Genomic DNA, 57,543 nt, shown 5'->3' with positions numbered 1-57,543 from the left:
TGCTCGGGTGCGGCCAGGCGTACGTCGTCCGGCCAGGTGCGGCTGCGCGGGTCGCCGTCGTCGGGGCCGGTCATGACGGCCAGGGCCCGCTGGGCCTCGGTGAGGGTGCGGGCGAACACGGTCACGGCGTCGTAGGAGCGGGCGGCCGGGACCACGCCCGTCGTGGGGACGAGGCCCAGCGTGGGTTTGATGCCGACGATGCCGTTGAAGGCGGCCGGGACGCGGCCGGAGCCCGCCGTGTCGGTGCCGAGGGCGATGTCGGCGATGGCCAGGGCGACGGCGACCGCCGAGCCGGAGCTGGAGCCGCCGGAGATCTTCTCCGGGCGGAGGGCGGCCCGGACGGGGCCGTGGGGGCTGCGGGTGCCGACCAGGCCGGTGGCGAACTGGTCCATGTTCGTCTTGCCGAGCACGAGCGCGCCCGCGTCCAGCAGCCGTTGCACGGCGGGTGCGGAGATGTCCGGCGTGTAGGCGTAGGCGGGGCAGGCGGCCGTGGTGGGCAGGCCGGCTACGTCGATGTTGTCCTTGACTGCCAGCAGGCGTCCCAGGAGGGGGAGTTCGGCTCCTGCCATGGCGTGCTCGTCGAGTGCTCGTGCCTCCGCCAGGACCTCCGCCTCGGGGCGCAGGGTGATCCAGACCTCCGGGCGGTCGGTCTCGGCGATGCGCCGGTAGGCGGCGGTGACGCGCTCGGCACAGCTGGGGGTCACGCTGCTTCCTCTCGTACGACGACGGCCAGTGGGGTTCCGGCGTCGATCTGTTCTCCGGTGGTGACAAGGACGTCGGTAACGATGCCGTGAGCGGGGGCGCGGACCACGACCTCCATCTTCATGGCCTCCAGGACGAGGAGGGGATGGCCGGGTTCGACGCGGGTGCCGGGCTCTGTCTGCACTTTCCAGACGGTGGAGCTGAGCGGGGCCTCGACCAGGCTGCCGCCGGGCGGGAGGGTCAGCGGGGTGGAGTCGGCCGTACGGGGTTCGGGTGCGGGGCGGGGTGCGAACTCGCCCGCCTTCTCCCATGCCTGGCGTTCCGCTTCGAAGGCGGTGGCCTGGCGGGCGCGGAAGGCGGCGATGCTGTCGGCGTTCTCGCGCAGGAAGGTCTCGTGCTCGGCGAGGGAGAAGGTGCCGGGGCGGATGTCGAGGGCGGTGCGTTCGGCGGCCAGGTCGGCTCGGATGTCGAGGAGTTCGGCCGGGCTCACGGGGTGCCAGACGATGCGGTCGAAGAAGCGCAGCAGCCAGGGGGTGCCGTCGGCGAAGGAGCGCGGTGGGCGCAGGCCGCCCCAGACGGGGACCGTGCGGCCGATGAGCTGGTAGCCGCCGGGGCTCTCCATGCCGTAGATGCAGAGGTAGGAGCCGCCGATGCCGACGCCGGCCTCGGCGGTCCAGGTGCGGGCGGGGTTGTACTTGGTGGTGACCAGGCGGTGGCGGGGGTCGAGCGGGGTGGCTGCGGGGGCGCCGAGGTAGACGTCGCCCAGGCCGAGGACCAGGTATTCGGCGTCGAAGACCATGCGGCGTACGTCGTCCGCGCTGTCGAGGCCGTTGATGCGGCGGATGAACTCGATGTTGGACGGGTTCCAGGGCGCGTCGTCGCGGATGGAGGCCGTGTAGCGGGCGATCGCCTCGTCGACGGTGGGGTCGTCCCAGGACAGCGGGAGGTGGACCTCGCGGCTGGGGACGGTGAGTTCGGCGGTCGCGGGCAGGTGGTCCTCGGCCTCTTGGAGCAGGGTGAGGAGGGTGCGGAGGGGGAGGTCGTCGGGGTCGGTGTGCAGGTGCAGGGAGCGGACGCCGGGGGTGGAGTCCACCAGGCCGCGGGGGCTGAGGGCGCGCAGGTGCTCGGCGAGGGCGTGGACGCGCATGCGCAGGGCCAGGTCGAGGGTCATCGGGCCGTACTCGACGAGGAGGTTGTCGTCGGCGCCGCGCCGGTAGGTGACCTCGGGGGTGGTGTCGGTGGCGGGGCGGCGGGCCAGGACGCCGTCGTCGCCGTCCGGGCCGCCGGTGGCGAGCAGGGAGGGCGTGCGGCGCAGGGCGTCGGCGGTCTGCTCGGTGACCGGGACGAAGCGCACGGCGTCGCCGGGGCGCAGTTGGCCGGTCTTCCAGCGATCGGCGCGTACGACGGTGACGGGGCAGGCGAAGCCGCCGAGGCTCGGGCCGTCGGGGCCCAGGATGGCGGGGGTGTCGCCGGTGAAGTTGACCGCGCCGACGGAGTACGCGGTGTCATGGACGTTGGAGGGGTGCAGCCCGGCCTCGCCGCCGTCCGGGCGGGCCCATTCGGGGCGGGGGCCGATGAGCCGTACTCCGGTGCGGGCGGACTGGGCGGAGACCTTCCAGTCGGTCTCGTAGACGGTCTTGATGCCGTCGCGGGTGAGGAAGTCCGGTGCGGGGTGCGGTCCTTCGCTGACCGCGATGCGCCAGTGCGTGGTGAAGCGCGGGCGGTCGGCGGGCGGCACGGCGGCGGGGCTCGGCGCGTCGGGTGCGGGGTCGGCCGGGTGCAGGACGTCGCTGCTGCGCAGGGCTCGGCCGCCGTGGCCGCCGAAGCCGCCGAGGGTGAAGGTGGCGGTGCTGCCGAGGTAGGCGGGGATGCTGAGGCCGCCGCGGATGAGGACGTAGGTGCGCATGCCGGGGCCTTCGGGTGTGCCGACCTCCAGCACCTGGCCCGCTGCCACTTCCAGCGGCTGCCACTGGCTTGCCGGGTGGCCGTCGACTGCGACCTCGGCTGGGGCCCCGGTGACGCAGACGACCGCCGGGTGGGAGAAGCGCAGGGCCGGGCCCTCCAGGGTGCACTCCAGGCCCGGGGCGCCCTCGGGGTTGCCCACGGCGGTGTTGCCGAGGCGGAAGGAGAGGTCGTCCATCGGGCCGCCGGGCGGGATACCGACCTCCCAGTAGCCGGTGCGGCCGGGCCAGTCCTGGACGGTGGTCTGCGCACCGCCCCGTATGACGTCGATACGGGGGCGCGGATCGGTGAGGCCGGCGAGGGTGGCGGTGGTGTGGTGCGCGGCGAGGACTTCCGGCGAGCGGCAGGCGGCGCGCAGGAGGCCGAGGTTGGTTTCGACGCCGTCGATGCGGGTGTCGGCCAGGGCCTGGTCCAGGTGGGCGAATGCCTCGGCGCGGTCGCGGCCGGTGGCGATGACCTTCGCGAGCATCGGGTCGTACGCGGTGGAGATCTGCTGCCCGGTCTCGGCCCAGCCGTCCACACGGACGCCGTCGGGGAAGGCGACTCGAGTCAGCAGGCCGGCGCCCGGGCGGTGGCCGCGGGTGGGGTCCTCGGCGTAGATGCGGGCCTCGACTGCCCAACGTCCCTGGGAGAAGGCTCCGTTGAGGAATCCGGTCTCGCCGCGTGCCAGCCTCAGCATCCAGGCGACGAGATCGACGCCGTAGACCTCCTCGGTGACCGGATGCTCCACCTGGAGGCGCGTGTTGACCTCCAGGAAGTACGCCTCCTCGCGTGTGGGGTCGTAGACGAATTCGACTGTTCCGGCGGAACGGTAGTTCAGGGACGCGCACACGTTGCTTGCCACGGCGTGGAGTTGGGATCGGACGCGGTCGGGGAGCCCTGGCGCCGGCGCTTCCTCCAGCACCTTCTGGTTGCGCCGCTGCAGGGAGCAGTCGCGGTCGCCGAGGACGGTCACGTGGCCGTTACCGTCGCCGAAGACCTGTACCTCGATGTGGCGGGCGCGTTCGACGTACCGTTCCAGGAAGACCCCGCCATCGCCGAAGTTGCCCCGGGCCAGCCGTGTCACCTGGGCGAACGCCTCCCGCAGCTCGTCCGGTCCGGTGCAGGCCCGCATGCCGATGCCGCCCCCGCCGCCGGTCGCCTTGAGCATCACGGGGTAGCCGGTCTCCTCCGCCGCCCGCAGTGCCTCCTCCTCGTCGGCCAGCAGCTCGCTGCCGGGGAGCAGGGGTACGCCGGCCTTGAGCGCCGCTGCCCGGGCGGTGTGCTTGGCGCCGAAGACGTCGAGTTGGGCCGGGGTGGGGCCGACGAAGACCAGGCCGGCGGCCTCCACAGCCCTGGCGAAATCCGCGTTCTCCGAAAGGAAGCCGTATCCCGGGTGGATCGCTCCCGCGCCCGTGGCCAGCGCGGCCTCCAGGACCAGATCGGCACGCAGGTAGCTCTCGGCAGCGGGCGCCGGGCCCAGGAGTACGGCCTCGTCGGCCATCCGGACGTGGAGGGCCGTACGGTCGGCGTCGGAGTAGACGGCCACTGTTCTCAGCCCGAGGGCCTGTGCGCTGCGGATGATGCGGCAGGCGATCTCTCCGCGGTTGGCGACGAGCAGGGTGTCGAACACGGCGGCAGCTCCTCGGGGAGGGGGGAGGCCGGGCGGCGAGGGGGAGCCCCGCCGCCCGGCCCTGGGGTTCAGGCAGCCGACGGCTGCGCGGGCAGCACGTGGTCGCCGGCCTTGTCCGTGCTCAGGCACAGCGAGCAGACCACCGCGTCGTGCGTGGCGCAGGCGGCCAGGTCGGGGCGCTCGTAGGGCTGGTGGCAGACGTGGCAGCCGAGGGTGACCGCGCTCGGGTTGCCCTCCGTGTCGAGCAGCGGCTCGTCGATGCCGTCCTCGGTGCGGCGCAGGTAGTACCGGCCCTTGGTGGCGATCGCCATCAGCGGGGTGAGGACGAAGGCGATGACGGCCGCGGCGACGGGCGAGTAGGGCTGCAGGGTGTCGCCGAGGCCGTGGAAGTACATGGCGATGGACAGCCCCGACGCGGCGACGAAGGCCACCACACCGACCGGGTTGACGGCGTACAGCATGCCGCGGCGGAACTCCGGCTGGAGCGGGGAGAGCTTCAGCAGGTACTTGTTGATGCCGATGTCCGTCGCGACGGTCACCACCCAGGCGATCGCGCAGTTGGAGTAGAAGCCCAGGATGCTGTTGAGGAAGCTGAACATGTCGGCTTCCATCAGGGCGAGCGCGAAGCCCAGGTTGACCAGGACGAAGACCAAGCGGCCCGGGTAGTGCTTGGTGACGCGGGTGAAGGAGTTCGTCCAGGCCAGGGAGCCGGAGTAGGCATTCGTCACGTTGATCTTGATCTGGCTGATCACGACGAGGGCGACAGCGAGCGGGATGACCATCCAGGACGGCATCATCGCGTCGAAGGCGCCCTTGAACTGCTGGATCGGCTCGGGCGCGACGTCCGGTCCGGCCTTGGCCAGGATGTACACGGCGAGGAAGACGCCGATGGCCTGCTTCAGCGCGCCGAGCACCACCCACCCGGGGCCGGCCATGACGACCGCGGTCCACCAAGTGCGCTTGTTCGCCTCGGTCTTGGGCGGCATGAAGCGCAGGTAGTCGATCTGCTCGCCGATCTGCGCGATGAGCGACAGACACACGCCCGCACCGAGCAGCACGGAAGCGGTGTTGACGCCGCCGTCGCCGTCAGTGCCCGCGTAGGCGAGGAAGCGGTCGACCGTGCCCGGGTCGGTCGAGATCAGGTAGACCAGCGGGGCGACCATCAGCACCAGCCAGACCGGGGTGGTCCACACCTGGAGCTTGCTGAGCGCCTTCATGCCGTAGATCACCAGGGGGATGACCATCAGCGTGGAGACCAAGTAGCCCAGCCACAAGGGCAGTCCGAGGCCCAGCTTGAGGCCCTGCGCCATGATCGAGCCCTCGAGGGCGAAGAAGATGAAGGTGAAGCTGGCGAAGATGACGCTGGTCAGGACCGAGCCGTAGTAACCGAAGCCGGAACCACGGGTGATCAGGTCGAGGTCGATGTTGTAGCGGGCGCCGTAGTAGGCCAGCGGGAATCCGGTGACGAAGATGACGACGGCGGCCACGGCGATCGCCACGAGCGCGTTGCCGGTGCCGTGCGCCAGACCGATGCCGGCGCCGATGGAGAAGTCGGCCATGTAAGCGATGCCGCCGAGCGCGGTCGTGGCCACGACCATGGGGGTCCAGCGGCGGTAACTGCGGGGCGCGAAACGGAGGGTGTAGTCCTCCAGCGTCTCCTTGGTCGCCTGGCTTGTCTCGGACTTCGGCGCCGTGGCCGTCTGTGGGGACTCGGTGGTGCTCATGGTCAGCCCTTCGGGGTGCGGTCGTGCCGCGTATGAGTGCGGGCGTCGTACGTGGTGGCGTGTGCGGTGAGTGGTGGAGCACCCCGGGGTGGCGTCGTCGACAGCCGGGGAGTCGAGGGGCGGGGCGTAAACCCCGGGGAGTTCGCCGGTGGTTGGCGTGTTTCAGAGGCGGTCGGCGTGCAGGGCCATCTGCGTCATGGCGCGCTGGGCGCGTTCGAGGACCACGGCCATCGAGTCGCCGACGTGGGCGTGCAGGGCGCGGTAGCCCTCGTCGAGCCGTCCGTCGCGGACGTGCTCCATGATCTCGATGTGCTCGGTGATGGTCGTCCGCACCCGATCCTGGGTGAGGAAGTCGTACATCCGCACGCGGCGGATGCGCTCGCTGACCGCCACCAGGGCGTCGGTGAGAGCGGGGTTGCCGGAGGCGCGGGAGAGTTCGGCGTGGAACCGCTCGTCCTGGACGACGAAGCGCGGATCCGGGGCCGGCGGCTGCTCGCGCATCGCGTACCAGCGTTCCAACTCCGCCGCGATGACGGCCGGGCCGTGCCGGACGGTGGGGTCCTCGATCGCGCGGGCGATCCCACGCAGTTCGAGGGTGATCCGAAGCTCGTAGAAGTCCTTGAGCTGGGTGAGGTTGGGGATCGTGACGTAGAAACCGCCGTCGCCGCGCTCGATCAGCCCGTCGGAGGCCAGCCGTGCCAGCGCCTCGCGCACGGGTGTCCGCGACACCCCGAACCGGGCGGCCAGTCGCATCTCGGCCAACCGCTCGCGGGGGCCGAACTTACCGTCGAGTACCGCCGCACGCAGCTGCCCGTAGACCGCCTCACGCAGCGAGGAGGCCGGCGGCGCGGCAGCATCCGGCACGGTGTCCGAGTGCGTATACAGCTTCGAATCCATGAGCGGACACGCTAGAAACCACTTGTTTCCCAGAAGGCCCACCCGTTGTGAACGACTCGTTTCCGGGATCTCACTCCGCGGTGCGGGCGTCCGCGGCCCGGGCCCGGGTGCGGCGGCCGGCACTGAGGCTCTCCCGTCGCAGCCGCCGAAGCTCGTCCGTCTCCGCCTGCTCGCCGGCGCCGTTCCGGCGTCTGCGGGTCAGCTCGCGCGAGCGGGCCATCGCCCAGCCCGCCGCGAACCGCGCCTGAGTCTCCTCCGAGGTCCGGTATGCGGTGCGGCGGGTGCGGGACTGCTGCTGCGCGAAGCACCGCGCGCTCAGGGCCCGGGTGCGCAGAAGTCCGAACTCCTGCCGGTACTCCGCCGCAGTCATGTCGTGCACGCGCACATGGGCTCCGAGCGAGCGGAAGTGTGCGGATCGGTCACCGCGCGCCCTTGCCGTGCGTGGACCGCACCTGGAACAGCCGCGGCTGTACGTCGACCGCGATCGTCGCCGCCTGGTCCATGTGGATGTGGACGCGTGCCTCGGGATCGGCGAGCATCGCGCGGTAGTGATCCTCGGACTCCCACTGGGCGTAGTTGATGACGCGCTCGCCGTCCTGGGAGGCGTGGAAGTTGGCGCAGATGAAGCCCGGTTGGTGCTTCATCGTCTCTTCGGTGGCGCGGGCGAGCAGTTCGATGAGCTCACTCTGGCGCTCCGGGGAGACGGTGAAGACGTTGATGAGCGTCGCCACCGGGCGGGTGCTGTCGATCTGTGCGGTAACGGTCGTGATCCTCTTTCTCCCCTTACGGCTGGTGCGGGGAGAGGGGGCGGCTGCTCATTCACCCGATCGGACGCGGTCCCGTCACCTGAGGCGAACGGCAGTGTCGGGTCGGGGACGGTGGTGGGCAAGGCCGGGCTCGGGATGCTCACAGGGGTTGAGGGGCGAGGGCTCGGGCCGGGTGGCCGGCTACGGCGCTCACGCCCTGGGAGTGCCGCGCCGGATCCTGGACGGCATCGCCCACCCTTGACACTATACCCCCCGGGGGTACAAGCTGCGGAGTGTTCGTGCACTCGTTGGCCGTGGAGGCGTCGTGTATGAGCTGAGCCGCGCGGCCCCTGTGGACGACGGCCAGGCAGGCGGACCCAAGCTGACCAGGAGCGAGGTGTGGGCCGGGTTCAGGTTCCGGTTGGAGGCGGCGGTGATTCTTCCGGGGGCTGAAGGAAGAAGCGCAGTTCCAGCGGCTTGAGGACAGCTGCCTGCACACGGTGGCGGCGACGTTGGCGCATCTGCGGGAGCTGAAGTACAGCGGGCAACCGGCGATCAGTGTCTGAGATCATCGAGAGCGAGGAAGACTCCGTGAGCAGCACATCCGTGGATGTTGACTACCTTGACCACTCCGTGGTCGTGACGGTCACCGACCTCAACGGGTTGTACGACACCTATGAGGCACTCGGTTTCACGCTCACACCGCGGTCAACACACACAGGTACCGCACAACCCGACGGCGAACGGCAGTCTCTCGGCACGGCCAACCGCTGCGCCGTCTTCGGCGAGAACTACATCGAGTTGCTCGGTCACCTGGACAGCAGCCTGCCGGATCCGTGGGGCGTGCGTCGACTCGCAGCTGCGTACGAGGGGCTCCGGGGCTACGTCTTCGGCTGCGGTGACGCCGATCACGTCGATCAGAGGCTTGCCGAGCAAAGGGTATCCACCACAGGTGTCCTCATGCTGCAACGCGACATTCCGACGCCCGACGGCGTCGGGACGCTGCGGGCGCGGGTGATCCAGGTGGATCCTCCCCTCGCTCCCGAGGGAGGCGTTCGCATCGCAGAGGTCCAGGGGCTGGACCTCATTCACCAGCCGAGATTCCTCGACCACCCCAACGGGGCGGCGGGCCTGTCTCGGGTCACGCTCGTGGTCGCCGACGAGGAAACCGACCGCTACGTGGAGCGATACCGGAAAGTGCTCGGCATACCCGCGCGCCGGATTGGGCCGCGCCATATGTTCGCTCTGCGGGTCGGCGGCCTGGAGATCGTGCCGTTGTCAGCCCTGGACGAGATTCTTCCCGGCGAGAAGGCCCCGACCTTGCCGTACGTCGCGGCTCAGACCGTCGCGGTCAACGACCTCGGCAGGGCCAAGTCGGTCATCGAGGGCAACGGGTTCGCCATCCGTCCGCTGCCCGGCGGCTTCTTCGTGTCAGCAGACGACACCCGCGGCGCCAACCTTGTCTTCGAAGCGCGGGCATGACCGAGCGCGCCGGACACGCGCCTTTCGCGGCCACCCGTTGCGGTCTGGTGCGTGGCCTCCGCCAGGGCCGGATCGCGGCGTTTCGTGGGCTTCCCTACGGGTCATCGCTCACCGGACCGGCGCGGTTCTCACCCCTCCCGCAGGAACTCCCACGTAGGGCTGCCCGCGCGGACGAGATGGACGCCAACACCCTCAACTGGGAGCTGCCCATCGCGCGCAAGGCAATGGGCTGGTGGCAGCGCCAGGGCTGGATCGCCTGCGATCCGACGATCGACATCGAGCGGTGGCCGTGACGTTGTTCAGCGGCTCCACCATGACGACTTCACGTGACCCCGTTTTGTGGATGTTCTGCGTATGTCGGACGTCCCGAAGTGGCCCCGGGGGACGGCCCGGAGCGGGACGCCCCGGGGGACGGCCCGGAGCGGGACGCCCCGGGGGACGGCCCGGAGCGGGACGCCCCGGGGGACGGCCCGGAGCGGGACGCCCCGGGGGACGGCCCGGAGCGGGACCATCAGGGATCTGGTCGTGGGGCCGTTCGCGGGTGGGGCTGAGGCCGAAGCAGTGCCGTCCGTCGGCCTGATCGGATGCAGCGTCATGGGTTTTCTCATCACTCCACAGCGCGGCCGATGAGTTTGTGGCTCCCGGCCGGTCCAAGCTCGTGACACCCTAGGAAAGGACACCGCCATGTCGGAGCTTCTCGTCGACTTCATCACCTCCCTCGACGGCCACGCATCGGGAGAGGGATGGCCCGGGTTCTGGGGCCTCGAGGGCCCGGAGTACCTCGCGTGGCTCGGCGAGCAGCCCGGGGCCACCTACCTGATGGGAGCGAACACCTACCGCCTGATGTCGGGCTTCGCCGCAGGCGAGGTCCCCAATGGCCAAGACGAGTTCAGGCCCGAGGAAGAGGCGTCCGTCGACGAGCTCACACAAGCGTCCAAGGTGGTGTTCTCCTCCTCACTCGAGGAGCCACTGAAGTGGGCCAACTCCACGCTCGTCCGCGACGATGCCGTCGAGGCGGTCCGTGCCATGAAGTCGAGTGGCTCGGGGCTCCTCAGCACGATCGGCAGCCTCAGCCTGTGCCGGTCCCTGCTACGAGCCGGACTCGTCGACCGCTTCCGGGTCGTGATGTTCCCGGTGATCACCGGGGCCACGGGCGAAGAACGCATCTACGACGGCTATCCGGACGTTGCCCTTGAGATGATCGAGCACCGCACCTTCGACGGCCGTATCCAGCTGGTCGAGTACAAGCCCCGCGTGCTCGAGCACCCCCCGCTCGACGTCCCCGCATGACATCGCCCCGTCCGCCGGTCTGGACGGCCGCCAGGCCGGCGCCGGCGGCGCGGAGCAAGACCTGATAGGGGGCGAACGACCAACGCCAGGACGCCCGATCCAGGTCGTGGCCGTGTGAGGGTGTCGGCATGATGGCCGACATGCCGCCCATCGACGCTGAGGACACCCTCGACGACGAGATGTGCGCCCCGGTCGTCAACGAGGCGACTGGCGAGGTGCGGGTGCTGGCCGAGCGGTGTGCGACGTTGTGGGTGCCGGAAAATATGTCACCCGAGGTGACCTGCGGCTTCGGATCTGCCAGAGCGCTGGAGCTGACGGGTGCTGCGGCATCATGCTGCATTCCGACACCGACCCGGTGCCCCGAATGAACACCATCGCGGAACGCTGGATCGCATCATGCCGACGCGAGACAACCGACCGCGTCCTGATCACCGGAGAGCGCCACCTGGGCCTCATCCACGAACACTCGCAGGTCGCATAGGGTGACACAGATTCCGGCACCCGCAGGCGCATTGCGAACGCGCAATGGTCTGACGCGTCAAACGCAACGCAACGCGTCAGGCCGGGGAGTCCTCCTCCATGGGCGGCATGAAGGCGCGCAGCCATCGCTCCGTCTGGGCGACATGGGCCTCGGCCGCTCCGGCGGCGGCGCGCGGATCGCGGTCGGCGATCGCGGTGGCCAGCACGCGGTGATCCTCGTCGCTCTTGCGCCGCATCTGCTCGCCCTCGGGGAGGGTGAAGATCTGGTACTTGCGGGAGCGGGCGCGGAAGACCGAGAGCAGGGAGCCGAGGGCGGGGTTTCCGGCCGCGGTGGCGATCTCGGCATGGAAGCGGTGGTCGAGGTCCGATGCCTCGGCGGGGTCGTCGGTGGCGTCCATGGCCTCGATGAGCGCGAAGAGTTCCCGCACCGTCTCCGGGGTGCTGCGGGCCGCAGCCTGCGCCGCGACGTGGGACTCCAGGACACGCCGGATCTCGTACACCTCCAGCAGACCGGAGAGCGGCAGCAGTTCCAGGGTGAGCGACAGGCTACCTATGATGTCCTCCGGCCTGAGCTGGGAGACATAAGTACCGGAGCCGTGCCGCGGCTCGACCACCCCCAGGGCCGCGAGCATCCGTACGGCCTCGCGCAACGACCCCCGGGACACGCCGAGTTCCTCGCACAGCTCGCCCTCGGGCGGAATGCGCCCTCCGGCGCTGAGGCGCCCGGTGGCGATCATGTGGCGTAGGCCGTGGAACGCCTTGTCGACTGCGGACATCCGATTCCTCCCGAACGGGCGGGGCGCGGTCCCGCGCCCTTCGTCGCACTGTACCGATTCATCAGATATCTCAGAGGTATCGATCGGAAGTCATCTGATGATCCACGCTGCTGCACCCCTTGATTGCAGGGAATCCGTCATGCAGGATGCCGAGTCATCATACGTGTTCCGGTTGCGATCAGATCTCTCTCGTTTCTGACGTCCCTCGGAACACCCGGACCCCGGCAGATCGGGACTCATGTGAGCGAGACCGATGTCATCGCGGCGCCACGCCCCCTGTTGCTGGCCGACGGCCGTCCCGCCGACCGGGCGTGGACGCTGGACCCCGCCATGAGACACCTGAACCACGGTTCCTTCGGCGCGGTTCCCCTGGTGGCACAGGAGCGGCAGAAGCAGCTGCGGGTGGAGATGGAGTGCTCCCCGGTGGTGTGGTTCCCGGCGCTGCCTCAGCGGATCGCCGACACCAGGGTCGAGATCGCCGACTTCTTGGCGGTGGCCGCCGACGACCTGGCCCTGGTGCCGAACGCGAGCGCGGGCATCAGCACCGTGTACGCCGCCCTCGACCGCCGCCGCGGCGGGGAGATCGTCGTCACCGACCACGGTTACGGCGCCGTGACCATGGGCGCCGAGCGGCTGGCGCGCGACCGCTGGGATGGCGGGGTCCGCACCGCGCGGGTACCCCTCGACGCAGATGAGGAGCAAGCGTGCGAGGCCGTGTTCGCCGAACTGTCCGAGGCGACGGACCTCATCGTGGTGGACCAGATCACCTCGGCGACCGCCCGCCGGCTGCCGGTGGAGCGGATCGGCGCGGAGGCTCGGCGGCGCGGGATCCCGCTGCTCGTGGACGGTGCGCACGCACCTGGTCTGCTCCCCGCCCCGCTCTCGGGGCTGACCTGTGATTTCTGGGTCGGAAACCTGCACAAGTGGGGATGCGCGCCCCGGGGCACCGCAGCGCTCGTCGCCCGCGGTCCGCTGCGTGAGCGGCTCTACCCACCGATCGACTCATGGGGTGCAGAGGACCCGTACCCCGACCGCTTCGACCAGCAGGGCACGGTGGATGCCACCTGCTATCTGGCGGCACCGACGGCGCTCGGCTTCATCGAGCACACCTGGGGCTGGAGGCGCGCCCGCCGCTATATGGACCACCTGGCCGGTTACGCCGCGCAGGTCATCGGTGCCGCGTTCACCGAGCTGACCGGCGCCGACAGCAGCGTCGACGTCGGCATGCCGGTTCCCGGGATGCGTCTGGTGCGGCTGCCCGAGGGGCTCGGCGCCACCCGCGTCGAGGCCGACGCGCTGCGCGACCGGGTCGCCGGGGAGCTGGGTGTCGAGGCGGCCTTCACCAGCTTCGGCGGCATCGGCTATCTGCGGGTGTCCGCCCACGTCTACAACACCGCCGCCGACTACGAGTACTTCGCCGAGACCTGCGTCCCCGTCCTCGCCGAGTGGGCCCGCGCGGCTCGCGGGCGGCACGGCGCGCCATAGCGGCGCGACACCGTACTCCCCTCCCCACCCCCGACTCCCCAAGCCGCTCCGAGCGCGGCCCGCACCCAAGAAAGAGGTCAGCACGATGAGGAGAAGGACGGCAGCCCTCGCCCTCGGCACCGCCGCGGCGATGGTCCTGACCGGCTGTTCCGCCATGAGTCCGAACGCGAACGGCACGGTCACGCTCAACATGGTCGAGAGCCTGACCAACCCCTCCCGCACCGATCTGCTCAAGGGGCTCATAGCCGACTTCGAGAAGCAGAACCCCAAGATCAAGGTCAACCTGATCTCGCCGCCCACCGAACAGGCCGATCAGAAGATCCAGCAGATGCTCCAGTCCGGCAGCGGCGTGGACGCGCTCGAGGTACGGGACATCACGGTCGGCCCGTGGTCGAACAACGGCTGGCTGTACGACATGGCGAAGGACCTCAAGGGCTGGCAGGGCTGGAATGCCATGACGGAGAACGCCGTCAAGGCGTCCGAGGACGCCAAGGGCCGTACCTTCTTCGTCCCCTACGGCTTCTACGGGCTGAGCCTCTTCTACCGCAAGGACCTGATCAAGGACGCCGGGTTCAGCAAGCCCCCGGCCTCCTGGGACCAGCTGCTGAAGCAGGCATCCGCCATCAACGACCCGGCGGAGCGCCGCTACGGCTACGCGTTCCGCGGCGGGGCCAACGCCAACAGCAACGCCACCGCCATCATCGAGGCGTACGTGGCCGACAACGTCGACCTCGCCAACGGCTACAAGCTGAAGAACGGGCGCACGATCTTCTCCGCGCCCGAGGCCCTGGACGCCCTCAAGACCTACCTCACACTCTTCAAGAAGGCGTCGCCCAAGTCATCCGTGTCCTGGGGCTATCCGGAGATGGTCGAGGCGTTCTCCAACGGCTCCACGGCCTTCCTGCTCCAGGATCCGGAAGTCATCGCCACGGTCTCCGAGTCCAAGTCGATCTCGAAGGAGCAGTGGGACACCGCTCCGCTGGTGGCCGGACCCAGCGGGAAGACCGTCCAGCCGCTGGCCACCGCCGGGTGGGGCATCGCGAAGGGCAGCAAGCACAAGGCCGAGACCGTCAAGCTGATCAAGTTCCTGTCCCAGGGCAAGGCGTCGACGGACTTCACCAAGAAGAACAGCCTGGTGCCGATCCTCAAGTCGGCGACCGAGGACCCGTTCTACAAGACCGGCCCGTGGTCGTCCTACGTCACCATGACCAAGCACCCCGACACCTATCTCAACGTCAGCCAGCCGCGCGGCGTGACCTGGTGGAGGGAGTGGGAGCAGAAGTCCGACGCCGACGTGCAGAAGATGGTGACCGGCAAGATGTCGCCCAAGGAGCTGCTGACGGGCTGGGACGCGTACTGGACCAAGAAGTGGGAGCAGGAGAAGTAGGGATGCCCGCCACGTCAGCGACGACGACCGGGCCGAAGACTTCGCGCCCCGTTCGGAAGCAAGCCGCCCCGCGGGCCCGGAACGGGCCGCGGGGCGGCCGGAAGCGGGAGTTCACGACCCGCCGGGGCCTGCTCATCGCCGCCTTCATGGCGCCTGCCGCGATCTTCGTGGCGGTGTTCACGTACTACCCCATGATCGCGGGCAGCCAGATGGCCTTCCGCCACTGGGATCTGAACGATCTCACCGACACCTCCTGGGTGGGCCTGGACAACTTCCACCGTGTCTTCTCCGACCCCAACTGGGGCACCGTGCTGGGCAATACGGGCGTCTGGGTCATCGGATCGATCGTGCCCCAGCTCGTGATCGGTTTCGCGCTCGCCCTGTGGCTGCGCCGCCGGTTCCGCTTCCGCGGCGTCTACCAGGCGCTGATCTTCTTCCCCTGGGCGATCTCCGGGTTCCTCATCGGCATCCTGTTCCGCTGGATGTTCAACAGCGAGTTCGGCGTCGTGAACGATCTGCTCCAGAAGGCGGGGCTGATCGACGAGCCCGTGGCGTGGCTGGCCGATCCGCACAAGGCGATGATCGCCGTACTGATCGCCAACATCTGGTACGGCGTCACCTTCTTCACCATCATGATCCTGGCCGCGCTCCAGTCGGTCCCCGACGAGCTGTACGAGGCCGCGGCGCTGGACGGGGCCGGGAAGGCACGCACGCTCTTCCAGATCACCATCCCCTATATCCGGGTCACGCTGGTGCTCACGGTGCTGCTGCGGGTCATCTGGATCTTCAACTTCCCCGATCTGATCTTCGGGATGACCGGTGGCGGGCCGAACAACCAGACACACATCGTGACCACCTGGATGATCAAGATCACTCAGCAGGGCGACTACGGCAAGGCCTCGGCGCTCGGTCTCCTCGTGGTCGCGGGGCTGCTGCTGTTCACGGTGTTCTTCCTGCTGGCCACCCGTGAGAAGAAGCGAGAGGTGAAGTCGTGACCGGCAAAGAGACCGCGGCGGGCCGGGCAGTCCGCATCGCCTTCCTGGGGCTGTGGCTGGCCTTCACCGTGTTCCCGCTGTACTGGATCGCCATCACCTCGCTGAAGGCGCCGGGCGACATCTTCTCCTTCCCCCTCGCCTACTGGCCCGAGCACTTCTCGCTGGAGAACTACAGTCAGCTGTTCAACAAGGCCGACTTCGGGACCTATCTCACCAACAGCCTCATCGTCGCGACCGTCGCGGGCGCGGTCGCCACCGCCATCTCGATGCTGTCGGCGTATGTGCTGGCGCGCTTCGAGTTCCGCACCAAGTCCGCGTTGCTGACGGCCGCCCTGGTCACCCAGATGATCCCGGCCTTCATCGCGCTGGGCCCGCTGTATCTGCTGATGACCGACCTGAAACTGGTCGACAACCGGCTCGGGCTCATCCTCGTCTACATCGCCGTGTGTATCCCCTTCTGCACGGTGATGCTCCGCGGCTTCTTCGAGAACATCCCCGACGCACTGGAGGAGGCCGCGATGATCGACGGCCTCTCCCGGTTCGCGGCGCTGTTCCGGGTGCTGCTCCCGGTGATGCGTCCGGGGATCGTGGCGGCGTTCATCTTCAACTTCGTCAACTGCTGGAACGAGCTGTTCCTGTCGGTGACCCTGATGAACAGCGACGCCAACAAGACGACCCCCACGGCCCTCAACGGATTCATCTCCAGCTTCAACATCGACTGGGGCTCGATGTCCGCAGCGGCCGTGTTCACGATCCTGCCAACCATGGTGCTCTTCGCCTTCGCAAGCCGCCACATCGTGCAGGGGCTCACCTCCGGCGCCGTGAAGGGGTGAGGCCGATGGCCGCGATCGACGTTCCGCTGCCCGACTCCGTCCACGTGATCAGCGGTCCGTCCGGGGATCCGCGCACCGCCGCACCGGCGGGGGCGGGCCGCTGGACCGTGCCCGGCGCCGAGGTGACGGCGCGACATGATCCATGCGGCGCCCTGCGGCTGGTGCTCGCCGCGCCGGGTCCGGAGGGCCTGTCGACGGTGGCGCTGCGCTGGCGCCACCACCCCGGCGGTCACCGCCCCGCCCTGGTACTCGGCGATGCGTGGGAGCGCTCGTACGGCGAGTTGCAGTGGCGCAGCGTCCAGCCGGAACGCCCCCTGCCCTGGTACTGGCTGAGCACCGACCCGGCGACCGGTGGCTGCGCCGGGCTAGGCGTACGGACCCGCTCCGGGGCGCTGTGCTGCTGGACGGTGGACGAGGACGGCACCACGCTGTGGCTGGACGTACGCTCCGGCGGCCTGCCTGTGCTGCCGGGCGACCGGGAGATCGCCGCCGCCACGGTGGTCGGGGTGGCGACGGGTGCGGACACCACCCCGTACGCGGCGCTCCAGGAGCTGTGCGCCGCCATGTCCCCCGATCCGCTGCTGCCCGCGCAGCCGGTGGTCGGCTGCAACAACTGGTACTACGCCTACGGCCAGGACTTCGGCCCGGACGCCGTACTGCGCGACGCGGCCACCATCGCCGAGTTCGCCGGGGACCATCCAGTGCGGCCGTTCTGTGTCGTCGACGACGGCTGGACCGAGGGCGGGGGAAGCGCCCCGGGAGGGCCGTGGGACACCGGCCTGCCCGGGCTGTTCGACGACATGGCGGGCCTGGCCGCGGGCATCGCCGACCGTGGCGCCCGGCCCGGCCTGTGGTTCCGGCCGCTGCTGTCCCGGGTGCCGACGGAGGGGATGCGCACGGACACCGGCGCTCCCGGCCGGATCCCCCTGGACCCGTCGCTGGACGCGACGCTGGCGACCGTCGCCGCCGATGTCGCCCGCTTCCGCTCCTGGGGTTTCGAGCTGATCAAGCACGACTTCAGCACGTACGACGTCTTCGGCCGCTTCCACCCGGACACACCGCACGAAATGGCCGGTGCCGGATGGCGGCTCGCCGACCGCACCCGCACCACCGCCGAAGTGCTGGTGGGCCTCTACCGGACCATCGCCGAGGCGGCCGGGGACGCCGTGGTGCTCGGCTGCAACACCGTCGGACATCTGGCGGCGGGTCTGGTGCAGGTGCAGCGAACCGGTGACGACACCTCGGGCCGTCACTGGGAGCGCACCAGACGGATGGGCATCAACACCCTCGCCTTCCGGCTGGCCCAGCACAGCCGCTTCTACGCGGTGGATGCCGACTGCGTGTCCTGTACCCCGGCCACCGAGTGGCGGCTGAACCGTCAGTTCCTGGACCTGGTGGCCCGTTCCGGCACCGCGCTGTTCGTCTCCGTCGCCCCGGCCGCCCGTACCCCGCAGACCGATGCCGACCTCGGCGCGGCCGTCCGGCTCGCGCTGGACGGCGGGTCGCCCGGCGGCGTCGAACCGCTGGACTGGCTCGGGACCACGGCCCCGCGCCGCTGGCGGACGGGCAACGCGGAACGCACGTACACGTGGTCCCAGCCCTGGGGTGCGTGGCCGCCGCTTCCGCTCTAGATGTGCTGTCCGGGGACGTTGGTGACGGGCGACGCGCCGTGAGGGGTGCTTGAACGGGGCGAGGGCCTCTGGTTTCGGTGTGGATTGCGACATCTGCACCGATGCCCAGGAGGCCCTCGTTGATCCACCGTAACGCCCCGCTGACCCCCACTGGCAGGCTGCGTCTGGCCCGGTGTGTCGTCGAGGACGGATGGCCGCTGCGGCGAGCGGCCGAACGCTTCCAGGTCAGCCACACCACCGCGGCCCGCTGGGCCCACCGCTACCGCCACCACGGGACAGCGGGCCTGCACGACCGCTCCAGCCGCCCCCACCACTCACCACGCCGGACACCCGCCACCGTGGAGGAACAGGTGCCGCGGATGCGCCGCGAACACCGCATCGGCCCACTGCGGCTGGCCGCCCGCACCACCGTCGCCTCCTCCACCGCACACCGCATCCTCCAACGCCACGGCCAGCCACCTCTGGCCACGCTGGACCGGGCCACCGGCGAACCCATCCGCCGCTACGAACGCTCCCGGCCAGGCGAACTGGTCCACATCGACGTCAAGAAACTCGGCCGTGTCCCCGACGGCGGCGGCCACAAGACCCTCGGCCGGGCAGCCGGCCGCACGAACCGCACCGGCACCGGCTACGCCTACCCGCACACCGCCCTGGACGACCACTCCCGCCTGGCCTACACCGAGAACCTGACCGACGAGACCGCCACCACCTGCGCGGCCTTCCTGCGACGGGCCACCACCTGGTTCACCGCCCAAGTCGTCACCATCGAGCGCGTGCTGACCGACAACGCCTGGGCCTACACCAAGAACACCTGGCGCCGCACCTGCGCCGACCTGGGCATCAGCCCACGCTGGACCCGCCCCTGGCGCCCGCAGACCAACGGCAAAGTCGAACGCTTCCACCGCACCCTGCTGGACGAGTGGGCCTACCAGCGGCCCTACACCTCAGAAGCCGAACGCCAGGCCGCGTTTCCCGGCTGGCTGGACTGGTACAACTACCACCGACCCCAGCAAGTGTCGGCCTCGCGCCAGCGGGGATGGTTCGCGGCGCCATCTTCAGCACCTTGGGCAGCACGAGTCGACACCGCACCAGCGGGGGGTCCGACCCAGCTCACCACACTGGTCACCCTGTTCATGTCAGCCCCGTTGCAAACAGGGACGGTTCACACACAGAAAATAGCGAGCGATTGCGATCTTGGTCGACCCCGCACCATCAACCTGATGGACGAACTGGGCTGGGAGCCACTGCGCAACCGCCACCTGCTGCTCGAACGCGGAGGCGACACCCCCGTGGTCGCCGACGTGGACGACGTCACCGCCGAGTCCTCCGGCCTGGCAGGCCACCGCGCCCACCTCGCCGGAGCCCTGAACGGCGCCGACCCCGACCTACCCGTCCTGCTCCTGGCACACCAGCCCAAGTCCATCGACCGGGCAGCAGCCGCCGGCATCGACCTCCAACTCTCCGGCCACACCCACGGCGGCCAAATCTGGCCCTACCATCACCTGGTCCGCATCGACCAGCCTGCCCTCGCCGGCCTCAGCCACCACGGCCCCCACACCCTCCTCTACACCAGCCGCAGCACCGGCTTCTGGGGCCCGCTATTCCGCGCCTTCGCCCCCAGCGAGATCACCCTGCTCGTGCTCCACTCCCCGCACCTGCCCACCTCGCCGTAGACGGGGTGGGCCAACACATCCGCATGGAACAGTCCACGAGCTGAGGGATGCGGCGTCGACTGATGACCAGGCCCGTCTCGCTGAGGACAAGATCCGGACCATTCCCGGGGCCGACGGCTCCAACGAGCCATAAGTGGCCACGCTTTACGCAGGTCAGCGACGCCTGACGCCTGTACCACCAGCAGACGAAGAACATTCTTTGTTCTTACAGCCCTCGGAAACTCGGCTTCTTCTAGAGCCTGAAGTCGGTTGCCCGGAGGCATCGTCGTACGCGAGGCAACCCGAGTCACAGGTCGCCCGCCCTGACCAGTTCCGAAGGCGTGGGAGCTGTCATGAAAAGGCCTCTGCGTCCTTCAATCCGGGATAGACGTCGACGGAGTGGAGCCAGGATCATCCCGGCTCCACTCCAGGTGCGGGCACTGTAGGTCTTCAGCGATTCACCCTGGGTTCGTGGCATGTCCCATCAGGTGCGGGTCCAGCGTTGGTTGCTGCCGTTCGAGCAGGAGTAGAGCTGGACCAGGGTGCCATTGGCGGTGCTGCCTGCGACGGCGTCGAGGCAGAGGCCGGACTGGACGCCGACGATGGATCCGTCGGAGTTGAGGCGCCACTTCTGGTTGTCGCCGCCCCAGCAGCCGTAGATCTGGACCTTGGCACCGTTGCCGGTGCCGGCGGCGTCCAGGCACTTGTCGCCGTAGACCCTGAGCTCGCCGGCGTCGGTGTACGTCCACTGCTGGTTGGTGCCGCTGTGGCAGTCCCACAGGTTGACCTGGGTGCCGTCGGTGGTGCTGGTGCCGGGCACGTCCAGGCAGCGGCCCGAACCGACACCCTTGATCTGTCCGGAATCCGCAGGGGGCGTGGTGGAGCCGCCGTTGAGTGCGCCCAGGACAGCGGTGTAGGCGGGCTTCTTGCTGCCGTTACCGTTGAACAGCAACGGCGTCTGCTCCGATCGCCAGGAGTCGGTGTCGCGCACCCCCCAGACGGTGATGCCGAGGCAGCGCGGAACGGCCAGGCAGTCGTTGGTCACGTTGGCGTAGGTCGTGGCCGGGGCGCCCTGGATGTCGAGTTCGGTGAGGGCCACGTCGACACCGAGGGCGGCGAAGCTCTGCAGGGTGGTACGGAAGTTGCTGTTGTACGGGCTGTCGTTGTTGAAGTGCGACTGGAAACCGACGCAGTCGATCGGCACGCCGCGCTGCTTGAAGTCTCGGACCATGGCGTACACGGCCTGGGTTTTGGCCCAGGTCCAGTTCTCGATGTTGTAGTCGTTGTAGCAGAGCTTGGCGGCCGGGTCGGCGGCGCGCGCGGTGCGGAAGGCGACCTCGATCCAGTCGTTGCCGGTGCGCTGCAGGTTGGAGTCGCGCCGGGCTCCCGAATTGCCGTCGGCGAACGCTTCGTTCACGACGTCCCACTGAGCGATCTTGCCCTTGTAGTGGGCCATGACGCCGTTGATGTGGTCGATCATCGCCTGGCGCAGCGTGCTGCCGCTGAGGCTCTGCATCCAGCCGGGCTGCTGGGAGTGCCAGGCCAGGGTGTGACCGCGCACCTTCTTGCCGTTCTGCACCGCCCAGTTGTAGACGCGGTCACCGGCGCTGAAGTTGAACTGGCCCCGCTGCGGTTCGGTGGCGTCGATCTTCATCTCGTTCTCGGCCGTCACCATGTTGAACTCACGGCCCGCGATCGTCGTGTACGCCGAGTCGCCCAGTCTGCCGGAGGCGATGGCGGTGCCGAAGTAGCGGCCGCTCTGTGCCGCCGCGGCGCCGAGCGTGCTCTCGGCGGCGTGTGCGGTCGGCGGCGTGACCAGTGCGGCGACCGTTGCGAGGACGCTGACGACCAGCGCCAACAGCAGGCCGCGGAACTTCCGGCGGCTAACCGGTCTGGGAAGGGCATACGAGCCCATGACTGTGCCTCCAAGTAGGAATCACGGAAGGAACGCAGGCGCAGGGGGGTGCCTCGTCCGCTCCCCCTCGGCGGACGGACACCGGAACGTGACGGGGGTGGCGCAGGCTTTGGTGCGCGGAACTGTCGTGCGGGTACCGACACGGTTCGAGATCTCGAACTATGACCGGCTTCTCAGGCAGGGATGATTGAGGCATTGACGATGACTCGTCAATACTCCTCGCAGAAGAAGTTTCCGTTCCTCGTCCGAGAATTTCCGGACCCGGCGAGCCCGACGGCGAACCCCCGGCGTCACCGGATGCGCTGTTTGTGGACAGATCGGCGACAGACCTTGACCAAAGGGCCACACATTCCTAGCTTGTGGCGCCAGAGCATCCGGAATTTCTTCGAAATGTTCCGTGATTGCTCCTGCCCCCGGGCACGTCCGCTCCGCGGTTCATCGGGGTCACGTCACCACCGCCCCAAAGGAGGCCCTCTGATGTGGTTTCGCCACCCGCCCCCGGCCCGTCCAAGACGCTTACTCGCCGTCCTTGCGCCTTTGCTGCTCGTGGCCACCTTCCTCGGTGCCCAGCCCGCCGACGCGGCGACCGTAGACCCCAACGCCTCGTATGTGCTGGTCAACCGCAACAGCGGCAAGGCCCTGGACGTCTACAACATGGCGACCGGCGACGGCGCCCGCATCACCCAGTGGACCAGGAACGATCAGAACCAGCAGCAGTGGCAGTTCGTCGATTCCGGGGGCGGCTACTACCGCATCAAGTCCCGCCACTCGGGCAAGGTGCTGGACGTCTCCAACCGGTCCACCGCGAACGGTGGTTCGATCGTCCAGTGGGCCGACCTGAACGGCACCAACCAGCAGTGGCGGCTGGCCGACAGCCCGGATGGCTACGTGAGGCTCATCGCGCGCCACAGCGACAAGGCCCTCGAAGTACAAGGTGCCTCCACCGCCGACAACGCGAACGTCGTCCAGTACGACGACTGGGGCGGCACCAACCAGCAGTGGCAGCTCGTCAAGGTCGGCGGCAACGACCCCGGCGCGTGCGATCTTCCATCGACCTACCGGTGGACATCAACGGGCGCGCTGGCGCAGCCCAAGCCGGGGTGGGTCTCGCTCAAGGACTTCACCGTCGTCCCCTACAACGGCAGGCAACTCGTCTACGCGACGACGCACGACACAGGGACGACATGGGGTTCGATGAACTTCGGCCTGTTCACCAACTGGTCGGAGATGGCATCGGCCGGCCAGAACACGATGTCGGCTTCCACCGTCGCGCCCACGCTCTTCTACTTCGCGCCGAAGAACATCTGGGTGCTCGCCTACCAATGGGGTGGCACCGCCTTCTCCTACCGGACGTCGAGCGACCCCACCAACCCGAATGGCTGGTCGTCCCAGCAGGTGCTCTTCTCCGGAAGCATCTCCGGCTCCGGAACCGGGCCCATCGACCAGACGCTCATCGCCGACGGGACGAACATGTACCTGTTCTTCGCCGGTGACAACGGCAAGATCTACCGGGCCAGTATGCCGATCGGGAACTTCCCGGGCAGCTTCGGCACGAACTCGACAGTGGTCATGAGCGATACGACGAACAATCTGTTCGAAGCCCCGCAGGTCTACAAGCTCCAGGGCCAGAACCGCTACCTCATGATCGTCGAGGCGATCGGCTCGCAGGGCCGCTACTTCCGCTCGTTCACGGCCACCAGTCTGAACGGCTCGTGGACGCCCCAGGCCGCGACCGAGAGCAATCCCTTCGCCGGCAAGGCCAACAGTGGCGCCACCTGGACCAACGACATCAGCCATGGCGAACTGATCCGCACCAGCCCCGATCAGACCATGACCGTCGATCCCTGCCATCTGCAGTTGCTCTACCAGGGTCGCAGCCCCAACTCCGGCGGCGACTACGGCCTCCTGCCCTACCGTCCGGGTCTGCTGACTCTGCAGCGCTGACGGCGTGACACGAGTCGAGACGGTGGGGGTGAGCGGGGTCGGGGACCGGCGCGGTGGCTGATGCACCGATTCCGGTCCCCGGCCTCCTCAGGAGTGCTGTGTGCCCGGCATCGTGTCCCAGAACGCGCACTGGTGTTCCGTCGAGTACCGGTCGTCGTCGATCAGGGCACTTCTGCCCCCGGCCCGCAGCGACAGCATCAGGCCCTTGCCGCTGTGATAGCCGGGCCAGACCATCTGCCCGGCGGCGGCCGGCCGGCCGGTCTTCGTGAAGGCGCCCCAGTACCGCGTCATCTCGCGGGCGAGTCGGCGCTCGTCGGCGTTGAACAGCGGGGCGATGGGTGTGCCGTTGTTGAAGCTGGGCCAGATGTAGGCGAGTTCCGCGGCGTGGCCGGCCCCCCAGACGTAGCCGGGGATCTGCGTCAGGCCAGGGCCGGTCCGGTGGTCGAACTCGTACGCGTAGGTGCGGGTGTACCGCTCAAGGGTCCGGGCGAGCGAGCGGAGCCCGCACCCGCCGACCCCCGCGACACTCCCCGAGTCCGTCATGATCCCGCCGACGAGGTACGCCGCGGTGTACCGGTCGGACGTATCGGGCCAGGGGTAACGGGCGAGGACCTCGTCGGCGCGGGGCGCCGGCGAGGTTCTGGACGAAGGCGAGGTAGGCCTCCTTGCCCGCGCCCATGTAACCCGCGGCGAAGGTGCGGCCCTCGTCACGGTTGGCACCGACCACCACGGGCACGCGGGTGAACCTCCCGCTGTCCAGCGCCTCGCGCGGTCCGGTCGGGAACGTCGGGGTTCCGTCCACGAAGCCGGCCGAGAAGGTCCGGCTCGCGTCGAGGAGCGTACCCGCCGAAGCCGGCCGCAGACAGTCGAGGACGGCCGCCTGAGCCGTGGCGTCGCAGCCCGCCTGCCGGGCGAACGCCGTCCCCGCGGCCTCCGCCCGGTCCTGCGGTCCGCTGCGACAGGAGCCCCTCTGGATCATGGCGCGGGCGAACAGCCCGCGCGAGCCGGGCGACACGAGATGACCGCAGACGGACCAGCCGCCCGCGGACTCGCCGTCGATGGTGACCTCACCGGGGTTGCCGCCGAAGGCGGCTATGTTGCGCTGCACCCAGCGCAGCGCGGCCTGCTGGTCCATGAACCCGTAGTTGCCGGACTCGCCGCCCTCCTCGGTGAGGGCGGGCAGGCCAATGCCGAGGAACCTCTCGACACCCTTCGAAGTGGCGCCGCGCACGGCGCCCTTGTCGGTGGCCACCGCGGTCGGCGCCGTCGCGGACGCCGTCGCGGGCAGCAGCCCGACGACAGCGAGGGACATGACCAACGCACCGCCCAGGGCAGTACGGATTCTGCCGGCAGTCATGGATGGGGACCTCTCTGGCCGGGTGCCGGCCGCACGGTGCGGCCGGCACCCTTGGTGGCGGAGGGGGAGGAGCCGGGCCGGGGCCGGCCCGGCATCAGAGGCCGCTCGTCACCCGGCCGATGTCGCGAGCCGGGCGGTCAGCGGGTGACCTCGACGCCGCCGTGCAGAGGGAGCGTCCGCGACGAGGAGCCGACCCACACCTCCCGGTGCCCGGTGCCGAGCTCCCAGGCGTGGGAGGAGGTGTTCCAGTACTTCAGCTGCTGTGCGTCGACCTGGATGCGTACGGACTTCGACTGACCGGCCCGCAGATGCACCTTCTGGTAGCCGCCGAGCGAGCGCACCGCCTGGGGCGCGGTGGTCTTCGGGCTCGCACCGACGTAGACCTGGGCGACCTCGTCACCGTCGCGGGTGCCGGTGTTCTTCAGCGTGAACGAGACGGTCAACGTGCCGTGGCTCAGCCGAACCGCGAGGTCGCGGTAGGCGAAGGAGGTGTACGACAGGCCGTGGCCGAAGGGGAACAGCGGGGCGGCCTTCTCCTTGTCGTACCAGCGGTAGCCCACGTAGATGCCTTCGGAGTAGTTCTCCTGGTTGTTCACTCCCGGGTATCTGAGCGGGTCCCCGGCGACCGGTGTGGCGGACTCGCTCGCGGGGAACGTCTGGGTGGTCTTGCCCGACGGGTTCACGTCGCCGTAGAGCAGGCGGGCGGTGGCCTCGGCCCCGTTTTCCCCGGGGTAGTACGTGTCGAGCACCGCCTTGACCTTGGACAGCCACGGCATGGTGATCGACGATCCCGTGTTGAGGACGACGATCGTGTTCGGGTTGGCGTCGGCGACGGCGGAGATGAGTCCGTCCTGGTCGGCCGGCAGGGAGAGGTTCTTCCGGTCGGCGCCCTCGGTACCGTCGTCGTGGGCGAAGACGATGGGGGTCTTCACCTGGCGGGCCAGGGCCACGGCCTGTTCCCGGGCGGCCTGCGCGGCCTGCGGGGTGACCCAGTTCAGCCGGATCTTGGCCGGTGCGCCCTGGATGGCTTGGGCGTTGGCCGCGAAGCGGTGCGTTCCCGCCGTGAGGTGCACCGTGGCGCTGCTGGAGCCCAGGAAGCCGGTGATGACGCTCTTGCCGTCGATCGTCAGCGCGCCGTACGCGGCGGGAAGGTCGTAGACGAAGGAGTAGTCGCCGTCGGCCGGCACCGTGAGGGTGCCGCTGTAGTCGAGGGGGGCCGCCGGGGTGACGGTGATCGTGCCGTCCGAGCCGGCCGGCAGGGCGGGGCTGAGGGCCGTCGCGGGAATGGGGGCGCCGGTGGTGTCGACGCCGGCCGCGTAGCGCACCGTGGCCTTCCGGCCGGCCCGCTGCGTGATGGTGTCCAGCGGCGAGGCCGCGGAGTCCGGTACGACGTTGGAGCTGCCGCCGCCGGTGACCTTCGGTGTCTTCGCGGTCGGGCCGATGAGCCCGATGTCGGTGTCCTCGCCGGTCAGCGGAAGCGCCTTGCCGGTGTTCTTCAGCAGGACCGAGCCGGACTCGGCCACCTGCTGCGCGACTTTGGCGCCGCCCTGCGGGTCGCGTGCGGGCCGCCGGCCCGCAGCGCCGTCGAGGAGACCGAATCGGTTCATCTGGCCCAGGATGCGGGCGACCGAGTCGTTGAGCTTCGAGACCGGAATGGTGCCGTTCGTGATCGCGGTCTTCAGCTTGTCGCCCAGAAAGACGCCGTTCGGCATCTCCTGGTCGAGGCCGTTCACGATGTCGGTCGTCGCGTGGGTCGCGCTCCAGTCCGACATGACCCAGCCCTGGAAGCCCCACTGCTCTTTGAGGATCGAGTTGAGCAGTTCGTCGCTGCCGCAGCCATGACTGCCGTTCACCGAGTTGTACGAGCACATCACCGCACCGGCGCCGGCCTTGACGGCGGCCTCGAAGGCGGGCAGCTCGATCTGACGCAGGGTCTGCTCGTCGACCTTGACGTTCACCCCCATGCGGTTGTCTTCCTGGTTGTTCTCCGCGTAGTGCTTGACGGTGGCGATCAGGCCCTGGCTCTGTATGCCCCCGATCTCGCCGGACACCATGCGGGAGCTGAGCAGCGGGTCCTCGCTGAAGGTCTCGAAGTTCCGCCCCGCGTACGGCACCCGGATGATGTTCGTCATCGGTGAGAGCAGGACGTCCTGGCCGAGCGCACGGCCGTCGCGTCCGATGACCTGGCCGAACGTACGGGCCAGTCGGTCGTCGAAGGACGAGGCGAGCGCGACCGGCGCCGGCATCGCGGTGGCGTGCGCGTTGACCCGGACGCCCGCCGGACCGTCGGTGAGCCGCAGTTCGGGGATGCCGAGGCGGGGAACCCCGGGGATGTATCCGGCCTGGCCGAGGGCACGGGGATCGGTGCCTCCATGAACGAAGGACAGCTTCTCGTCCAGAGACATCCGGGCGATGAGGGCGGCGACGCGGGGAGACACGCTGACGGTGCCCCGAGCGTCACCCGCGCCCACGCCCGAGGCGCCAGGGGCCACGGCCGTGCCCGCGGCGAGGAGCATCGCGCTCGCTCCCGCGATCAGGGCCGTGCGGCGCAACCGGCCTCTCCTGCGACGCCGTACCGATGTCCGATTGAACTCCATGCAGACTCCTCACCAACGAAAGCGTTCGACGATTTGAGTCAGTGACCGCCGCGTGCGACCGCGCCCCACATCGGAACGTGGGCCGGGCGGCCGCGAACACCTCGGGGCGCTTCATGGGTTCTCGTCTCAGTCGGTGGGGCACCCGGGGACGGCCCTCGGCGGCGATGGGCGGGGCCGGGGAGCAGACCGAGGTGTTATGCGAGAGTGTCGAAGCTGCAACGGATCCGTGTCCAGCAACAAACCGAGATCTGTTCATGCGATAGGCGCATCAATTCACGTCGCCCGGGCCGCGACCTCGACTGCGGCGAGCGGCCCGGGCGACCTGGACATCCCTTGGCCGTGCCCGGCCGGTGTGTCAGTTCTCCAGGCGCCAGCGCTGGTTCGCGCCGCCCGAGCAACTCCACAGCTGGATTTTCGTGCCGTTGGCGGTCGCCTGACCGCTGGCGTCCAGGCAGAGCCCCGACTGCGCTGCTGTGATCGTGCCGTCGGGATTGATGTTCCATTGCTGGTCCGCCTGCCCGCTGCAGTCCCAGATCGCCGCAGGGCTGCCGTTCGCCGCCTGGCCGGAGGTGCCGAGGCACTTGTTGCCGTAGACGACCAGCTGCTTCCCAGCGGTGTGGGTCCACCGTTGGTTGGAGCCGCCGTTGCAGTCCCACAGTTGTGCCTGTGTGCCGTTGGCCGTGGTGGAGTTGTTGATGTCGAGGCAGCGCCCCGACTGCTGGCCGACGATCTTCTGGTTGCCGGAGGGCGCTGGCGGATTCGAGCCGAACTGTGTGAAGAACTGCCACACCGCTGCCGACGTCCAGGTGCGCCAGCCGCCACCGGTGGAACCGTCTATGGGACCGGGGTCGTGGCCCGCTCCGTCGAACGCGGCCCAGACGACGGGGTATCCGGACCTGCATCCGGAGTAGGTTGTGATGATGTGGGTCAGGCTTCCGTAGGCCGGCTCGGGCGGGTTCTGCGGGGTACAGCCGTTCGTCCGGACGAAGGTGTCGCGCAGTTGCCGTCCCGACGCGATGGGCAGCACGTTGTCCCTGAGGCCGTGCAGACCCATGTAGGCGATGGGCTGGTTGCCCCCGTCGCACCCGCTGAGGTTCGCGCCGGAGTAGACCGCGACCGCGCGGAAGACCGTCGCCCGTGAGCAGGCCAGGGCGTACGACATCCCGCCGCCGTAGCTGAAGCCGCCGGCGAACAGCTGGGTGGTGTCGACGCACAGGCCCGCTTCGATCTGGTTGACCATGGCGTCGACGAAGGCCACGTCCTGGCCGCCGGGGTTGGCCCAGCCGTTGCCGTTGCCCTGGGGGGCGACGAAGATCGTGCCGTTGTTCGCGTTGTCGGCCAGGCGCCTGAGACCGTAGTAGGACCAGTTGTAGCCGTCCGTACCACCCGAGTCGACGTCGCCCGCCGTGCCGCCCCGCCAGTGGAAACCGAAGATCAGTCGGTAGGGGTGGTTGCTGTCGTAGCCGGCAGGAATCCGCAGTATGTAACTGCGGGTCTGGCCGCCGCTCTGAATCGTGTGGTTACCACTCGACAGCGCCGGGGCCTTGCCACAGCCGGCGCTCGCCGCGGCGGCGGCCTTCGTGGTCGGCGCGGGCGCGCCGAGGGCGCTGCTGAACGAGGTGCCCGGGGCTGCCAGGACGAGAAGTACCGCAGCCGCGATGGACATGAAGAGACGTTTGGGTTTCATGTACTCCTTCTTCCGAAAGCTTGCCGCTGTGGCCGCTCAGGCCCCGGTGATGGTCCATTCGTTGTTGGTGCTGGAGTTCGGAGTCCACAGGACCGTGGTCGAGCGGGCCGTGGTGCTGCCGCTGCCGTCAAGGGCGGTGCCGGTGGCCCGGTTGATGATCTGGTAGCGGTTGCCGCCGAGGCTGTTCAGTGACCACTGATGGTTGGTGCCGCCGTTCCACGCCTCCTGGCGGGCGGGGGCGCCGTTGGCCCACGCCGGTCGACGGTCCCCGGGGCGACGCCAGGTGCACGCTCAGCGACTCGCCCGAGGCGGCCCGGCTCGCGGTCGTCGACAGCAGTGACAGCACGAACGCCAGGACGATGCCGACCGTCAGTGCCAGACGGCCAGGCCTCGCTCTCGATCTCATCCGATCCTTCTCCCGGTTCGGCTTTCCCAAGGTCAGCTCAGTGACCATTGCTGGTTGGATCCCCCGTTGCAGGTCCACAGTTCGACGGGGGTGCCGTTGGCGGTGGCGGCGCCGGTCACGTCCAGGCACAGGCCGGACTGGGCGTTGGTGACGGTGCCGTCCGCGTTGAGGTTCCACTGCTGGTTGGTCTGGCCGTTGCAGGCCCAGGTGATGACCTTGGTGCCGGGGCCGGTGCCCCGGCCGGAGGCGTCCAGGCACAGCCGGCTGCCGCCGGAGTACACGGTGAGCTCCTGGGAGGCGGTCTTCGACCAGGTCTGGTTCGCCGCGCCGGCGCAGTCGCGGATCTGGGTCTGCGTACCCGGCGTCGTGGACGCGCCCGGCACCTCCAGGCACCTGCCCGCACCCACCGCACGCAGCGCACCCGTCGTGTCGCCACCGCCGCCGCCCACCCCGTAGCCGGCGGCGGTGATGGCGGCCTGCACGGCGTTCTCGGTGGCGTCGGAGGGGTAGCCCGCCGTCATCGCGCCTTCGAAGAACTCGCCGGTGCCCGAGACACTGTTGTCGCCCCCGGTGCCGAGCAGGACCGAACTGTCGAGCTTCATCGGTGAGTAACCGCCCGGCAGGGGACCGGAGAAGGTGGTGGTCAGGCCGCCGGAGGCGCCGTTGCCGTATTTGAGGGTGAAGTTGCTGGTGCCGTTGTTCTTCAGCCACGCGCTGACGAACGGATAGTGCACACCGGTGTTGTTGGGGTCTTTGTTGGAGCCGGTGTTGGTGTGGTACATGCCGTTCTCCAGATCGGCTTCGACCCACGGGCCGTTGCCGGTGCACCCGTTGAACCAGCAGGCGTTGCCCCAGTAGATGGCGTTCATGGTGGCGTTGCCGGTGTCGGTGTGGGAGTTCTCCCCGCTGCCGTAGTCGAAGCAGCACCACTGGTTCGTGTAGTTCGACGACGTCACCATGTAGATGCCTTCGGGCTGGGAACCGGTGGCCACGCCCTTCGCGTGGTCGATCCGGTAACCGACACCTTGCTTGACCTTGACGCCGAAGACCTGGTGGCCGGCCGCGGTCACCGGCAGGGCCATGGCGTCCGCCCCGATGTCGGATCCGCCCGGGCCAGGGCCCTTCCAGAAGCCGCCCCAGGAGATCGGCAGGTCGTTGTGCTCGGTGGTCTGGTCGTAGAGCTTGGTGATCGTGCACGACGTGCCCGAGCAGAACGAGACCTGGGAAGCCGCGTCGGCGTATCCGCCCGCGCTGAGCACCGCGATGTCGCGGTAGCTGTGATCGGAGGACCGCTGGATCTGATACAGCGGCCCGTTGTACGACGCGAAGAGGGCCCTGGTGGTGGAGTGCGCCGTCACACACGGCGTACCGCCCGCGGCGTAGATGTCGCACGGAAGCGACGCGTCCGCCGCGCGGTGGGCCGCCGGGTGGACGGTGGCGGCCGCACCGGACTGCGAGGATGTGGCGAACGCCGGCGCGCCGAACGCGGCCAGAACCATCGCCAGGGCGACAAGGAGCGCGGCCTTCCGTCGACTTCGCCGGGGAGGGACGGCAGGTTCGATCATGGCGACCTCCTCTGTGGCGGTGCCGCCCCACGGCGGCGCCGAAGCTGCCAGTGGTCGGTGCGGAGGCCCCCGGCCGTCCGGGGCGGGCAGGCCCCGCGGGAGGGCCCGGCCGGTGCCGGGCCGGGGCACGGAGGGGGACTCATCCCAGCGTCCAGCGCTGGCTGCTGCTGCCGTTGCAGGTCCACAGCTCGGCGAGGGTTCCGTCGGCCGTGGCCTCTCCGGCGACGTCCAGGCAGAGGCCGGACTGGACACCGGTGATCGTGCCGTTCGAGTTCAGCGTCCACTGCTGGTTGGTCTGGCCGTTGCACGGCCAGATCTCCACCTTCGTCCCGGGGCTGGTCCGGTTGTCGTAGGCGTCCAGGCACATCTGGCGGCTGCCGGAGTAGACGGTGAGCTGGTTGGAGGTGGAGTGCGTCCAGGTCTGGTTGCCCCCGCCGTGGCAGCTCCAGATCTCCACCTGGGTGCCGGCGGTCGTGGTCGAGTTCGGCACGTCCAGGCACTTGTCGGCACCCATCGCGTGCAGCGCGCCGGTCACACTGGTGCCGCCGCCACCGCTGGTGCCGCCCGCGACGCGGTACATCACCGTGCCGTGTGCCGGCACCGAGGCGCTGATCGTGCCGGAGGTGGTCGAGGACACTCCCGACCACAGGTCGGTCAGCGTATAGGCGGACGCCCCGGTCTTCCCGATCGCGGCCGCGGTGGTGATGATGGTCGCCGTCGAGCCCGTCTCGTTGAACAGCGCGACCGACACGTCCCCATTGGCCAGCGGCTTGGCCAGCACGTCCAGGCCGCCCGAGGAGGAGACCATGGCGCCCTGCTTGCCCAGGGGATCCTGGTCCACCGCGATCACCCGGGAGTTGGTCAGCGTGGACAGGGTGTCCGCACTGGCCGAGGGGATGTTGGTGCCCGCGATCAGCGGCGCGGCCATCTCCGCCCACAGACTGAACTCGCTGCGGCTCTCGGTGGCCGTCAGTGAGCCGTTGCCGACCTCCAGCATGTCCGGGTCGTTCCAGTGGCCGGGACCGGCGTAGGAGGCCAGCCCCACGTTGCTGTGGAAGATCGACAGCATGCTGGAGAAGCTGGCGTTGATGTCCCCGGTGGTGCGCCAGCTGTTGCCCACGTCCGCGCCCCAGCTCCACACGTTCTCCTGGCCCCAGTTGCACAGGCTGAACAGGATCGGCCGGCCGGTGGCCGCCAGGGCGTCACGCATCACGGTGTACCGGGTGCGCGCGGGCGCCCCTGTGTTGTTGCAGTTGTCGTACTTCAGATAGTCCACGCCCCAGGAAGCGAACGACCGCGCGTCCGTCGTCTCGTGCCCCAGACTGCCCGGGTAACCCGCACAGGTCGCGGTGCCCGCGTCCTCGTAGATCCCCAGCTTCAGCCCCAGCGAGTGCACGTAGTCCGCGGTGCCCTTGATGCCGTCCGGGAACTTGGCCGGGTCCGGCACCAGGCGGCCGCCGGAGTCGCGGCTGTGGGTCATCCAGCAGTCGTCGATGTTGACGTACGAATAACCGGCCGCCTGCATGCCGTTGGTGTGCATCGCCTGCGCGGTGGACTTGATGAGCGACTCGGAGACGTTGCAGCCGTACGCGTTCCAGTCGTTGAAACCCATCTGCGGGGTCAGCGCGAGCCCGTTGCCGAGTGCGGCGGCGGGTTGCGCCGTTCCGAGGGAGACGAGGGGGACGACCGCGGTGAGCAGCACGACCGAGACGATGAGCGTCAATGTTCTGCGCAAGGACATCCGCGGGGACGGCGACAACCGTCGCCTGGCTCTCGCAGTGGACACGGGCATGATTCCTCACTACTGGGCCGGGTTACGGAAGGAGGCGGGGCGGTTCGATCCAGCCCGCCGCGTCCGCGGCTTGCACCCCCGCGTTGAAGGCGTCCGCCATCTTGCGGTAGCCGTTGTCGTTGGGGTGCAGGGAGTCGGCCAGGTCCGCGGCGGTGAGAGCGCTCATGTCCACCAGACGTACGTGCTTGCCCGCGGCCTGCTCGGCCCGGACGATTTCGGGGAGCTTGGCGTTGAACGCGGGCCGGTGGGCCTCCTCGGTACCGCTGGTGGAGACGATCAGGGTGCCGACGAGGACGGTCGCGCCGGGCGCGTCCCTCGTGATCTGGTCGATGAGTGCACGGAGCCGGTCGGGGGCGGTCGGGACCTGATAGTTGCCGTTGAGATCGTTGGTGCCGATTTCCAGGGTGACGACATTCGGCCGGTAGCGGGCCAGCACGGAGTCCGCGATACCTGCTATCTGGTCGATCCGCCAGCCGGAGTGGCCTTCGTTGTCCGGATCGGGCATGGACCCGTTGCGGCCCGAGCCGACGAAGTCCACGGCGTGCCCCTCGGCCGCCAGCCGGTTCCACAGGAAGCCCCGGTAACCGTTTCCTGACGGGCTGCCGACGCCCCAGGTGATCGAGTTGCCCAACGGCATCAGCCGTAAGCCGGTGGGCGCGGCGGTCCGCGCGGCGGGGGGTGGCGCCTCGGTGCTGGTGGCGGCGGTCGCGGGTAATGCGGCGGCCACGCAGAGCGCGGCCGTCAGCGCCGCGGCCAAGGGGACCGAGTACTTCTTCATCAGCGTTCCTCACTGGTGCGGGACGGTGGGTGGGGTGAACGAGCCGCCGGTCCGTGCGGGCCTGTCGACGCCGCCCGGCGTCGACACGGAATTCCTGCCGGGTCCGGGCCGATCGGGAGCGAGGGCCCGAGCCGGTCAGCGGGGGGTGAAGTCCTGGTTGCTGCCGGCCGTGTTCTTGCAGGGCCATTGGTCGAGCTGCTGCCCGGGGCTGCTGCTGCCGCCGTAGACATCCAGGCACAGACCGCTGTTCTTGTTCTGGAAGGCGTACGAGCCGTCGGACTGCTGTACCGGCAGCCACAGACCTCCGGCCGCCTCGCCCGGGGCCTGCTGCACGATGTCGGGCGTACCGGCGGACGTGGAGCCGCCCGACACCGCCACGACCAGCCCGGAGTTCTGGGCCTGCAACTGTCCGTAACCACCCGAGACCGGCAGGAATTGGAACTGCTGGTTGCTCTGCCCGTTGCACGTCCACTGGTCGATCACGGCGCCCGCGCTGGTGGAGTTGCCGTACACGTCCAGGCACAGGCTGTCGCTGCCGATCACCAGCTGGTGGTAGCCGGTGGGGAAGCCGCCACCGCCGCCCGACGACTGGACGCCCGCCTGCTGGATGACCTGCCGGGCGCCCTGCGGCCAGTTGGTGCCGCCGACCAGGACGTTGCCGGTGAGGACGTTGTTGTGCGGAGGACCGGTGGCCACGTACGTGTTGCCGCCGTTGTACCAGTTGCCGGAGAAGGTGCTGTCGTCGGTGTGGTTGTTGCCGTTGGCATTGGTGAGCGCCCAGTTACCGGCGTCCTGCACCACGTTGCGGGACACCGTCAGGTACCGGGATCCCTCGTCGAGGTACAGCGCGGTGGTGTGGTTGTTGCCGTACATGTAGTTGTCGCTGATCACCGAGCCGGGGCTCGCGGACAGGCTGTAGATGCTGCCGCCGTCGAACATCGCCTTCTTGGTGTCGAAGACCAGGTTGTGGGAGACGGTGTTGTTCTTCAGCGTCGTGGGCGTGCTGTACACGGGCTGGTAGGCGTACGTTCCCCGGTTGACGTAGTCCTGGCTGCCGCCCGGGTCGTTGATGCCCCAGCCCCAGCCGATGTCGATCCCGTCGTAGGGAAGGTGGTCGCATTGGTTGTGGGTGATCGTGGCGTTCGTGACGTAGGTGGACAGGATGCCCGCGGTTTCCTTGTAATCGGTGCCCACCCCGCTCACCCGGTTGTTGCTGACGGTGATGTCATGGTTGGTCATCTGCGGGTTGCCGGGGTGGTGCGCGTCCGGCTGGATCCCCCCGACCTGGATGCCACTGCCGGCGATGTCGGTGAACGTGTTGCCGGTGATGGTGATGTCGCCCGCGCCGAGTCCGGTGCCGGAGGCCGTGGCGGCACCGTCGTTGCCCACGCCCAGTCCGGCCTGCCCGAGTTCGGAGAACGTGTTGCCGGAGAACGTGATGCCGGTGGCGGCGGAGACCTGTACGGCCGCGGGCATCTGCACCCAGTGGTTACGGGTGGCCTCGAACTGCGTACAGCCCGACTTGCAGGTGTTCAGCCAGTTGGCGGGCATCGCGTGGGCCCCGGTGATGTGCGCGCCGCTCTGCTGGTCCGCGTAGCCGTCGGATCCGCTCGGGCCGAGCCAGGAGGTTCCCGTGAACCGGATGCCGCTGAAGCTCAGGCCGGTCGCCGGTGAGCCGTAGTCACCGCTGATGCCGAGCAGGCTCTGCAGCCGGGGCAGTTCGACATCGAGGCTGTTGGGGTCCTGCCCCGGCTGGGCCCGGTAGTACAGGTCGCCGGTGGACGAGTCGAGGTACCACTGTCCGGCCTGCTTGAGGAACGCGTAGTTGTTCTCGAGGTACATCGTTCCGCCTGCGAACGGGGCGTTGATGGTGTCGTAGCCCCACGAGTTGTTGTTCCAGGCGGGCTGCTGCATGGTGATGGTTCTGCCGCTGATCGACTGAACCGGCGCGTAGCGGTCGGTGAAGGAGTTGACGCTCTCGACTTCCATGTGGATCTTGTCCGAGAGACCGGCCAGGTAGTCGAGTGAGGGGTCGGTGACGGTCAGGCCGGTCTGGGTGAAGGTGAAGGCGGAGCGGGGCACCTGGATCGCCGCCCGCGGTGCCTCCTTGGCGTTCACGTACAACTGGCGCGTGTTCACGCCGGTGCCGACGTGGGACGACCAAATGTTGTTCGACTGATCATGTACCTGCCAATCTGAGACCTGGCGGGCTCCTGTCACGACCGGCTGCTGCCCGGACACGGCCTGGTAGGTGATGGTGTGGCCGTTCTGGCCGCCGTCGCCGGGGCCGAAGGCCAGCGGTTCGGACAACCGGTAGGTCCCCCCGGCCAGGTGGACCATGACGTCCGAATCGGCCGAGAGCTGGTGCGCGGGCCGCTGCGCCTGGTCGATCGTCGCGAACGGCCGCTCGGCGGTGCCGTCCCCGCCGGGATCCGCGCCCGGAGCCACGTACAGGACGGCGGCCGGCGCGTGGCGCTCGGCCGGTGCGGCGAACGTGGCCCCGGCCGTGGCCAGGCTCCCGGCCAGTAGGGCGAGCACAGCTACGGGGGCGGCCCAGAGGCCGCGGAGCGCTCTGGCTCCGGACATCGTCATCCTCCAGTGGTGACGCGTGTGGACCTGGTGGTGCCGGGGCGGTGTGACGTCGTTCGCCGTCGAAGCCGTCTGCATGACGCGCGCCCTGGTCGGGGCGAGGAGGTCAGGTCAGTCGAGATTCCATTGCTGGTTGGACCCACCGTTGCACGGCCAGAGTTCCGCCAGGGCGCCGTTGGCGGTGGAAGCGCCGGTGACGTCGAGGCAGAGTCCGGACTGGGTGCCGGTGACGGTGCCGTCGGAGTTCAGCTGCCACTGCTGGTTGGCGCCGCCGTTGCACGGCCAGGTCACCACCTTGGTGCCGGCGGACGTCTGATTGTCGTACGCGTCCAGGCACATCTGGCTGCTGCCGCTGTAGACGGTCAGTTGGCCCGAGGAGGTGCGGGTCCACGTCTGGTTGGCGCCGCCGCCGCAGTCCCAGATCTGCAGCTGGGTACCGGCCGTGGTGGACGAGTTCGGCACGTCCAGGCACTTGCTCGCGCCCATCGCGTGCAGCGCGCCCGTGCTCGTCCCGCCGGAGGAGTTGCTGTATCCGGCCGCGGTGATGTTGGCCTGGACCGCGTTCTCGGTGGCGTCCGACGGGTAGCCGGAGGTCATCACGCCCTCGTAGAAGGTGCCTTGGGCGCCCTTGCTGTTGTCGCCGCCGATGCCCAGGATGATGGCGCCCTGCTTCCGCATCGGGTTGTAGCCCGGGACGTTTGGACGCGGTCCGTCGTAGAAGGTGGACAGGCCGCCGGACTGGGCGTTGCCCCCACGGATCGCCCAGTGGTTCGGGCCGCCCTTGATGATGGCGGTCGTGTACCGGTGGTTGATGGTCGGGTCGCCCGCGTTGTAGCGCTGGTTCACCCCGGAGAACAGGCCGTTCTCGAGATCGGCCATGATCCAGGGGCCGTTGCCGCTGCCGTAGCCCCAGACCTTGATGTTGCCGAAGTAGATGGCCTCCATGGTGCCGTTGCCGTCGTCGTTGCTGTCCGTCTCGGCGTTGCCGTAGTCGAAGCAGCATCCGCCGTTGTAGTGCGTGCCGTCGAAGATCGCGTACATGCCCTCGGGGTTGTCCCCGGTCGCGATGCCGTTGGTGTGGTTGTTGCGGTAACCCGTGCCGGGCGCCACGAAAACGCCGTAGGCCTTGTGGCCTCCCACCATGGTGGGCGCGGCGGTCGCGTTCGCGAGGTTGTCGGGGCCGCCCGCAGCACCGCCGCCGGGCGCCTGGGTGAGGTTGTTGCCGCGTCCGGACTGGTCATAGATGATCGTGATGAGACAGGTCGTCCCCGAGCAGAACGAGTCCTGGGCGGCGGCGTCCGCGTATCCGCCCGCGCTCAGGACGCCGATGTTCCGGGTGCTGTTGTCCGAGGCACGCCGGACCTGGTAGAGCGGCCCGTTGTACGAGGCGTACAACGCTCGCGTCGTGCTGTGCGCCGCCACGCAGGGTGTCCCGCCTGCCGCGTAGATGTCGCACGGCCCGGACGTGTCAGCACGGGCCGTACCCGCCGTGGCCGTGGCGCCGGCAAGCGCGCCGGCGACGAACACAGCTGCGGCTCCCGCCCGGGCGAACATTGTCGCCGCTGAGCCGGGTGAGCGCGTCGGCAGAGGGACGTGTGTCCGGCCCGGCACGCGGCCCGGCCTGCCACCGCGCCCTACCGCCGCGAACAACCGTCGCACGCCCCCGCGCACGGACAGCGGGTGGCACCTTGTACGCATGGTTCTCATCTGATCTCCCTACCGTGCCGGCGCGACCCGATCGGGTCGTCTGTGGTGGCGCTGACAATCCGGAAGCGCTTGAAAGTGCCGTTTCCGCAGCGAGATTGCAGAGAGGGTTCGGGGGGAGACGGTGCTCCCGGCTTCGTGGACTGTCAAGAGTGCGGAGTCACTTGTTGCGAACCTTGTCGCGGAATCGATTCAACGGCCGATTCCGGCAGTTCGGGACCGATCGGGACGCCCGAACAGTCCCGGGGCGGCGGCAGGCGATGGGCGGCCGGTCTTCCCATCGGGCGGGCCGCGCGGGCCTGCCCGACGGCGGGCCGCCGGATTATGGGTGACTGCCCATCATGCGGGTGAGCAGGAACGCAGCCGCCAAGCTCATGTGGCGAAGGGCCGATTCGGAGAGCTCCAGCCGAAGCAGCGGGGCTTCGGACCGCTCGTCGGCGCCGCCGTCGCTTCACGGCCCGGGATTGATCCCGCATTCCGCCGGTCGTAGCATCCGTCGAAGCGCTTGCGTGGAATCGATTCACTCCACGCCTTCCGTACGACATGGGACTCGGAAGGCTCGATGGCTCTGCGCTTGCCGGAAATCTCATCCGCCCTGGCGAGGGCGGTTCTTCGGGTTTCCCGAAATCTGGCCGCGGTCGCTCGAGCTCGCGCTCTCGCGCAGTTGCCGTCAGCGCGTCATGATGATCGATCGTGCTGCTGCGACTGGCTTACCTGGGTGTGACGAACGCGTTCGCGATGCTTCGCCTGCTGCCAATGACCGACCGGGACAAGGACGCGGAGATACTCGCCCTGCGTCACCAGATCACCCTGCTGGAACGCCAACTCGGCAAGGACAAGCTCCGGTTCACGCCGAGCGATCGGGCGTTCCTGGCGGCGCTGTTGCACCGGCTGCCACCGCGCGTCCTGTGACAGTTACGGCTGCTCGTACGCCCCGACACGGTGCTGCGTTGGCACCGCGACCTCGTCGCACGCCGCCATGCCGTCTCTTGCCGACCCAAACGCCCGGGAAGACCGCGTACCGTGCGCTCGATCCGCATCCTGGTACTGCGGCGGGCGAAGGAGAACCCGAGCTGGGGGTACAGGCGCCTGCACGGCGAGCTGCTCGTGCTGGGGCTGAGAGTGGGCGCGTCCACCGTCTGGGAAATCCTGAAGGAGGCCGGCATCGAGCCTGCGCCCGAGCGGAACTCCAGTACCTGGGCCAGTTTTCTGCATTCCCAGGCTGAGGCGCTTCTGGCCTGCGACTTCATGGAAACAGTCACCCTGTCGGGGGTACGGATATACGTGCTCGTGGTGATCGAACACGGCAGTCGCCGGATCCGCGTCCTGGGCGCCACGACGCATCCGATCGCCTCCTGGGTAGCCCAAGCGGCGAAGAACCTCGTCATGGACCTCGGAGACCTCGGCTGCCGGGCACGGTTCATGATCCGGGACCGGGACGGAAAGTTCCGCGAACTGTTCGATGCCGTCCTCAAGGACGCGGGGATCGACGTCGTGCTCAGCGGCATCCAGATGCCACGAATGAACTCGATCATGGAGCGCTGGATACAGACCTGTCGCCGCGAGCTCCTGGACCGGACGTTGATCTGGAACCAGCGACACCTTCTGCACACCCTGCGCGAGTTCGAGCACTTCTACAACGGACACCGACCACACCAGGGCATCGCCAACGCCAGACCGCTGTACTCCTTGCCCCCGCCGATCGACGATCCGGACACGTTAGCCCGCCTCGCCATACGTCGACACGATCGCCTCGGCGGCATCCTTCATGAGTACCGACATGCAGCGTGACCTGCACGGATGAAGTTTCCGGCAACGGCAACCTGACACCTGACCAGGGCGGATGCAGTATGCGGCACCCACAGGGCCGGCCCCGCGCCAGCGGGGGGTGGTTCTATTGTCTGCTTTAACCGAAAGTGCCGGGACCGGTCGGCCCCGCGCCAGCGAAGCCGCCTCGTGACCCTGCCCCAACCGGCCACCCGACCAGCGAACCCTCCGCTATCCGACCACACCCCAAGGAACCTGGAGCACCCGGCCCACGCGCCGGGCCCCTGGCCATGCCCTCCTGGCACCAAGCATCCGCCAACCACATCAACCCACCTCAGCCGACCAACCGAAACGCGGAGGCTAACTGGCGGATGATTCTCGCCCCGTGGCGGCGGTGTGCACCGGCGATACCTGCCTGGAGATGACCTGGGTGAGGTCGGCAGGCCCCGGCACTGGCGCCATGGGCGGGCGCGGCGATCCCTCGTCCGGCGGCCGTCCGGGATGCACCGGGCGACCAGTCGACCAGCGGATGGAGGACGCCCTTCCCGCCCTGGTGATCGCCCCGCTGGCGGTCCCCGTCACCGTGGCCGGTGTCGCCGGCCGGACCGCGCCCCGGCCGGCGACACCGCCCTCACCACACCCGCGCGACCCGCTGGCGGACGACGTAGATGATGGTGAGAAGGGCGAACCAGACCGCACCGGTGTACAGGCCCACTCGTGTGTCACTCTCGAATGCCAGGCTCACCAGGACGATGACCACCATCGCGACCACGAAGATGTTCGTCCAGGGAGCGCCGGGGAGCCGGAACACCGGCAGGGGTGCGCCCTCCAGTGCCAGCCGACGGCGGAACCGCATATGGGAAAAGGCGATCATGCTCCACGTCCACAGTCCGGAGGCGCTGACGACGCTGGTCAGCGTGATGAAGGCATGGGCGGGCGCAAGATAGTTGAAGAGCACCCCGGCGCCGACGGCGAGCGTGGTGACCGTCAGCGCCCGCCCGGGCACCCGGCGCCGTGTCGTGTGGTGGAGCGCTCGCGGCGCCGAACCCGCGGATGCCAGGCCGTAGAGCAGCCGACTGGCCGAGAACATATTGGCGTTGCATGAGGAAAGTGCCGAGGTCAGGACGACGAAGTTCATGATTCCCGCGGCGCCGGCCAGCCCCGCTCTGGAGAACACGGAAACGAACGGGCTCACATCGGCGGTGTACCGCGTCCACGGCTGGACGACCATGAGGATGAACAGCGCGCCGATGTAGAAGACGATGATGCGCCAGATGACGTTGCCCACCGCCTTGGGGATCGTTCGCTCCGGGTGTGCCGCCTCGCCCGCGGTGATGCCGAGCATCTCCACCCCGATGAACGCGAAGACGGCGATCTGCAGGGTGAGGAAGAAGCCGTGCCCGCCGTTCGGGAAGAAGCCGCCGGATGTCCAGAGGTTGCTCAGGTTCGCACCGTGGCCGAGCGCGGTCACACCGGTGATGATGATGACGGCCCCGAAAAGGATCAGGCCGACGATGGCGATGATCTTGATCAGCGCGAACCAGAACTCGGACTCCCCGAACATCCGAACCGAGACCCAGTGCACGCCGAACAGCAGGATCAAGCCGATGAGCGCGGGCACCCACTGCGGAAGGTCCGGATACCAGTAGTGCATGTAGACACCGCTCGCCGTGAGCTCTGCCATCGGGCCCACGATGCACTGCAGCCAGTACGTCCAGCCGGTGACGAACCCGGCGAAGGGGCTCACATGGATCCGGGCGTACTCGCTGAACGATCCGGCGTGCGGCGAATGGACGGCCATCTCCCCCAGGCCGCGCATGAGGCAGTACACGACCGCCCCAGCGAGGGCGTAGGCGATGAGCAGGGCCGGACCCGCGATGTGGATGCCCCGCCCGGAGCCGAGGAACAGCCCCACGCCGATGGCCATGCCGACGGACATCATCTGCATGTGACGCGGGCTGAGTCCTCGCGCCAGCCCGGCATCGCCCTCCGGCCCCGTCGACGCGCGGTGGGTGGCCGATGCGGCCGCCGCCCCGGCCACGGTCACGGCCGGCCGCGACCGTGACAGATCATTGTCGGGTGTGTTCGGCATCGATGCCCTCCAATGGATACTTAACGTATACTTCGCGTACCGGTGCACGTCCAGGGTTCGCACACGGACGTAATGGCGTGAAACGGTGCTGTTACCGGGGCAGCGGGCCCATGGGATGCCGAGCCCACCCCCGTACGCGGAGACAGACGCCGGTTACCATCGGTGGCGTCTGGGCGGCCAAGGGGTACGTAACGGCGTGTCCTTCCGGCCCGCCGCCGTGGACCACAGCGGAACGTCCGGATGATGCTTCACCCGTCGTTCCCGTTCGCAGGAGAGTGATGAATGCCGGAAAGCCGGAAAGCGGCGGCCGCCATGTCGAAGACCGGACAGACTGAGCCCGGTGTCCCGGCAGCGGAGACGAACGCCGCAATGGGCCGGACCCCGGCCTCCCCGAAAAAAGTCTCCCAGACCGGGGCCGCCGTGGAGAAGATCCGCTCCCGCATCATCGACCTGACGATCCCGCCGGGTAGCCGGATCGACGAGCCACTGCTGCTCAAGGAGTTCCAGCTGGGCCGGACCCCGGCGCGGGAGGCCATCAACCAGCTGGCCGCGGAGGGCTTTGTGAAGATCTTGCCCAACCGGGGTGGCACCTTCGTCCGCAAGCTCGATCTGGCGGAGATCGGTGAGATCGTGGTGGCTCACCAACTGGTGGAGAACAACCTCGCTCAGTTGTGCAGACTCGACGACGAGACGCTCGCCGACGATCTGGAACGCATTCAGTCGGCGTACCGCGTGGAGGTCGACAACCGCAGATACCTCAACATCACCGCGTTGAACGAGCAGTTCCACATGCGCATGAACCAGTCGATCGGCAATAGCTTCTTCCATGACTTCGCCCAATCGACCCACCGCCATGTGCGTCGGCTGCTCGTCTATCTCTACACACTCGAGTCGGCGCTGCCCGAGCAGCAGGAGGAGCAGTTCGAGCTCAATGTGCGGCAGCATGACCGCATCATCGAAGCAGTGCGGGCCAAGGACCGCGAGAAGCTCACCGAGGTGCTGCCGGAGCACGCAGGTGCCACGCAGGACCGGCTGGTACGGCTGCTGCAGAGCAAAACGGTCGCCCCGTTCCCCGTCAAGCTGCGCCCGCTCGTCCTGCCGGGGAACTGAGCACACCCGGCTCACGGCTCAGCTCGCTCGCGTCCCGTTGCCGGTCGCGGCCTTGAGGCCGAACGCCCCATAGGCCGAACGCGCCTGCTCGGACGCGAGGAAGCGCACCAACTCCAGCGCGGGGCGCAGGCCCGCCGCGGCCGTGGACGGTACGGCGCTGAACTCGGTGTCGTGGTCGGCACCGGCCGGGAAGGGGCCGACCACATCGACGCCGCGGACCGCCATCAGCTCGCTCACCTGCTGGATGGCAAGGTCTGCTCTGCCGTCCAGCACGGCGTCCGCGGTGAAACCCTTCTCCACGACCGTGGCGCGTGCGTTCACCTCCTCGGCCACCCCGAGTTCGTCCAGCAACCGGGCGAAGTAGATGCCGCTGGCCCCGGTTCTCGAATAGGCGACCGATCGCGCGTCGCGCAGCGTACGAACCAGCTCATCGACGGTCGCGATCCGCGGGTGCGGTGTGCGCGCGCGGACCGCGAGGCCGACTCCGGTGCTGGCGAGCGGTAGTCGCGCCGCGCCGTCGACGACGCCCTGCGCGGCCAGTTGCCCGATGTCGTCCGTGATGGCGATCAGGACGTCGGGGTGCTCCCCCGAGGCCATCCGCTTCCTCAGTACGGACGTCGGATCGAAGACAGCCCTGACGGCCGTCCCCGTCGCCTCGGCGAACTCTTCGAGCAGCCGGTGTTCCAGGGCGCTCCGCACCGCCAGGGTACTGAAGAGTACGACATGCCCATGCTCGGGTGTTTTACGCATGACTACGTCACCCGTTCCCTTCCGGGGCGTACCTGGTCAGCCATCCGAGCCCGTCGGCAGTGCGGTTCGCGGGGCGGTACTCACAGCCGATCCAGCCCGGGTATCCCCGTGCCCGCAGCCGGTCGAACACGAAGTCCCAGGCGATCTCCCCCGTGCCCGGTTCTGCCCGGCCGGGCACGTCCGCCACCTGGATGTGAGCGATGGACGGCAGGAATTCCTCCAGACGGGTGCTCAGGTCGCCCTGGCTCATCTGGCAGTGGTAGATGTCGAAGAGCATGCCGACCTGGTCACTGCCGACAGCCGCCACGACGCCCGCGGCCTGTTCCTGGGTCTGGAGCAAGTAGCCCGGAACATCCCGGGCGTTGACCGCCTCGATGACCAGCCGGACTCCCGCGCCGAAGGCAAGCTGCCCTGCCCACGCCACATTGGCGACGTACCGGGAGAAGGCCGTGTCGCGCGGGACATCCGCGGGCCGTACACCGGCCCGCAGGTGGACAAGCGGACACTCCAGCTCCACGGCGTAGTCGAGCGCCCGTGTGACGCCGTCGCGGAATTCCCCGACCTGGTCCGGCAGACACGCCGTTCCCGCGGCCGTGGGCGTTCCAGGAGGCCCCACCGGGCTGTTGATCAGCACCTGGCGCAGCCCCGCGTCCTTCAGCCGCCGGCGTAGCTCCACCGGTGAACGACCGTAGGGCGAGGCGTACTCGACGGCGGAGAATCCGGCCTCGGCCGCGGCGTCGAAGCGCTCCTCGAATGGCACTTCGCCGAAGAGCCAGCCCAGATTCGCGCAGAAGCGCAGCCCATGGTCCGTCGTCATGACGGGGCTCCGAGCGCGGCGACGACCTCGATCTCGACGCAGGCGCCGTGCGGGAGTTGCGCTACGCCGATGGCGCTTCGCGCGTGCCGGCCGGAGTCGCCGAGGGCCTCGATCAAGACCTCGGACGCGGCGTCGATCACCTTCCCCTGAGCGGTGAAATCCGGGGCCGAGGCGACGAATCCGGTGATCTTGAGGATCCGCAGGACCCGGCCCTGGTCTCCGCTGAGTGCGCTGTCCAGAGTGGTGAGGCACGCCTGTGCGCACAGCCGCGCGGCGGCCCTGGCGGACTCCAGGTCGACGTCCGCGCCGACCTTCCCGTGGTAGGCGATCCGGCCGTCCTTCCGGGGAAGCTGGCCGCTGACGTACGCGACGCCCTCGTGCACCACCACGGGGGTCACGTAGCCACTCGGGGCGGAAGCCCTCTCGTTCGGTGTCGCCATCTTCCGCTCCCTATGCCTTGAGACCATTGATGAAGTCGGAGATCTCCCGTGCGAGCGCCTCGGGCTCCTCCTCGGGAATGTAGTGACCGCTGCCGGCGATGACTCCGCCGCGCACGTCGCGGCCCAGCGGCTGCATGCTCTCGTAGAGGTCGGGGGCGGAGCCGACCTCGCCACCGAGGGCGAGGACCGGGACGCCGATCTTCCGCCGCATCAGGGGGGTGTTCTGCTCGATGTCCTCCAGGACCGCTCGGTAGTAGCCGAGCATGCCCCGCAGTCCACCCGGGGCCTGGTACACGCGCTCGTACTCGTCGATGTCGGCCTTGCTGAAAGTGGACCTCCAGTTGGCGGTTTTCCTGCTGAAGAACCATTCGATGAGGATGCGCTCACGGCCCTGGAGCAGTGCCTCGGGCAGGTCGGGGATCGGGTTGAACAGGAAGTGCCAGTTACGCCAGTTGTCCGGGCCGAGCGTGATCGTCGGCCGCAGTGTGACGCCCGGGATGTTGCCGTCGAGGAGCACCACTCCGCGCAGGTCGGCGGCGAACTGATGGGCATAGGCGTATCCCACCCAGGCGCCGATGTCGTGCCCGACCAGCACGTACCAGTCCTCACCGAGGACCTTCAGCAGCGAGCGCAGCCGCTTGCCGGTCGTCAGGGTGTCGTAGCCGTCCACGGGCTTGTCGGAGTCGCCTTGCCCGGGGAGGTCGACGGCGATCACGTGGAAGCGGTCCGCGAGCAGCGGCATCAGGCGCCGCCAGGCGTAGCAGCTCTGCGGGAAACCCGCGACCAGGACGATCGTGGGGCCTTCGCCGGCTTCCACGATGTGGAACCGCAGGTCGTCCGCCCATACCATCCGGTGCTGAAGCTCGATATCACTCATTGCTGTCCTCTCAGGAACTGTTGTCGGGTCTGGCAGCCGGCCAGGCAGCCGCGGTATGCGGGGCAAGGAGTCACCCACGCGGAGGTGAGGTCAGCGACGACGGTCGAGTTGTGAGACCTCTTGGTCGCTGAGCGGGCGGGTCGGTATTCCGCGCAGGAGCAGGAAGAGTTTCGCCGTCTCCTCCAGCTCTTCGATCGCCGCCGCCGCGGATTCCAGCGTCGTGCCGCTGACGATCGGCCCGTGGTTGGCGAGCAGGAGCGCGTGGTGACGGGCGGCGAGGTCGTGGATCGCGGTGGCCAGCGCCGGGTCACCGGGGCGGTGGTAGGGGACCAGGGGCAGTCGGCCGACCCTCATGGCGAAATAGGCGGTGAGCGGTGGAACGCACTCAGCCGGATCGAGCCCGTCCATGCAGGACACCGCCGCCGCGTAAGTCGAATGCAGGTGAACGACGCCACCGGCACCCCGTCGCTGCCTGTACAGCACCAGATGCAGGAGGCTTTCCTTGGTCGGGCGGTCCCCACCGACATGGCGCCCGTTGTCGTCCAGCTTTGACAACCGCTCCGGATCAAGGGTGCCCAGACTCGCGTTGGTCGGCGTCATCAGCCATCCGTCGGACACCCGCACGCTGAGGTTACCGCTGGTCCCGGTGGTCAGCCCGCGGGCGAACAGGGAGGCACCCAGAGTGGCGAGCCGTTCCCGCTGCCGGCTTTCGTGGCTTTTCGTGATCGGGTTCATGGCAGCCGCTCCCAGGCGTCGAGGAAGAAGTCGCGCGAGCCGAAATTCCCCGACTTCAGCGCGAGCGCGAGTGGCCGGGGGGTGCCGAGCGTCCACGTCCACGGGACTCCTGGACTGATCTCCGGCCCGATGACCAGCCCCGTGACACCCAGCGCCCCCACGACCACACCGGAGGTCTCCCCGCCGGCGACGATCAACCGGCCGACCCCCATATCGACGAGGCCGCGAGCGATCGAGGCGAGCGTGTTCTCGATCCGTGAGGCGATGTCGCCGGGAAGCCGCGACTTCGCCGCCGTGACGTTCCGCGCCGGCTGCGTCGCGTGCAGCAGAACCGGGCCCTGCCCCAGAAGTGGCCGCGCCCAGCGTAGTGCCGCTGTGACGATGTCCTCGCCTCGGACGATCGCGAAGGGATCGACCAGGAAGCTCGGGTACACCGCTCGCACCGCCTCGACCTGGGCATTTGTCGCCGCTGAGCAACTGCCCGCGATGACGGCCCGTCCCCCACCGGTTGGCACCGGAGCGTGGGGATCACCGTCGGTGAGACGATGCGGCTGGGCACGGAAAGTCTCCGCCAGCCCCACCGCCAGCCCGGCACTCGCGGTGACCAGCGGCAGATCAGCGCACGCACGGCCGATGGCAAGGAGGTCATTGTCGTCGGTCGCGTCAACGACGGCGAACCGGATGCCCTCCCTGCGCAACGCGTCGAACTCGGCGCGGATCCGCTCCGGCCCTCGGCCCACGGTTCCGTGGCCGACCAGACCAACTCGCGAGTGAGTCTGCCGCCGCATCAGCCGGACGACGTTCGCGTCGTCCATCGGTGTCAAGGGGTGCTGGCGCATGGGAGACTCGTCCAAGGGCACATCGCCCACGAAGAGCCGGCCGTCGCGGACGGTACGGCCGTTGGCCGGCAGCGCTGGGCATACGACGGTGAAATCCATGCCGAGGGCGTTCATCAAAGCCTCCGCGACCGGGCCGATGTTGCCCGCCGGGGTGGAGTCGAAAGTCGAGCAGTACTTGAAGTAGTAGCGTTCGCAGCCGATCTCCCGCAGCCACCGCAGCGCGGTGAGGGACTGCTCCACCGCGTCGGCGACCGGTGCCGTGCGGGTCTTCAACGCGACGACGACCGCCTCCGCACCCGACCGCACAACCTCCTCCCCGGCCTCGGGGACGCCGATGACCTGCACGGTTCGGATCCCCCGCGCCACCAGCGCGGATGCGAGATCGGTACCGCCCGTGAAGTCATCGGCGATGCATCCGAGCAACATGCTCGCGCCCCTTTCCGCTCACGTCGGCCGACGGGCCCGCAGGGGGACGGCGGCGGTCACGCGGCGCCACGGACAGCATCCTTCAGAGCGAGGACGGCTGTCTGCGGTGCGGTGAAGACGGGCACGTCCACCCGTGCGCGGACCCGCTCCACCGCCTGCGAGGTGGAGAAATGGGCCAGGACGATGGCGTCGCAGTCAGAGAGCCTCGGTGCCTGCTCCGCGACCAGCCGGTTGTGTGACCCGGCGTCCCCCGCGCGCAGGAACTCGAGCGCGGAGTCGACGACGATCGGCGTGAGGTTCGCAGGCGATCCCAGACGTTCCGCCTCAACGGCGAATTCGTCTGCCATGGTCGGGACCGAGGGCGCGAACGTGGCAAGCATCCCGACGTCGGTGCCGCATGCGAGCGCCGCCCGGAACATCGCCTCGTTCGGTTTGACCACAGGCACGGGCAGCGAAGCCGCCGCGCGGTCTATCGCCGGGCCGAACGCCGAACAGGTCGCCAGGATGCCGTCGGCGCCGGTGCGGTAGGCATAGCGCACCAGATCCACAAAACGTTCGATCAACTCCTCAGCCAACTCTGCCTGGCGTGCCCGCTCGGTAGTGAGCCCGTCATCGAGCAGATTCGTCAGCTCGGCCTCGGGCCATTCTCTTGCGAACGCGTCATGGACGGGCGCCATGGCGACGGGCGTCGCATGGACAAGGACAATACGTGCTGTGCCTGTCATTGCCTTCTCTGCTCTTTACGTCACACCGGTTACCGGCCCGCTGGCAGGGGGCTGAGTTCGGTTGGTCAGGAACTCTGTGACAAAACGGCCGTGATGGACTCGATGATGTCAATGTGGTCGTCGAGTGGAAGCCTGTCGATCGTCATCTGCAACTGGCCGAGCCGATCGACACGGCTGTCGTCGATGGCCTGGCCGATGGTGACCGCCGCGGTGAGGACGTCGTGCTCGGACTGCGCGTGGAAGTGCTTGAGCAGGCGCGGGGCAAGATCGGGCCGCAAGCTCGCGACCGCCCCGAGCAGCCCGTAGGCACCCCAGTTGGCGACGCCGGAGACGATCAAATGGTCGGCGCCGGTGCGCGCGGCGACCAGGGCGCCGTTCGGTATGTCCTCCTCGATGATCTCCCGGGGCAGTACACCCATGCCGATCTCGTTGCCGCCGTCACCGATACCGATGGTGGTCCAGGGCGAGCTCCAGCCGTCATCCTCGAACAGATAGTCCAGCGGCGCGGTGTCATCCGAGATGTCCCATCCGTGCTCACGGTGCGCCCTCCCGTCGGCACCCAGCGAGCAGCGCTCGATCGCGATGAGGTGGGTGAGCGGCTGCTCCGCCGACTCCAGACGTCCGCGCAGGCTCCGTACGGCGTCGGGGTCCACCGAAACGACCTCCAGCGCGGCCCTTCCCGGCAGGACACCGGTGACCGCCCAGACCGCCTTGGCGCATGGCGCGTCGGTGATCACCGTAACGGGGATACCGGCCTCGATGAACCCCGCGGCGAGCTGGCCCATGCCGTTCAGGCCGTCCGTCTCAGGTGACGGCGGTTCCGCGTGCCGGACGAAGAACCCGCACACGATGCCGATGTGCGGCGAGGGGTGGTCCGCTATCGACTGGGCGGCGCGCTCCAGATTCCCCCGCGCGAACGCGACCAGCCGACTGATGTCCCGGCGCACCTTTCGTCCGACGATGCCTTCGATCTCCGCGATGGGTGTTGGCATTTACCCTCCAGGGCTTGGCGTATACTTAACGTATATATGGCCTCCGAGTGTGTCAACCACACGCCCGGACCGAGCGGCGCGCAGCCCAGACCGGCGGTAGGCCGCTTTCCAACTGTTTACGGAAGGTCACCCATTGAAGACCGAGCGCGAGTTCTTCTCATCCAGCGCGATGCCATGGCGCGCCGGACCCCAGCCCGGAACCTCCGAGAAGATCCTGAGCAGGAACGAACTCGATCCGGAGATACTGACCCGGCTGGTGCGCTGGGAGCCCGGCCTCGATACCTCGCCCTCCGGTCTGATCCGACACGAGTGGGTCGAAGAGGTCTACCTGCTCGAAGGCAGCCTGCACGATCTGACGCTCGACGAGACCTTCTCCGCCGGGCACTTCGCGGCGCGCCCCCCGAGCATGCCGCACGGACCGTACCGGACATCCGAAGGCTGCGTGATGCTGGAAATCCGATACCGTCCGTAGCCACCCACGGCGGAGGGAAGCGCAGCTCGCAGTCCAAGGTCATCGGCCCGACCTGTGGGTGGAGGATCGTCTTGCGCGTCGCCATGTGGCGCGCGACCGAGCCGTGCTGCCAGCGTTGGTCGAAGCGGGGGCTCGCCTTGCGCAGATCGGTGATGAGAGTCCGCAGCGGCACATCGTCCGGGTAGCGGCCGACAGCGGCGCGCAGATCCGCGACGGCCGCGGTCTCGGAGGCGGCGTCCTCCTCGGGCGTGGCGACGACCCGGGAAGGCATGCCGGTGAAGTGCCGCCACAGGAGGTTGCGTTGGCGCGCCGGTTCACTGATCATCTCGCCGAGCAGGGCGGTGGCCATCGGGTTGGCGGCGACGAGCCGCCAGGCCGTGCCCAGGACGATAACGGGACTGTCGGCGAGCCGTCGGCGGGGCGGGGCGGCCCGGCGCAGGACTCGGTCCGAGCGCATCCGGGCAGCACTTGCACCGGCAGGTCCCTCAGCAGGAACGCGAGGCGGGGTGCGTCGTATCCGGCATCCGCGATGACGAGGACGTCCGGGTCACCGGCCTACCACTGTCCTGCTGTGATCAGCCGCGTGAGCAGGTCGCGTAGCTGTCGGGCGGTGACGGTGGCGGTGTCGTCCCCGGGTGCCGGACGGAGCGCGTCCAGGGGCGCGGTCCGCGAGCTGCGGCCGGGTTCGAGCGCGCAGATGATCGAGTAGGGCCGGCCGGGGATGGCGATGTGCCGGTCTTTGCCGCGTCCGTCAGGTGTGACACAGGATGCGTTCCGGTGAGGTGTGGGCGTCGGGCCGCAGTCAGCAGGTGACGTCGATGGCCAGGACCAGCCGACCGTCGGCAGCCCGCGGCAGTGGCGTCGTGGTTCGTCCGCGGGTGGATGTTCCGAGGCACCACCGAACTGCCCGTTCGTATGCCGCGCTGACAACTGAGGAACCGGACAGCGTCGCGAGATTCGCAACACCCCGCCCGGTACCGCATCAGGATCCAGACGAGCCGCACCGCCTCGGCGCCGCAACCATCAGCGGCATCGCACGATCCGAACGCATGGACCGGCTGCTGGTCCGCGACGAACAGCCACTGCGGCACACCCCCGCGAGCCGCCTCCTGTGATCATGGCTGATATCCGCCCCCTCAGGTGACGTACACGTAAGGTATACAACGTCGAGGTAACGACGCTTTCGGCAAAGCGGGCAGCTGACGGCAAACCCTTGACCTGGCCTCAAGCCATATATACCTTCCGTATACCTCATCTGGCTGGAGACAGCATGCCTGAAGAACTGCTTCCCTTTACCACGGATACCGCCGTGAATCCGCCACCCCCGCAGCGCCGACAGGTCGCCAACGCCTTCGCGGCCAGTCTGTCCGGCACCGCGTTGGAGTGGTACGACTTCGGGATCTACTCCGCGTCAGCGGCACTCGTGTTCCCGGTTCTGTTCTTCCCCGACTCCAGTTCCGCGGCCGCCGAACTGTTCGCGTTCTCCACCTATGCCGTCGGCTACCTCTCGCGCCCGTTGGGGGCGTTCGTCCTCGGGCGGCTCGGTGACGTCGTTGGACGCAAACGAGTCATCGTCCTGACGCTGCTGTTGATCGGCGTCGCCACGTTCGTCATCGGCTTGCTGCCCACGTACGGAACGATCGGCATCGCCGCACCGATCCTGCTGGTGTCGCTGCGATTCGCGCAGGGGGTGGGTGTCGGCGGCGAGCTGGGGGTGGCTCCGCTGTTGTCCAGCGAGTTCGGCGACCCGAACCGGCGCGGGTTCTGGTGTTGTGCCCCGCAAATAGGGCCGCCGGCCGGCAATCTGCTGGCGAACGGGATGCTGGCGCTGCTCACGGTGTCGATGTCACACGACGCCTTCCTGTCATGGGGCTGGCGAGTCGGGTTCCTAACGTCGGCGATCCTGGTCGGGCTCGGGCTGCTGATCCGGCTCCGGCTGGAGGAGACGCCGGTGTTCCGCGCGATCCGCGACAAGGGCGAGAGCCCGTCCGCTCCCGTTCGTGAGGTGTTCTCCACCGAGTGGCGTGGCCTGATCGCCGCGTCGTGTGCACGGGTGGGGCCGGACGTCACATACGCCCTGTTCGTTGTGTTCAGCCTCGTGTACGGCACGAAGGAAGCCGGTTTTACGTCGTCGCAAGTACTGATCGCGGTACTGATCGGTTCAGCCACGCAGCTCGCGCTCATCCCGCTCGCCGCGGCACTGTCCGACCGCGTCAACCGCCGCCGGATGTACGCGGTGGCCGCAGCGATTGCGGCCGTCTGGCCGTTCGTGTTTCTGCCGGCCATTCTGAGCGGCTCGTATGTGGTTCTCGTCGGCGGGATCGTGGTCGGTTTGGGACTGCATTCGTTCATGTACGGACCGCAAGGCGCCTTCATCACTGAGCAGTTCTCGCCCCGCCTTCGCGCGAGCGGCAGCTCGCTGGCCTTCGCGATCGGCAGCACGTTCGGCGGTGCCATGGCGCCGCTGGCGTTCGCGGCCTTGCTGAACTGGCAGGGAACATGGCTGCTTCTGGCGGCCTACACCGCGCTCGCCTGTGCGGTGACGATTGCCGGGACTCTCTGGCTGGGCCGCGACCACGACGCGGAGGAGGAACGCGAGTTCGCTGAGAGTCTGGCCTGAGTCCAGAAGACCGCTGAAAACCTCGGTCATGGCCCCGGCTCGGTGGAGGAGTCGGGGCCAAGGTGTCCGCGCCGGACGCAGGCCGCAGACCGGCTACCGCTCGTACACATTCGAGCAGGTCGAACAGGCATGCTGATCACGGTCCTGCGCGGCACGGGGATGAGCGTCAAGCTCGTCCGGCGTGCTCTCGACAAGCCGGACGTGGCACCCGCCCTGTTGCGGCAGCACAGTGCGGAGGTGCGGCACCAGCGGCAGACCCAGGACGAGGCTCTCAGCGACGTGCGAGAATTCTTCAACTCGTGGCCGCGGGGTGCCGCGTATCTGTACTCATTGATCAGGCCACCAAGGACACGGGTCTGGAGTAGCCGCCGTGGGGTCTTCAAGTCGGACCTCGGCGCAGGGCGGTGGTCGTCGAGTGGAGGTAGTTGCTCTCGGGCCTGATGCGGTCGATGCCCGTTGTAGTGTCCGGCGTAGGTGCTGAGACCTCCACCGCCACGGGGTGTGACGTTCAGGCGCCGCCGGCGACCACCAGAAACCTCTGGCTCGAAGCCAGCAGCCGCTGCGACTACGCAGTACTGGCGGTAAAGCATGTGCCGTGCCGCACGGGATCACTGACCTGATGCAGCGCCAGAAGTAGCGTGATGTGGCCCGAGCCCTCGCCTCGCATGCCACGAGACACGCTTGCGGCACCAAGAAGATCAGGCCCTCGCGGCGTAACGATGGCGTATCCGAGACCACGGGGAACCTTCGGAACTGCGCGCCCGCGCCGGGCTGGCCCGCCCGCTGCGCCCCCTGAAGGGTGTCAATATGCCGATCAGGCTGCTGAGTTGGGTGTTTCTTGTGGATGGAGGGGTCGTTGGGGTGGCATGGTGTGGTACTCGTTGAGCAGGCCGCCGAGTAGCTGTCGCCGTCGGACTACAGCAGCGGGCAGGGGGATGACGCTCAGGTGGTCGTCTGGGGCTCGTAGGTCGAGGCTGCGGTGGGCCCGTCCGGTGTTGTAGTGCTCGGCGTACGTGGTGAGGACGGCACGGAGGTGTCGTTCGCCGGTGATGAGGAGCCGGTCAGTGCACTCTGCACGGGCCGTGCGTATCCATCGTTCGGCGAACGCGTTCGACCGCGGGCTTTGCGGCGGAGTCGGAATGACGGCTATGCCGTTGCCGGCGAAGACGGCGTCGAACGCTGCAGTGAACTTGCTGTCACGATCCCGGATGAGGAACTGGAAGCACCCAGCTCTGTCCTCGAGGTCCATGAGCAGGTTACGGGCGAGCTGAGTGACCCAGGCGCCCGTAGGGCGGGCGGTGACACCCAGGACATGAACGCGCCGAGTCTTGATCTCCATGACGAAGAAAACGTAGAGACGCTTGAGGAAGACGGTTTCCACGTGCATGAAGTCGCAGGCGAGCAGCGTGTGGGACTGGGAACGGAGGAAAGTACGCCAGGTCTGCTGGGAGACGCGCTGCGGTGCGGGCGGCAGGCCGGAGCGATGTGGGACGCGCCGGATAGTTGCGGCAGCGACCCGGTGGCCAAGCCGTCGCAGTTCACCTTGGATCCTGACGTACCCCCAGGTCGGGTTCTCTCGCGCCAGACGCTGGATAAGCGCAACTGTGCCTTCCGGCAATGGTGGACGACCTGATCAGACCGCCGTCTGGCGCCACTTCCAGCGCACCAGACGACGGTGCCAGGTCAGCAGGGTGCCCGGAGTGACCAGCCGATGGCGACGCAAGACGGGTGGCAGGTGCCGTGCGAGAGCGGAGAGCACGGCACGATCAGCCCATGAGAGCCGCGGCCGCTCGACCTGCCGGCGAAGTACAGCGACCTCATGACGAAGCACGAGGATCTCGGCATTGTTCGCGGCGGTCGAGCGGCCCAGCAAAAGGAAGCAGCCCAACAGCCGACAGAAGACCAGGTACAGCAGTCGCAGACCCACGATCACTGATCATGCCCATACTTGAGCGATCGCAAAGCCCCAGGTCAACCACCGTACGGCAATGAAGACACCCTTCAGGGGTGCTTGGGTTCGCCACGGGTGAAGCGCCGCAGGACCCGCTCGGCCTCGGCGGTGCCCAGGCGCAGGGCGGTGGTGTACTTCACGATCGAGTCGTACTGCTGGCGGATCACCAGCTGACCCCGGCGAAGGTGAAGCACCACGGGTTGCGGTAGTTCTGCCACCACTGCGGACGCAAGCCCGTGGGGGCGAAGAGCTCCTCCAGGTGCCGGCGCATGGTCAGGTGCCACTCGATCCTATCCGAGCCCGGCGTGCGGTAGACGTCCATGAATGCGTTGTGGGCTCGATCCCGCACACCAAGTCCGCACACGGGCCTAGAAATCGGCAGGCAGCTTCGCCCCGCCAATAGAGGCAACAGACTCGAGTTGCTCCTTCGAAAAGTTTTTCACTCCCCTGAGATCCACATCCATCAGCCGCGCGCCAGTGAGATCCGCACCAGCCAGGTCCGCCTCGCGTAGATCCGCGCCGGCCAGGACTGCGTTACGCAGGTCCGCGCCGGCCAGGCTCGCGAAACGCAGGTCCGCGAAACTCAGATCCGCATCTTGCAGGTGCACGCCGGCCAGGTTCCCATCTGACAGGTCAGGGCCGTCCCGGTCCGCCAAGCGCAGATTCGCGTCTGAGCCTGGGCACAACGTGACTTCGCGGGACACACCCCCTTCCTCAATGATCTTGCAAATCCGATCTGCCGCGTGATGCCGACGTTGTTGGTACATCCGCTGTTGATACATGTCGATGTTCTTGTGACCAACCTCGGCTCCGAGGAGCCAAGCATTGTGCAGGTCGAGAACGAAGTTCTCGTCGTGGGTTGCGTCCCGGGTGGTGAGGACGCTGAGGGCGGTCTGGACGTCGGCCGAGATGCCCTGTCCCTTCGCCGGTCGTTTGGCCGCGTGGGTGCGGACGTAGGCGGCAAGGACGTTGGCGATGGTCGGCTGGTCGCGGGTTGAGTCCTGCATGATGCGTTGCAGGGCGTAGACCCCGCCAAGACGTACGTCCATGCTGCCGTTACCGAGGTTGTCCACCGCTGCCGTGTACCGGTCGGTGACCTGACCCTCCTTCACCTGTGCCCTGTCCCGCCGGCCCTGGTCGTTGGCCTGCCGCGTCTGGACACCGGTGTACCAGAGTCCGGCCACCGCCACGAGGGACGTGACCAAGACCGACACCAGCTCGATCTTCCGCGCCCAGTCCAGACCTCCCGCCCTCTCTTGTGAGCCACGGCCGACTGTTCGTGATCGGCTGGCTCGGATGGCAGAGCGGGTGGCGCGGCGTAACCGCAGACGGCGTGAGGGCAAAGGTGCAGAGGACATACCGGCATTCGACCGTGAACGTTCCATCCGCGCAGTCAATCCTTCGAATTTCCTCACACTTCCACGCAGCCGTTCGACACGATGACCCGTACGACACCAGCACCGAGGCGCGCGACGCCGGCATCTACCTTGCGCGCCAGGCCGAGGATCACCTTGCTCTGGGCGACCTGGATGCCGCTGTGGAGGTCGCCGAACAGGCGATCGAGCAACAGGGCGGGACAGACTCTGACCGCTGCAGCAGCCCCCTGACCGACCTGTGGGAGCAATTCGCCGCCCATCGCAAGGCACGCCCCGTCGCCGACTTCCTCGACTTCACCGCCTGGCACGGACAGCGCATGCACTTCAGGGTGGCTAGCAGGACTCCGTGAGGTCTTTCGGGTGGTCGTGATCAGCGGCATGGCCTGACGGGCTATGGGAACTGGTCGCCCCGTTGCTGCCTCCGTTTTCTCCGCGTCCGCAGGGTAGCGGGGCCGCTCCATCTGATGAGCGGGCCGTGTTCACGGCGGTGGTTGTACGTCCTGACCAGCGGGTGTGCCTGGCGGCATCTGCCGGAGACGTTCGGGGTCTCGCGCGCGACGGCGCATCGCCGGTTCACCGTCTGGACGAAGGCCGGCCTGTGGCGGCGGCTGCACCGCGTGATGCTGGACGAACTGGGTGCCAGAGGCGAGTTGGACTGGGCCTCGGGGATCGTCGACGCCGCCGCGGTGCGGGCCAAAAAGGGCCTCGCTGACCGGGCGGAATCCGGTCGATCGCGGCAAGAAGGGCAGCAAGCCGCACGTCCTTTCCGAGGCCCAGGGCATCCCGCTGGCGGTCGCCGTCTCTGCGGCGAACACCCATGACAGTCAGGCCCTCAAGCCGCTGATCCGCGGATACCCGCCGTGCGCTCGAGGCGCGGGCCGCGCCCGACGGCGGCCCGGCAAGCTCCGCGCCGGCAAGGCATATTTCTCCGCCGAGCACCTCGCCTGCTGCGTGGCCGCGGCGTCGTCCCGCGCATCGCGCGGCCCGGGATCGAGCCGGGCGAACGGCTGGGACGGCATCGCTGGAAGATCGAGCGGTCGATCTCGTGGCTGTTCGGCTACCGCCAGCTGACCGCGCGATACGAGCGCAAGGGCTCCCACTTCCTGGCCTTCCTCGGACTCGAAGCCTCGCTGACCTGCTACAAGAAGCTCGCAAAACTCACCTCGTGAGACACACTCTTACTGATCGTTTCAGAATGAGGTTCGTAGGCGTCGCAAGCAGATGATGCTGCAGGCGAGTTGGAGCAGGCCAAGGTGGAGGTCGGCGCGTATCTCGTAGCGGATGCGCAGGCGTTTGAACTGGTGGAGCCAGGCGAAGGTCCGTTCCACGACCCAGCGGGTCTTGCCCAGTCCCGATCCGTGCGGGACACCTCGGCGGGCGATCTTGGGTGTGATGCCGCGGGCTCGGAGGATGCGGCGGTACTTGTCGTAGTCGTAGCCGCGGTCGGCGAAGAGCCGGCCCGGCCGGTGCCGCGGTCGTCCGCGAAGTCCTCGGATGCGGGGGATCGCCTCCAGTAGGGGTGTCAGCTGGGTGACGTGGTGCCTGTTTCCGCCGGTCAGGGTGACG

48 protein-coding genes and 5 pseudogenes (2 of these 53 only partly in view) are annotated in these 57,543 nt (G+C 68.5%); 17 read left to right on the top strand and 36 right to left on the bottom strand.

Annotated elements, in window-relative coordinates; translation table 11 throughout:
• From atzF to ACZ6TD_RS37420, 6 genes are all read right to left on the bottom strand, one after another.
• On the bottom strand, window positions 1-704 hold the beginning of the coding sequence (atzF, locus tag ACZ6TD_RS37445; protein ID WP_471345210.1) for an allophanate hydrolase. Its footprint begins 1,000 nt before the window's first position; the window shows 704 of its 1,704 coding nt (coding positions 1-704); its start codon is at window positions 702-704; its stop codon lies off the left edge, out of view.
• Window positions 701-4,276, bottom strand: coding sequence for an urea carboxylase (uca, locus tag ACZ6TD_RS37440; RefSeq protein ID WP_471345208.1), 3,576 nt, complete (start codon window positions 4,274-4,276; stop codon window positions 701-703). The genes atzF and uca overlap by 4 nt, the downstream gene beginning before the upstream one ends.
• A 68-nt stretch (window positions 4,277-4,344) precedes the next feature.
• The gene (locus ACZ6TD_RS37435; RefSeq protein ID WP_471345206.1) at window positions 4,345-6,000 is read right to left on the bottom strand and encodes a purine-cytosine permease family protein; all 1,656 of its coding nucleotides are present in this window, start codon (window positions 5,998-6,000) and stop codon (window positions 4,345-4,347) included.
• Window positions 6,001-6,162: 162 nt separating this feature from the next.
• On the bottom strand, window positions 6,163-6,897 hold the full coding sequence (locus tag ACZ6TD_RS37430) for a GntR family transcriptional regulator (RefSeq protein WP_471345203.1): 735 nt from the start codon (window positions 6,895-6,897) through the stop codon (window positions 6,163-6,165).
• 70 nt (window positions 6,898-6,967) lie between these two features.
• On the bottom strand, window positions 6,968-7,276 hold the full coding sequence (locus ACZ6TD_RS37425) for a hypothetical protein (protein WP_471345201.1): 309 nt from the start codon (window positions 7,274-7,276) through the stop codon (window positions 6,968-6,970).
• Window positions 7,277-7,316: 40 nt separating this feature from the next.
• Window positions 7,317-7,628: an antibiotic biosynthesis monooxygenase family protein gene (locus tag ACZ6TD_RS37420; RefSeq protein WP_471345199.1), complete on the bottom strand. Its 312-nt coding sequence runs from the start codon at window positions 7,626-7,628 to the stop codon at window positions 7,317-7,319.
• Between the two features lie 573 nt (window positions 7,629-8,201).
• On the opposite strand from ACZ6TD_RS37420, the gene ACZ6TD_RS37415 reads away from it, so the two are divergent.
• From ACZ6TD_RS37415 to ACZ6TD_RS37405, 3 genes are all read left to right on the top strand, one after another.
• On the top strand, window positions 8,202-9,125 hold the full coding sequence (locus tag ACZ6TD_RS37415; protein WP_471345197.1) for a VOC family protein: 924 nt from the start codon (window positions 8,202-8,204) through the stop codon (window positions 9,123-9,125).
• A gap of 684 nt (window positions 9,126-9,809) precedes the next feature.
• Window positions 9,810-10,415: a dihydrofolate reductase family protein gene (locus ACZ6TD_RS37410; protein ID WP_471345195.1), complete on the top strand. Its 606-nt coding sequence runs from the start codon at window positions 9,810-9,812 to the stop codon at window positions 10,413-10,415.
• A gap of 128 nt (window positions 10,416-10,543) precedes the next feature.
• Entirely contained in the window at window positions 10,544-10,783 is a 240-nt protein-coding gene (locus tag ACZ6TD_RS37405; protein ID WP_471345193.1) for a hypothetical protein, read from the top strand.
• 189 nt (window positions 10,784-10,972) lie between these two features.
• On the opposite strand, the gene ACZ6TD_RS37400 is transcribed toward ACZ6TD_RS37405, so the two are convergent.
• Window positions 10,973-11,671: a FadR/GntR family transcriptional regulator gene (locus tag ACZ6TD_RS37400; RefSeq protein ID WP_471345191.1), complete on the bottom strand. Its 699-nt coding sequence runs from the start codon at window positions 11,669-11,671 to the stop codon at window positions 10,973-10,975.
• Between the two features lie 240 nt (window positions 11,672-11,911).
• On the opposite strand from ACZ6TD_RS37400, the gene ACZ6TD_RS37395 reads away from it, so the two are divergent.
• The 6 genes and pseudogenes from ACZ6TD_RS37395 to ACZ6TD_RS37370 all read left to right on the top strand — a co-directional run.
• Window positions 11,912-13,156: an aminotransferase class V-fold PLP-dependent enzyme gene (locus tag ACZ6TD_RS37395; protein WP_382958493.1), complete on the top strand. Its 1,245-nt coding sequence runs from the start codon at window positions 11,912-11,914 to the stop codon at window positions 13,154-13,156.
• A gap of 85 nt (window positions 13,157-13,241) precedes the next feature.
• On the top strand, window positions 13,242-14,543 hold the full coding sequence (locus ACZ6TD_RS37390; protein WP_471345189.1) for an ABC transporter substrate-binding protein: 1,302 nt from the start codon (window positions 13,242-13,244) through the stop codon (window positions 14,541-14,543).
• A 2-nt stretch (window positions 14,544-14,545) separates the two neighbouring features.
• Complete coding sequence (locus tag ACZ6TD_RS37385) at window positions 14,546-15,538, top strand: carbohydrate ABC transporter permease (protein WP_471345187.1); 993 nt, start codon at window positions 14,546-14,548, stop codon at window positions 15,536-15,538.
• Window positions 15,535-16,371 carry a carbohydrate ABC transporter permease gene (locus ACZ6TD_RS37380; protein WP_471345185.1) on the top strand — a complete coding sequence of 279 codons (837 nt, stop codon included), beginning with the start codon at window positions 15,535-15,537 and terminating at the stop codon, window positions 16,369-16,371. The genes ACZ6TD_RS37385 and ACZ6TD_RS37380 overlap by 4 nt, the downstream gene beginning before the upstream one ends.
• Before the next feature lie 5 nt (window positions 16,372-16,376).
• Window positions 16,377-18,002 carry an alpha-amylase family protein gene (locus ACZ6TD_RS37375; RefSeq protein WP_471345183.1) on the top strand — a complete coding sequence of 542 codons (1,626 nt, stop codon included), beginning with the start codon at window positions 16,377-16,379 and terminating at the stop codon, window positions 18,000-18,002.
• 119 nt (window positions 18,003-18,121) lie between these two features.
• Window positions 18,122-19,009: pseudogene (locus ACZ6TD_RS37370) on the top strand (IS481 family transposase); the annotation flags it as partial.
• Between the two features lie 1,129 nt (window positions 19,010-20,138).
• Here the strand turns inward: ACZ6TD_RS37370 and ACZ6TD_RS37365 are convergent.
• Complete coding sequence (locus ACZ6TD_RS37365; RefSeq protein WP_471345181.1) at window positions 20,139-21,569, bottom strand: endo-1,4-beta-xylanase; 1,431 nt, start codon at window positions 21,567-21,569, stop codon at window positions 20,139-20,141.
• Window positions 21,570-22,046: 477 nt separating this feature from the next.
• On the opposite strand from ACZ6TD_RS37365, the gene ACZ6TD_RS37360 reads away from it, so the two are divergent.
• Window positions 22,047-23,513 carry a non-reducing end alpha-L-arabinofuranosidase family hydrolase gene (locus ACZ6TD_RS37360; protein WP_182470180.1) on the top strand — a complete coding sequence of 489 codons (1,467 nt, stop codon included), beginning with the start codon at window positions 22,047-22,049 and terminating at the stop codon, window positions 23,511-23,513.
• An 87-nt stretch (window positions 23,514-23,600) separates the two neighbouring features.
• Here the strand turns inward: ACZ6TD_RS37360 and ACZ6TD_RS37355 are convergent, their stop codons facing one another.
• From ACZ6TD_RS37355 to ACZ6TD_RS37310, 10 genes and pseudogenes are all read right to left on the bottom strand, one after another.
• Window positions 23,601-24,056 carry a carboxylesterase family protein gene (locus tag ACZ6TD_RS37355; RefSeq protein WP_471345179.1) on the bottom strand — a complete coding sequence of 152 codons (456 nt, stop codon included), beginning with the start codon at window positions 24,054-24,056 and terminating at the stop codon, window positions 23,601-23,603.
• Entirely contained in the window at window positions 23,989-24,870 is an 882-nt protein-coding gene (locus ACZ6TD_RS37350) for a carboxylesterase family protein (protein WP_471345177.1), read from the bottom strand. Before ACZ6TD_RS37350 ends, ACZ6TD_RS37355 begins: the two co-directional genes overlap by 68 nt.
• A 137-nt stretch (window positions 24,871-25,007) precedes the next feature.
• Window positions 25,008-27,422: a beta-glucosidase gene (locus ACZ6TD_RS37345; protein WP_471345175.1), complete on the bottom strand. Its 2,415-nt coding sequence runs from the start codon at window positions 27,420-27,422 to the stop codon at window positions 25,008-25,010.
• Window positions 27,423-27,822: 400 nt separating this feature from the next.
• Complete coding sequence (locus ACZ6TD_RS37340) at window positions 27,823-29,133, bottom strand: RICIN domain-containing protein (RefSeq protein ID WP_471358404.1); 1,311 nt, start codon at window positions 29,131-29,133, stop codon at window positions 27,823-27,825.
• Between the two features lie 57 nt (window positions 29,134-29,190).
• On the bottom strand, window positions 29,191-29,343 hold the full coding sequence (locus tag ACZ6TD_RS37335) for an RICIN domain-containing protein (protein ID WP_471358401.1): 153 nt from the start codon (window positions 29,341-29,343) through the stop codon (window positions 29,191-29,193).
• A gap of 249 nt (window positions 29,344-29,592) precedes the next feature.
• Window positions 29,593-31,125, bottom strand: coding sequence for an arabinofuranosidase catalytic domain-containing protein (locus ACZ6TD_RS37330; protein ID WP_471345173.1), 1,533 nt, complete (start codon window positions 31,123-31,125; stop codon window positions 29,593-29,595).
• A gap of 139 nt (window positions 31,126-31,264) precedes the next feature.
• Complete coding sequence (locus tag ACZ6TD_RS37325; protein WP_471358398.1) at window positions 31,265-32,866, bottom strand: glycoside hydrolase family 27 protein; 1,602 nt, start codon at window positions 32,864-32,866, stop codon at window positions 31,265-31,267.
• A gap of 88 nt (window positions 32,867-32,954) precedes the next feature.
• Window positions 32,955-33,695 (bottom strand): annotated as a pseudogene (locus tag ACZ6TD_RS37320) (SGNH/GDSL hydrolase family protein); the annotation flags it as partial.
• Window positions 33,696-33,830: 135 nt separating this feature from the next.
• Complete coding sequence (locus ACZ6TD_RS37315; RefSeq protein WP_471345172.1) at window positions 33,831-35,834, bottom strand: RICIN domain-containing protein; 2,004 nt, start codon at window positions 35,832-35,834, stop codon at window positions 33,831-33,833.
• 561 nt (window positions 35,835-36,395) lie between these two features.
• Window positions 36,396-37,838: an arabinofuranosidase catalytic domain-containing protein gene (locus tag ACZ6TD_RS37310; RefSeq protein WP_471345170.1), complete on the bottom strand. Its 1,443-nt coding sequence runs from the start codon at window positions 37,836-37,838 to the stop codon at window positions 36,396-36,398.
• An 843-nt stretch (window positions 37,839-38,681) separates the two neighbouring features.
• Between ACZ6TD_RS37310 and ACZ6TD_RS37305 the strand changes: the two genes are divergently transcribed.
• The gene (locus ACZ6TD_RS37305) at window positions 38,682-38,900 is read left to right on the top strand and encodes a hypothetical protein (protein WP_471345168.1); all 219 of its coding nucleotides are present in this window, start codon (window positions 38,682-38,684) and stop codon (window positions 38,898-38,900) included.
• A 9-nt stretch (window positions 38,901-38,909) separates the two neighbouring features.
• Window positions 38,910-39,779 carry an integrase core domain-containing protein gene (locus ACZ6TD_RS37300; protein ID WP_471358394.1) on the top strand — a complete coding sequence of 290 codons (870 nt, stop codon included), beginning with the start codon at window positions 38,910-38,912 and terminating at the stop codon, window positions 39,777-39,779.
• 607 nt (window positions 39,780-40,386) lie between these two features.
• On the opposite strand, the gene ACZ6TD_RS37295 is transcribed toward ACZ6TD_RS37300, so the two are convergent.
• Window positions 40,387-41,910, bottom strand: coding sequence for an amino acid permease (locus tag ACZ6TD_RS37295; RefSeq protein WP_471345167.1), 1,524 nt, complete (start codon window positions 41,908-41,910; stop codon window positions 40,387-40,389).
• A 306-nt stretch (window positions 41,911-42,216) separates the two neighbouring features.
• Between ACZ6TD_RS37295 and ACZ6TD_RS37290 the strand changes: the two genes are divergently transcribed.
• Window positions 42,217-42,957 carry a GntR family transcriptional regulator gene (locus tag ACZ6TD_RS37290; protein ID WP_060949681.1) on the top strand — a complete coding sequence of 247 codons (741 nt, stop codon included), beginning with the start codon at window positions 42,217-42,219 and terminating at the stop codon, window positions 42,955-42,957.
• An 18-nt stretch (window positions 42,958-42,975) separates the two neighbouring features.
• Here ACZ6TD_RS37290 and ACZ6TD_RS37285 read toward each other — a convergent pair whose 3' ends face one another.
• The 8 genes from ACZ6TD_RS37285 to ACZ6TD_RS37250 all read right to left on the bottom strand — a co-directional run bounded on the left by ACZ6TD_RS37285 (window position 42,976) and on the right by ACZ6TD_RS37250 (window position 49,558).
• Window positions 42,976-43,707 (bottom strand): molybdate ABC transporter substrate-binding protein, encoded by a 732-nt coding sequence (locus tag ACZ6TD_RS37285; RefSeq protein ID WP_344596257.1) that lies wholly within the window; start codon window positions 43,705-43,707, stop codon window positions 42,976-42,978.
• 7 nt (window positions 43,708-43,714) lie between these two features.
• Window positions 43,715-44,524: a hydroxypyruvate isomerase family protein gene (locus ACZ6TD_RS37280; RefSeq protein WP_471345165.1), complete on the bottom strand. Its 810-nt coding sequence runs from the start codon at window positions 44,522-44,524 to the stop codon at window positions 43,715-43,717.
• On the bottom strand, window positions 44,521-44,964 hold the full coding sequence (locus tag ACZ6TD_RS37275; protein ID WP_137977187.1) for a RidA family protein: 444 nt from the start codon (window positions 44,962-44,964) through the stop codon (window positions 44,521-44,523). The genes ACZ6TD_RS37280 and ACZ6TD_RS37275 overlap by 4 nt, the downstream gene beginning before the upstream one ends.
• A gap of 10 nt (window positions 44,965-44,974) precedes the next feature.
• Window positions 44,975-45,841: an alpha/beta fold hydrolase gene (locus ACZ6TD_RS37270; protein WP_344596255.1), complete on the bottom strand. Its 867-nt coding sequence runs from the start codon at window positions 45,839-45,841 to the stop codon at window positions 44,975-44,977.
• Window positions 45,842-45,931: 90 nt separating this feature from the next.
• Entirely contained in the window at window positions 45,932-46,576 is a 645-nt protein-coding gene (gene otnC, locus ACZ6TD_RS37265) for a 3-oxo-tetronate 4-phosphate decarboxylase (protein ID WP_137977188.1), read from the bottom strand.
• Window positions 46,573-47,841 (bottom strand): 3-oxo-tetronate kinase, encoded by a 1,269-nt coding sequence (gene otnK / locus ACZ6TD_RS37260; protein ID WP_471345163.1) that lies wholly within the window; start codon window positions 47,839-47,841, stop codon window positions 46,573-46,575. Before otnK ends, otnC begins: the two co-directional genes overlap by 4 nt.
• A gap of 56 nt (window positions 47,842-47,897) precedes the next feature.
• On the bottom strand, window positions 47,898-48,566 hold the full coding sequence (locus ACZ6TD_RS37255) for an aspartate/glutamate racemase family protein (protein WP_471345161.1): 669 nt from the start codon (window positions 48,564-48,566) through the stop codon (window positions 47,898-47,900).
• Between the two features lie 65 nt (window positions 48,567-48,631).
• Window positions 48,632-49,558 carry a glutamate cyclase domain-containing protein gene (locus ACZ6TD_RS37250; RefSeq protein ID WP_471345159.1) on the bottom strand — a complete coding sequence of 309 codons (927 nt, stop codon included), beginning with the start codon at window positions 49,556-49,558 and terminating at the stop codon, window positions 48,632-48,634.
• A 133-nt stretch (window positions 49,559-49,691) separates the two neighbouring features.
• Here ACZ6TD_RS37250 and ACZ6TD_RS37245 point away from each other — a divergent pair, with 133 nt between their 5' ends.
• Entirely contained in the window at window positions 49,692-50,030 is a 339-nt protein-coding gene (locus ACZ6TD_RS37245; protein ID WP_242437847.1) for a cupin domain-containing protein, read from the top strand.
• A 79-nt stretch (window positions 50,031-50,109) separates the two neighbouring features.
• Here the strand turns inward: ACZ6TD_RS37245 and ACZ6TD_RS37240 are convergent.
• Together ACZ6TD_RS37240 and ACZ6TD_RS37235 are read right to left on the bottom strand one after the other, a co-directional pair.
• Window positions 50,110-50,415, bottom strand: a pseudogene (locus ACZ6TD_RS37240) (MmyB family transcriptional regulator); the annotation flags it as partial.
• Window positions 50,416-50,445: 30 nt separating this feature from the next.
• Window positions 50,446-50,892, bottom strand: a pseudogene (locus tag ACZ6TD_RS37235) (transposase); the annotation flags it as partial.
• A 408-nt stretch (window positions 50,893-51,300) separates the two neighbouring features.
• On the opposite strand from ACZ6TD_RS37235, the gene ACZ6TD_RS37230 reads away from it, so the two are divergent.
• Entirely contained in the window at window positions 51,301-52,650 is a 1,350-nt protein-coding gene (locus tag ACZ6TD_RS37230) for an MFS transporter (protein WP_471345156.1), read from the top strand.
• An 814-nt stretch (window positions 52,651-53,464) separates the two neighbouring features.
• On the opposite strand, the gene ACZ6TD_RS37225 is transcribed toward ACZ6TD_RS37230, so the two are convergent.
• On the bottom strand, window positions 53,465-53,899 hold the full coding sequence (locus ACZ6TD_RS37225) for an integrase core domain-containing protein (protein WP_471345154.1): 435 nt from the start codon (window positions 53,897-53,899) through the stop codon (window positions 53,465-53,467).
• A gap of 63 nt (window positions 53,900-53,962) precedes the next feature.
• On the opposite strand from ACZ6TD_RS37225, the gene ACZ6TD_RS37220 reads away from it, so the two are divergent.
• Window positions 53,963-54,283, top strand: a complete 321-nt coding sequence (locus tag ACZ6TD_RS37220; protein WP_471345153.1) for a hypothetical protein — start codon at window positions 53,963-53,965, stop codon at window positions 54,281-54,283.
• Here ACZ6TD_RS37220 and ACZ6TD_RS37215 read toward each other — a convergent pair whose 3' ends face one another.
• The 5 genes from ACZ6TD_RS37215 to ACZ6TD_RS37195 all read right to left on the bottom strand — a co-directional run bounded on the left by ACZ6TD_RS37215 (window position 54,284) and on the right by ACZ6TD_RS37195 (window position 56,357).
• Window positions 54,284-54,577: an integrase gene (locus ACZ6TD_RS37215; RefSeq protein ID WP_471345151.1), complete on the bottom strand. Its 294-nt coding sequence runs from the start codon at window positions 54,575-54,577 to the stop codon at window positions 54,284-54,286.
• Window positions 54,578-54,651: 74 nt separating this feature from the next.
• On the bottom strand, window positions 54,652-54,768 hold the full coding sequence (locus ACZ6TD_RS37210) for a Tn3 family transposase (protein WP_471345149.1): 117 nt from the start codon (window positions 54,766-54,768) through the stop codon (window positions 54,652-54,654).
• The gene (locus tag ACZ6TD_RS37205; protein ID WP_471345147.1) at window positions 54,765-54,923 is read right to left on the bottom strand and encodes a hypothetical protein; all 159 of its coding nucleotides are present in this window, start codon (window positions 54,921-54,923) and stop codon (window positions 54,765-54,767) included. The genes ACZ6TD_RS37210 and ACZ6TD_RS37205 overlap by 4 nt, the downstream gene beginning before the upstream one ends.
• Window positions 54,924-54,969: 46 nt before the next feature.
• A complete protein-coding gene (locus tag ACZ6TD_RS37200; protein ID WP_471345145.1) occupies window positions 54,970-55,815 on the bottom strand; it encodes a pentapeptide repeat-containing protein in 846 nt (281 codons plus the stop codon).
• A gap of 197 nt (window positions 55,816-56,012) precedes the next feature.
• Window positions 56,013-56,357, bottom strand: coding sequence for a hypothetical protein (locus tag ACZ6TD_RS37195; RefSeq protein ID WP_471345143.1), 345 nt, complete (start codon window positions 56,355-56,357; stop codon window positions 56,013-56,015).
• A gap of 20 nt (window positions 56,358-56,377) precedes the next feature.
• Here ACZ6TD_RS37195 and ACZ6TD_RS37190 point away from each other — a divergent pair.
• A pseudogene (locus ACZ6TD_RS37190) lies at window positions 56,378-57,146 on the top strand (IS5 family transposase).
• Between the two features lie 21 nt (window positions 57,147-57,167).
• Here the strand turns inward: ACZ6TD_RS37190 and ACZ6TD_RS37185 are convergent.
• Window positions 57,168-57,543 (bottom strand): IS5 family transposase gene (locus ACZ6TD_RS37185; RefSeq protein WP_471345141.1); it runs 433 nt beyond the window's last position. Within the gene, window positions 57,168-57,543 belong to an annotated coding region that runs on past the window's edge; the region does not span the whole gene.

This window comes from Streptomyces yongxingensis (assembly GCF_055597465.1).
Note: the sequence above shows the minus strand (reverse complement) of the source record. Positions and strands in the feature narration are given on the sequence as shown.

Coding starts and splice junctions, on each gene's coding strand:
- ACZ6TD_RS37435 (WP_471345206.1), bottom strand. CDS start 6,000: ATGAGCACCACCGAGTCCCCACAGACGGCCACGGCGCCGAAGTCCGAG.
- ACZ6TD_RS37430 (WP_471345203.1), bottom strand. CDS start 6,897: ATGGATTCGAAGCTGTATACGCACTCGGACACCGTGCCGGATGCTGCC.
- ACZ6TD_RS37410 (WP_471345195.1), top strand. CDS start 9,810: ATGTCGGAGCTTCTCGTCGACTTCATCACCTCCCTCGACGGCCACGCA.
- ACZ6TD_RS37405 (WP_471345193.1), top strand. CDS start 10,544: ATGATGGCCGACATGCCGCCCATCGACGCTGAGGACACCCTCGACGAC.
- ACZ6TD_RS37400 (WP_471345191.1), bottom strand. CDS start 11,671: ATGTCCGCAGTCGACAAGGCGTTCCACGGCCTACGCCACATGATCGCC.
- ACZ6TD_RS37390 (WP_471345189.1), top strand. CDS start 13,242: ATGAGGAGAAGGACGGCAGCCCTCGCCCTCGGCACCGCCGCGGCGATG.
- ACZ6TD_RS37385 (WP_471345187.1), top strand. CDS start 14,546: ATGCCCGCCACGTCAGCGACGACGACCGGGCCGAAGACTTCGCGCCCC.
- ACZ6TD_RS37375 (WP_471345183.1), top strand. CDS start 16,377: ATGGCCGCGATCGACGTTCCGCTGCCCGACTCCGTCCACGTGATCAGC.
- ACZ6TD_RS37365 (WP_471345181.1), bottom strand. CDS start 21,569: ATGGGCTCGTATGCCCTTCCCAGACCGGTTAGCCGCCGGAAGTTCCGC.
- ACZ6TD_RS37360 (WP_182470180.1), top strand. CDS start 22,047: ATGTGGTTTCGCCACCCGCCCCCGGCCCGTCCAAGACGCTTACTCGCC.
- ACZ6TD_RS37355 (WP_471345179.1), bottom strand. CDS start 24,056: ATGACGGACTCGGGGAGTGTCGCGGGGGTCGGCGGGTGCGGGCTCCGC.
- ACZ6TD_RS37350 (WP_471345177.1), bottom strand. CDS start 24,870: ATGACTGCCGGCAGAATCCGTACTGCCCTGGGCGGTGCGTTGGTCATG.
- ACZ6TD_RS37340 (WP_471358404.1), bottom strand. CDS start 29,133: ATGTCCATCGCGGCTGCGGTACTTCTCGTCCTGGCAGCCCCGGGCACC.
- ACZ6TD_RS37330 (WP_471345173.1), bottom strand. CDS start 31,125: ATGATCGAACCTGCCGTCCCTCCCCGGCGAAGTCGACGGAAGGCCGCG.
- ACZ6TD_RS37325 (WP_471358398.1), bottom strand. CDS start 32,866: ATGTCCTTGCGCAGAACATTGACGCTCATCGTCTCGGTCGTGCTGCTC.
- ACZ6TD_RS37310 (WP_471345170.1), bottom strand. CDS start 37,838: ATGTTCGCCCGGGCGGGAGCCGCAGCTGTGTTCGTCGCCGGCGCGCTT.
- ACZ6TD_RS37290 (WP_060949681.1), top strand. CDS start 42,217: ATGGGCCGGACCCCGGCCTCCCCGAAAAAAGTCTCCCAGACCGGGGCC.
- ACZ6TD_RS37285 (WP_344596257.1), bottom strand. CDS start 43,707: ATGCGTAAAACACCCGAGCATGGGCATGTCGTACTCTTCAGTACCCTG.
- ACZ6TD_RS37280 (WP_471345165.1), bottom strand. CDS start 44,524: ATGACGACGGACCATGGGCTGCGCTTCTGCGCGAATCTGGGCTGGCTC.
- ACZ6TD_RS37275 (WP_137977187.1), bottom strand. CDS start 44,964: ATGGCGACACCGAACGAGAGGGCTTCCGCCCCGAGTGGCTACGTGACC.
- ACZ6TD_RS37270 (WP_344596255.1), bottom strand. CDS start 45,841: ATGAGTGATATCGAGCTTCAGCACCGGATGGTATGGGCGGACGACCTG.
- otnC (WP_137977188.1), bottom strand. CDS start 46,576: ATGAACCCGATCACGAAAAGCCACGAAAGCCGGCAGCGGGAACGGCTC.
- otnK (WP_471345163.1), bottom strand. CDS start 47,841: ATGTTGCTCGGATGCATCGCCGATGACTTCACGGGCGGTACCGATCTC.
- ACZ6TD_RS37255 (WP_471345161.1), bottom strand. CDS start 48,566: ATGACAGGCACAGCACGTATTGTCCTTGTCCATGCGACGCCCGTCGCC.
- ACZ6TD_RS37250 (WP_471345159.1), bottom strand. CDS start 49,558: ATGCCAACACCCATCGCGGAGATCGAAGGCATCGTCGGACGAAAGGTG.
- ACZ6TD_RS37230 (WP_471345156.1), top strand. CDS start 51,301: ATGCCTGAAGAACTGCTTCCCTTTACCACGGATACCGCCGTGAATCCG.
- ACZ6TD_RS37225 (WP_471345154.1), bottom strand. CDS start 53,899: ATGGACCTCGAGGACAGAGCTGGGTGCTTCCAGTTCCTCATCCGGGAT.
- ACZ6TD_RS37220 (WP_471345153.1), top strand. CDS start 53,963: ATGAACGCGCCGAGTCTTGATCTCCATGACGAAGAAAACGTAGAGACG.
- ACZ6TD_RS37205 (WP_471345147.1), bottom strand. CDS start 54,923: ATGGACGTCTACCGCACGCCGGGCTCGGATAGGATCGAGTGGCACCTG.
- ACZ6TD_RS37195 (WP_471345143.1), bottom strand. CDS start 56,357: ATGCCGCTGATCACGACCACCCGAAAGACCTCACGGAGTCCTGCTAGC.